40 protein-coding genes, 1 tRNA gene and 1 riboswitch (1 of these 42 cut by a window edge) are annotated in these 50,060 nt (G+C 51.1%); of the genes, 30 read left to right on the forward strand and 11 right to left on the reverse strand.

The genetic code is table 11. The features are described from left to right. The 22 genes from RDN79_RS00725 to dapA form a co-directional block, all read left to right on the forward strand. Window positions 1-357, forward strand: the end of a protein-coding gene (locus tag RDN79_RS00725; protein ID WP_298554628.1) for a polysaccharide biosynthesis/export family protein. Its footprint begins 411 nt before the window's first position; only the last 357 of its 768 coding nucleotides appear in the window; its start codon lies off the left edge, out of view; it ends in the stop codon at window positions 355-357. A gap of 13 nt (window positions 358-370) precedes the next feature. Then, window positions 371-2,740: a tyrosine-protein kinase gene (locus tag RDN79_RS00730; RefSeq protein WP_298554450.1), complete on the forward strand. Its 2,370-nt coding sequence runs from the start codon at window positions 371-373 to the stop codon at window positions 2,738-2,740. Window positions 2,741-2,745: 5 nt separating this feature from the next. Next, on the forward strand, window positions 2,746-3,468 hold the full coding sequence (locus tag RDN79_RS00735; RefSeq protein ID WP_298554447.1) for a tyrosine-protein phosphatase: 723 nt from the start codon (window positions 2,746-2,748) through the stop codon (window positions 3,466-3,468). A gap of 102 nt (window positions 3,469-3,570) precedes the next feature. Then, complete coding sequence (locus RDN79_RS00740) at window positions 3,571-4,950, forward strand: cytochrome c peroxidase (RefSeq protein WP_298554444.1); 1,380 nt, start codon at window positions 3,571-3,573, stop codon at window positions 4,948-4,950. 43 nt (window positions 4,951-4,993) lie between these two features. Beyond that, window positions 4,994-5,455, forward strand: a complete 462-nt coding sequence (locus RDN79_RS00745) for a septal ring lytic transglycosylase RlpA family protein (RefSeq protein WP_298554441.1) — start codon at window positions 4,994-4,996, stop codon at window positions 5,453-5,455. A 99-nt stretch (window positions 5,456-5,554) separates the two neighbouring features. Beyond that, on the forward strand, window positions 5,555-6,823 hold the full coding sequence (locus RDN79_RS00750; RefSeq protein WP_298554439.1) for a TolC family protein: 1,269 nt from the start codon (window positions 5,555-5,557) through the stop codon (window positions 6,821-6,823). Window positions 6,824-6,860: 37 nt separating this feature from the next. After that, window positions 6,861-7,949, forward strand: a complete 1,089-nt coding sequence (locus RDN79_RS00755) for an efflux RND transporter periplasmic adaptor subunit (protein WP_298554436.1) — start codon at window positions 6,861-6,863, stop codon at window positions 7,947-7,949. An 8-nt stretch (window positions 7,950-7,957) separates the two neighbouring features. After that, complete coding sequence (locus RDN79_RS00760; RefSeq protein ID WP_298554433.1) at window positions 7,958-11,083, forward strand: efflux RND transporter permease subunit; 3,126 nt, start codon at window positions 7,958-7,960, stop codon at window positions 11,081-11,083. A 76-nt stretch (window positions 11,084-11,159) separates the two neighbouring features. Next, window positions 11,160-11,837 (forward strand): response regulator transcription factor, encoded by a 678-nt coding sequence (locus RDN79_RS00765; RefSeq protein ID WP_005642891.1) that lies wholly within the window; start codon window positions 11,160-11,162, stop codon window positions 11,835-11,837. Further along, window positions 11,834-13,012 (forward strand): HAMP domain-containing sensor histidine kinase, encoded by a 1,179-nt coding sequence (locus RDN79_RS00770; RefSeq protein ID WP_298554429.1) that lies wholly within the window; start codon window positions 11,834-11,836, stop codon window positions 13,010-13,012. Before RDN79_RS00765 ends, RDN79_RS00770 begins: the two co-directional genes overlap by 4 nt. 276 nt (window positions 13,013-13,288) lie before the next feature. Next, window positions 13,289-14,287 (forward strand): 2-hydroxyacid dehydrogenase, encoded by a 999-nt coding sequence (locus RDN79_RS00775; protein ID WP_298554426.1) that lies wholly within the window; start codon window positions 13,289-13,291, stop codon window positions 14,285-14,287. A gap of 94 nt (window positions 14,288-14,381) precedes the next feature. Continuing rightward, window positions 14,382-15,239, forward strand: a complete 858-nt coding sequence (locus tag RDN79_RS00780; RefSeq protein ID WP_298554423.1) for a patatin family protein — start codon at window positions 14,382-14,384, stop codon at window positions 15,237-15,239. Window positions 15,240-15,412: 173 nt separating this feature from the next. Continuing rightward, the gene (gene cysQ / locus RDN79_RS00785) at window positions 15,413-16,228 is read left to right on the forward strand and encodes a 3'(2'),5'-bisphosphate nucleotidase CysQ (RefSeq protein WP_298554626.1); all 816 of its coding nucleotides are present in this window, start codon (window positions 15,413-15,415) and stop codon (window positions 16,226-16,228) included. Between the two features lie 142 nt (window positions 16,229-16,370). Further along, a complete protein-coding gene (locus RDN79_RS00790) occupies window positions 16,371-17,924 on the forward strand; it encodes an SLC13 family permease (protein WP_298554421.1) in 1,554 nt (517 codons plus the stop codon). Between the two features lie 10 nt (window positions 17,925-17,934). Further along, window positions 17,935-18,555: an adenylyl-sulfate kinase gene (gene cysC / locus RDN79_RS00795; protein WP_298554419.1), complete on the forward strand. Its 621-nt coding sequence runs from the start codon at window positions 17,935-17,937 to the stop codon at window positions 18,553-18,555. A gap of 107 nt (window positions 18,556-18,662) precedes the next feature. Next, the gene (cysD, locus tag RDN79_RS00800; RefSeq protein WP_298554417.1) at window positions 18,663-19,571 is read left to right on the forward strand and encodes a sulfate adenylyltransferase subunit CysD; all 909 of its coding nucleotides are present in this window, start codon (window positions 18,663-18,665) and stop codon (window positions 19,569-19,571) included. Window positions 19,572-19,655: 84 nt separating this feature from the next. Next, a complete protein-coding gene (cysN, locus tag RDN79_RS00805) occupies window positions 19,656-21,119 on the forward strand; it encodes a sulfate adenylyltransferase subunit CysN (RefSeq protein ID WP_298554414.1) in 1,464 nt (487 codons plus the stop codon). 3 nt (window positions 21,120-21,122) lie between these two features. Next, window positions 21,123-22,226, forward strand: a complete 1,104-nt coding sequence (locus tag RDN79_RS00810) for a sulfotransferase (RefSeq protein WP_298554412.1) — start codon at window positions 21,123-21,125, stop codon at window positions 22,224-22,226. A gap of 238 nt (window positions 22,227-22,464) precedes the next feature. Next, window positions 22,465-23,427 (forward strand): PCMD domain-containing protein, encoded by a 963-nt coding sequence (locus RDN79_RS00815; RefSeq protein WP_298554409.1) that lies wholly within the window; start codon window positions 22,465-22,467, stop codon window positions 23,425-23,427. A 67-nt stretch (window positions 23,428-23,494) separates the two neighbouring features. Continuing rightward, window positions 23,495-25,495: an NAD-dependent DNA ligase LigA gene (ligA, locus tag RDN79_RS00820; RefSeq protein ID WP_298554406.1), complete on the forward strand. Its 2,001-nt coding sequence runs from the start codon at window positions 23,495-23,497 to the stop codon at window positions 25,493-25,495. Next, on the forward strand, window positions 25,492-26,013 hold the full coding sequence (locus RDN79_RS00825) for a hypothetical protein (RefSeq protein ID WP_298554403.1): 522 nt from the start codon (window positions 25,492-25,494) through the stop codon (window positions 26,011-26,013). The genes ligA and RDN79_RS00825 overlap by 4 nt, the downstream gene beginning before the upstream one ends. A 53-nt stretch (window positions 26,014-26,066) precedes the next feature. Further along, on the forward strand, window positions 26,067-26,960 hold the full coding sequence (gene dapA / locus RDN79_RS00830; RefSeq protein ID WP_298554400.1) for a 4-hydroxy-tetrahydrodipicolinate synthase: 894 nt from the start codon (window positions 26,067-26,069) through the stop codon (window positions 26,958-26,960). Between the two features lie 64 nt (window positions 26,961-27,024). Here dapA and RDN79_RS00835 read toward each other — a convergent pair whose 3' ends face one another. Then, window positions 27,025-27,921 (reverse strand): AraC family transcriptional regulator, encoded by an 897-nt coding sequence (locus tag RDN79_RS00835; protein ID WP_298554397.1) that lies wholly within the window; start codon window positions 27,919-27,921, stop codon window positions 27,025-27,027. Between the two features lie 182 nt (window positions 27,922-28,103). On the opposite strand from RDN79_RS00835, the gene RDN79_RS00840 reads away from it, so the two are divergent. The 3 genes from RDN79_RS00840 to RDN79_RS00850 all read left to right on the forward strand — a co-directional run bounded on the left by RDN79_RS00840 (window position 28,104) and on the right by RDN79_RS00850 (window position 30,623). Next, the gene (locus RDN79_RS00840; RefSeq protein ID WP_298554394.1) at window positions 28,104-28,280 is read left to right on the forward strand and encodes a DUF4250 domain-containing protein; all 177 of its coding nucleotides are present in this window, start codon (window positions 28,104-28,106) and stop codon (window positions 28,278-28,280) included. Between the two features lie 365 nt (window positions 28,281-28,645). Continuing rightward, window positions 28,646-29,749, forward strand: a complete 1,104-nt coding sequence (locus RDN79_RS00845; protein ID WP_298554391.1) for a cytochrome-c peroxidase — start codon at window positions 28,646-28,648, stop codon at window positions 29,747-29,749. 55 nt (window positions 29,750-29,804) lie between these two features. Next, window positions 29,805-30,623, forward strand: coding sequence for an alpha/beta hydrolase family protein (locus RDN79_RS00850; RefSeq protein WP_298554388.1), 819 nt, complete (start codon window positions 29,805-29,807; stop codon window positions 30,621-30,623). A 39-nt stretch (window positions 30,624-30,662) separates the two neighbouring features. On the opposite strand, the gene RDN79_RS00855 is transcribed toward RDN79_RS00850, so the two are convergent. Continuing rightward, window positions 30,663-32,330, reverse strand: coding sequence for a formate--tetrahydrofolate ligase (locus RDN79_RS00855; RefSeq protein WP_298554385.1), 1,668 nt, complete (start codon window positions 32,328-32,330; stop codon window positions 30,663-30,665). Between the two features lie 81 nt (window positions 32,331-32,411). Further along, on the reverse strand, window positions 32,412-33,110 hold the full coding sequence (locus tag RDN79_RS00860; protein ID WP_298554382.1) for a precorrin-2 C(20)-methyltransferase: 699 nt from the start codon (window positions 33,108-33,110) through the stop codon (window positions 32,412-32,414). Between the two features lie 120 nt (window positions 33,111-33,230). After that, a riboswitch (cobalamin riboswitch) is annotated at window positions 33,231-33,431 on the forward strand. A 54-nt stretch (window positions 33,432-33,485) separates the two neighbouring features. Here RDN79_RS00860 and RDN79_RS00865 point away from each other — a divergent pair. From RDN79_RS00865 to RDN79_RS00880, 4 genes are all read left to right on the forward strand, one after another. Next, window positions 33,486-34,646, forward strand: a complete 1,161-nt coding sequence (locus RDN79_RS00865; RefSeq protein WP_298554379.1) for an ABC transporter substrate-binding protein — start codon at window positions 33,486-33,488, stop codon at window positions 34,644-34,646. Between the two features lie 9 nt (window positions 34,647-34,655). Continuing rightward, entirely contained in the window at window positions 34,656-35,693 is a 1,038-nt protein-coding gene (locus RDN79_RS00870) for an iron ABC transporter permease (protein ID WP_298554376.1), read from the forward strand. Next, complete coding sequence (locus RDN79_RS00875) at window positions 35,693-36,700, forward strand: ABC transporter ATP-binding protein (protein ID WP_298554625.1); 1,008 nt, start codon at window positions 35,693-35,695, stop codon at window positions 36,698-36,700. The genes RDN79_RS00870 and RDN79_RS00875 overlap by 1 nt, the downstream gene beginning before the upstream one ends. Window positions 36,701-36,792: 92 nt before the next feature. Then, window positions 36,793-37,467, forward strand: a complete 675-nt coding sequence (locus RDN79_RS00880) for a hypothetical protein (protein WP_298554374.1) — start codon at window positions 36,793-36,795, stop codon at window positions 37,465-37,467. Here RDN79_RS00880 and cbiD read toward each other — a convergent pair whose 3' ends face one another. The 8 genes from cbiD to RDN79_RS00920 all read right to left on the reverse strand — a co-directional run bounded on the left by cbiD (window position 37,468) and on the right by RDN79_RS00920 (window position 49,689). Continuing rightward, a complete protein-coding gene (cbiD, locus tag RDN79_RS00885) occupies window positions 37,468-39,312 on the reverse strand; it encodes a cobalt-precorrin-5B (C(1))-methyltransferase CbiD (protein ID WP_298554372.1) in 1,845 nt (614 codons plus the stop codon). It abuts the gene before it with no gap. A 122-nt stretch (window positions 39,313-39,434) separates the two neighbouring features. Beyond that, the gene (gene cobM / locus RDN79_RS00890) at window positions 39,435-41,372 is read right to left on the reverse strand and encodes a precorrin-4 C(11)-methyltransferase (protein ID WP_298554369.1); all 1,938 of its coding nucleotides are present in this window, start codon (window positions 41,370-41,372) and stop codon (window positions 39,435-39,437) included. After that, on the reverse strand, window positions 41,365-42,624 hold the full coding sequence (gene cbiE, locus RDN79_RS00895; protein ID WP_298554367.1) for a precorrin-6y C5,15-methyltransferase (decarboxylating) subunit CbiE: 1,260 nt from the start codon (window positions 42,622-42,624) through the stop codon (window positions 41,365-41,367). Before cbiE ends, cobM begins: the two co-directional genes overlap by 8 nt. After that, a complete protein-coding gene (gene cobJ, locus RDN79_RS00900; protein ID WP_298554364.1) occupies window positions 42,621-44,033 on the reverse strand; it encodes a precorrin-3B C(17)-methyltransferase in 1,413 nt (470 codons plus the stop codon). The genes cbiE and cobJ overlap by 4 nt, the downstream gene beginning before the upstream one ends. Before the next feature lie 48 nt (window positions 44,034-44,081). Then, complete coding sequence (locus tag RDN79_RS00905; RefSeq protein ID WP_298554361.1) at window positions 44,082-45,746, reverse strand: AMP-binding protein; 1,665 nt, start codon at window positions 45,744-45,746, stop codon at window positions 44,082-44,084. Between the two features lie 187 nt (window positions 45,747-45,933). Then, the gene (locus tag RDN79_RS00910; protein WP_298554358.1) at window positions 45,934-46,587 is read right to left on the reverse strand and encodes a DUF1080 domain-containing protein; all 654 of its coding nucleotides are present in this window, start codon (window positions 46,585-46,587) and stop codon (window positions 45,934-45,936) included. A 24-nt stretch (window positions 46,588-46,611) separates the two neighbouring features. Beyond that, window positions 46,612-48,300 (reverse strand): energy-dependent translational throttle protein EttA, encoded by a 1,689-nt coding sequence (gene ettA, locus RDN79_RS00915; RefSeq protein WP_298554355.1) that lies wholly within the window; start codon window positions 48,298-48,300, stop codon window positions 46,612-46,614. Window positions 48,301-48,405: 105 nt separating this feature from the next. Continuing rightward, entirely contained in the window at window positions 48,406-49,689 is a 1,284-nt protein-coding gene (locus RDN79_RS00920; protein WP_298554352.1) for an MFS transporter, read from the reverse strand. Between the two features lie 206 nt (window positions 49,690-49,895). On the opposite strand from RDN79_RS00920, the gene RDN79_RS00925 reads away from it, so the two are divergent. Further along, a tRNA-Lys gene (locus tag RDN79_RS00925) sits at window positions 49,896-49,968 on the forward strand. The last annotated feature ends 92 nt before the right edge of the window (window positions 49,969-50,060 follow it).

The following is a 50,060-nucleotide window of genomic DNA, read 5'->3' on the forward strand; positions in this document are numbered from 1 at the left end:
GCGGTGATGGGTGAAGTGAACCGTCCGGGTTCGTTCAATATCTCCGGCGACCGTATTACCCTGCTGGAAGCCTTGAGTATGGCGGGTGACCTGACGATCTACGGGCGACGGGACCGGGTAGCCGTGATCCGCGAGAAAGACGGGAAACGGACGATCCTGATGCACGATCTCCGTTCATCCGATATCTTCAATTCTCCTTGCTATTATCTGCAACAGAACGATATCGTGTATGTCGAACCGAACAAGGCGAAAGCGGGACAGAGCGAGATCAACCAGAACAAGTCGGTGGGAGTGTGGTTGTCCGCCGCTTCGATCCTGGTTTCCATCGCGTCTCTGATTGTGACATTAACAAAGTAAAAAAAGAGAACCTATGAACACAGAACAAGAAACGAACACCCGCGTGGATGAGAACGAATTGAACCTGGGGGACATCCTGCAAACGGTGTTGGCTAACTGGTATTGGTTTGTTCTGTCTGTCGTGGTATGTGCCGGAGTGGCGTTCCTCTATCTGAAGTGGGCGCCCAAGGTATATACCCGGACGGCTTCGGTACTGATCAAGGACGATGCGAAGGGCGGGGCGATGAGCGAGTCGGCCGCTTTCGAGGATTTAGGACTTTTCGGTACGAAGCGGAATGTGGATAATGAAGTGCTGGTATTCAAGTCCAGGCGATTGATGACCGAAGTGGCACGCAACTTGCATCTGGATGTGAGCTACACGGTAAAGGACGGGCTGCGAACGGTGGAGCTATACACCCAGTCGCCCGTACAGCTCTCTTTTCCGGATGCTGAAGAGGCGCAGGCCTTTTCGTTACAGGCGGCCCCTGTTTCCGGAAAGGAGGTGATGTTGTCCGGCTTCACCTTCGGAGATGAGGAGGTTTCGGACGGCAAGCCGATGAAGGTGGCGCTGAACGATACGGTCACGACGCCTGTCGGCAGAGTGGTGGTGGTTCCGTCGCTTTACTATGGCGACAAGTATTTCAATACGACTGTGCAGGTGACGAAATCGCCGTTGCAGAATGTGGCGCTCCGTTTCCAGGACGTCTTGCAGGCCACTTTGGCGAGCAAGACGGCTACGATCATCAACCTGACGTTCCAGGATGTCTCCATCCCGCGTGCGGAGGATGTGATCAACACGTTGATCTCTGTTTACAATACGGACGCAATCAACGACAAGAACCAGATCGTGATGAATACCTCCAATTTCATCAACGACCGTCTGATCGTGATCGAGAAAGAACTGGGGGATGTGGATTCGGATATCGAATCGTACAAGCGGGAACATCAGCTGACGGATATCTCGTCCGAGACGGGCATGTACCTGCAGACGTCCAGCCAGTACCGTCAGGAGGGGTTGAGCCTGGAGAACCAGTTGAGCCTGGCGAAATATATCAAGAACTACCTGACGGACCCGGGCAAGAACTCGGACCTGATCCCTGCGAATACGGGTATATCGGATGTGAACATCGAGTCGCAGATCGGGGAGTTCAACGAGATGTTGCTGAAACGCGACAAACTGATCAGCAACAGCAGCGGCAAGAACCCGGTGGTGCAGGACCTGAACAATTCGTTGATCGCGATGAAACAGACCATCATCCGTTCGGTGGACAACCTGATCGTCGGTCTGAACATCAAGATCAAGAATATCCGGGCGCAGGAGGAACAGACGAGTCGCCGCATATCGGCCGTGCCGACCCAGCAGAAGGAGGTCCTTTCGGTGGAACGCCGCCAGAAGATCAAGGAAGAGCTGTATCTCTACCTGCTGAACAAGCGCGAGGAGAACGAGCTGACGCAGCGGATGACGGAAAGCAACGCCCGTATCATCGACCCGGCAGCGGGAAGCAATGCTCCGGTCGCTCCTAAGTCGATGATGATCCTGCTGGCTTCCCTCGTGTTGGGAGGTGCGATACCGGCAGGTGTTCTGTGGTTGTTGATGGTTAGCGACACGAAAGTACGTTCGCGGAAGGATGTGGAGGGGGTACTCTCCGTGCCGTTCCTGGGTGAGATCCCGATGCGCGACAAAAAGGACAAGGGCGAAGTGGTGGTGCATGAAAACGGCCGCGATTCGGTTTCGGAGGCGTTCCGTATCGTGCGTACCAACATGGATTTCATGCGGGTGAAGGAGAAGAACATGCAGGTGGTGATGTTCACCTCGTTCAATCCGGGAGCCGGCAAGACATTCGTCTCCATCAACCTGGCGATGAGTTTGGCCCTCACGCACAAGAAGGTCGTTTTGGTCGATCTCGATATTCGTAAGGGTACCCTTAGCTCCCATGTCCAGGTATCGGACATGGGAGTGACCAATTACCTTTCCGGCCGCATCGATAACGTCGACGAAATCATCCGGAAAGGGGAACTGTACGACAAGCTGGATATCATCCATGCCGGTCCCGTTCCGCCCAACCCGGCCGAACTCTTGTTGAGCGACCGGTTGGAGGCTTTGATCGCCGAGCTACGCAAACGGTATGATTATATTATCCTGGACAACGTTCCGGCCGGAGTGGTTGCAGATGCGGTGATCGTCAACCGGGTGGCCGACCTGACGATCTATGTCGTCCGTGCGGGCAAAATGGATCGTCGTGCCCTTCCCGAAGTGGAGAAACTCTATCGGGAAGGCAAGTTGCGTAACATGAGTCTGATCCTGAACGGAACGGTCTACAAGCATGGTGCGTATGGCTACCATTATGGGTATGGATACGGTTATGGCTACGGATATGGTTATGAACAACGTAAAAACAAATAGAGAAGATGTTTTCCCTACTTTTTCCGAAGAAGAACGCGGTTCGCACCGATTTATTTAGGGGGACGGCAGATGTGCATTCACATCTGCTGCCCGGTGTGGACGACGGCGTGCAGAGCGTCGACGATATGCGTGCGGCTCTGAAATCGATGCGGGAGGCAGGTGTGGAACGTGTATTCCTGACCCCTCATGTGATGGCGGACCTGCCCGACAACCGGCGCGGTTATCTGCTGGGCCGTTTTGCCTGCGTGAAAATGTTTGCCCCGGAAGGGATCGAGTTGAGGCTGGCGGCGGAGTATATGCTGGATGCAGGTTTCCGTTTGCAGATGGCGGACGGATTGTTGACGTATGCGGACAGGCAGGTCCTGGTCGAGACTTCTTATCTCTCGCCTCCTCCCGACTACCTGAATTTGCTTTACGAGTTGAGGCTGGAGGGCTACACGCCTGTCTTGGCCCATCCGGAGCGGTATATGTATATGACGAAGGTGGATTATTTCCGGCTGAAGGACAAAGGCTACAAGTTCCAGCTGAACTTGTTCTCCCTTGCCGGCGTGTACGGCGCCCGTCCTGCCAAATATGCCGCATACCTGATGAAGGAAGGCTTCTACGACTACGCCGGCTCCGACCTGCATCATCCTGACGACTACGAAAGAAACCTCACCCGCCTGAAACTTTCGGGCAAAATGATCGACAGGCTCAAAAGGGTGCTGGAAAATAATAAGAGGCTATAGTTTTTATTTATTACTCCATAGATAAAACTGATAGACTTTCTACATACCTCCTGATAATTATGCCTACCTTTGCATTTAACAAATCTAAATAAACCAATAATTATGCTTAACACTATTCTTTGTAAAAGGACGGCATTACCTTTTGGGCTGCTTTCATTGGCTCTGGTTCTGCCATCGTGTGGTTCTTCCGAATACAAGAAGTATGCGGATAACCAGGCAAAACAGGTTGCTTCCATCCTTCGTGAGAACGGATGTATGCAATGTCACTCGGCTACGGCGGCGACTCCTTTCTACGGTAATCTTCCTCTGATCGGCCCGACTGTCAAGGCGGATATGCAGGAAGGTACGCGTTATCTGGACCTGACGGCGATGCTGGAGGCGCTCGACAATGGCAAACTCGTTTCCGAAGCCGACCTGGCCAAGTTGGAAGATGCTGCTCTATCCGGTTCCATGCCTCCCGCCAAGTATTCGCATATGCCGATGCACTGGGGTACGAACCTCGATAGCGACGAAAAGGCTATTTTGCTTTCTTGGGCGAAGGATGTCCGTAAGAAGAACTATTCGACACCTACCGTTGCCGAAGAATTTGCCAACGAACCTGTACAACCGTTGATGGCTTCCATCCCGACCGATCCGGCCAAGGTGGCATTGGGTTTCGATCTCTATCATGACACCCGTCTTTCCGGCGATAACACGATTTCGTGTGCTACCTGCCACGGATTGGCTACTGCCGGTGTGGACCGTAAACAATATTCCGAGGGTATAGACGGACAGTTCGGCGGTGTGAACGCCCCGACCGTGTATAACTCGGCTTTGAATATCCTCCAGTTCTGGGACGGACGTGCTGCCGACCTGAAAGAGCAGGCTGCCGGGCCTCCTTTGAACCCGGTCGAAATGGGCAGTCACTCCTTCGATGATATCTCGGTCAAACTGGCGGAAGACAAGGAATTGAGCAAACGATTCCTCGAAGTTTATCCGGAAGGTTTCAATCAGTCTACGATTACCGACGCGATCGCCGAGTTTGAAAAAACGTTGCTCACGCCGAGCCGCTTCGACAAGTATCTGATGGGCGATAAGACCGCTTTGACTGCTGAGGAGATCGCCGGCTACGAATTGTTTAAGGAGAATAAATGCGCAACCTGCCATACGGGTGTGAACTTGGGCGGTCAGTCCTTCGAGTACATGGGTATCAAGGATAATTATTTCGATTACCGTGGCACGGGGCTGACGGATGGTGACAACGGACGTTATTCCGTTACGAAGAATGAACAGGATCGCCATCGTTTCAAGACACCGACCCTGCGTAACGTGATGCTGACCCCGCCGTATATGCACGACGGTTCGATCGCGACGGTCGAAGATGCCATCCGTATCATGCACCAGTTCCAGATCGGTAAGAACATCTCGGACGCTGATACCAAGAGCCTTGTGGCATTCCTGAACACGCTCACCGGAGAATATAAGGGCGAGCTGCTACAATAAAATCAAGAGCTTTACGTTATTGTAAAGTAAAACGATAACGTGTATGCCCTTCCGCCTGGTACATATCATCCTCCTGCTGGTCGCTTTTGCGGGCACGGGGGAAGTGTGGAGCCAGGAGGAAGGGCTTGCTTCTTATTACCACAACCGTTTCCACGGTCGTAAGGCTGCCAGTGGGCGAGTCCATGATACGGACGAACTGGTAGCGGCCCACAGGACGTATTCTTTCGGCACTTTCCTGCGTGTCACCAACCTGTCCAATATGAAGCGGGTGATCGTCTGTGTCACCGATCGCGGGCCTTTCCGCAAAGGCCGTATCATCGATGTCTCTGCCGGTGCGGCCGAACTCTTAGGATTTAAGAAAAAAGGTCTTGCCCGTGTCCGTGTCGAAGTCGTTCCGGGTAAAATAGATCTTAGTCTCCTCGACCTTCTCTATCCTAAGATTCCTTTTTTGGAAGTGGATCATCTTCGGGTGAGGCCGCCTTACAGGATCGATCTGAAAAAATGATCTAATGATTTTCTAATTTGACCTAAGAGTATTCTAATCGGATATTCGGGGTGATTCATGTTGCAGGTCTGTACATTTGCCGCAAAAAAGAAGAAGCAAATGTGCAGACCTGTTTTATTGATCCTGATGATGATCCATGTGTGGTCGGGAGCGGCACAAGAGGGGGCTGTCCGGCTGTCGTTGGATGATGCCCTTGAACGTTTCGCCGCTTGTAACCTGTCTTTGATCGCCGAGCGTTATAATATGGATATGGCGGAAGCACAAGTGGTACAAGCAAAGCTGTTCGAGAATCCGGTCATTTCACTCGAACAGAATATCTATAACCGCAATAACGGAAAGTATTTCGATTTGGGAAAGGAGGGCGAGGCTGTGGTGGAGATCGAACAGATGATCTATGTTGCCGGCCAGCGTAACAAGCGGGTCCGCCTGGAAAAGATCAATAAGGAGATGGCGGCATATCAGTTTGAAGAGGTGCTCCGCACGCTTCGGGGAGAGCTGAAGGTGAAGTTCGTCGATCTTTATTATACCCGGAAGTCCTTGTCGGTCTATGACCGGGAGATCGGGTATCTGGAAACGGTCTTAGATGTTTATAAGGAACAGAATGCGAAAGGAAATATCTCTCTCTTGGAGAAGTCGCGCATACAGGCTTTGCTGCTTTCGCTGAAACGGGAGAGGAGTGGCATTTCGACTGAGGCGGTCGCCTTGGAGGGGGATCTGCGTTTGCTTTTGGGGTTGAAGAGAGGAGAGGTCCTGGAACCGCTTTTCAATGAATCGGTGTTGGACAGCATCAGGCTGGATAAGCTTCCGTTCGCTGAGTTGAGTGCACGTATTGCCGAGCGTCCCGACCTGAAACGGGCGGAGGCGGGCATACGGGCTTCGGAGGCGGATGTGCGTTTGCAGCGGTCGCTCGCTTTCCCTGAAGTGAGTTTGAGAGGGGCTTATGACAGGGCGGGGAACTTCTGCAATAATTACTTTGCCATCGGGTTGAGTGTATCTGTCCCCGTCTTCAACCGTAATCAGGGAAATATCAAATCGGCACGCCTCTCCGTCCTCCGCAACAATAGTTTGGCGGAGCTGGCACGCAGGCAGGCGGATAACGAACTTTTTGCTTGTTACACGAAACTGGAAAAGGCATTGGAGCTTTACCGTTCCTCGGATTATGAGCTGGAACGGGATTTCAATCGCATCATCGAAGGGGTAAACGCCGGTTTCCAAAAGCGCAACATCAGCCTGTTGGAGTTTATCGATTATTATGAGGCTTATAAGGAGACTTGCTTGCAGTTATACGATGTGAAAAAGGGGGTGGTGATGGCGGTGGAGGAGTTGAACACAGTCGTGGGCGTTACTTTTGGATCAAGCCAAAAGTAATAGGACAGATAAGAATTTAAAATATATCTCTATAAATATGAATAAGAAAACTCTTTTTCTACTCTTTCTTTTCCCTCTGTTCTTTTCATGTGGCAAGCAAGCCTCTATGCCGGAACAAACGTCTACGGGCCTGATGTTGACAGACAGTCTCCGGCAGGTGGTTTCGGTCGATACCGTACGGAGGACGCCTTTGAATGACGAGTTGTTGTTGAACGGTCGTGTCGCCTTCGATGCGGGGCAAGTAGCCCAGGTGTATCCTATCTTCGGAGGGACCGTTACGCAGGTGGAGGTTGAAGCCGGCGATTATGTGAAGAAAGGTGATCTCCTTGCCGTTATCCGAAGCAGCGAAGTGGCCGATTTCGAGAAACAGCAGAAGGATGCCGTCCGTCGGCTCGCCTTGGCCGACCGTAACCTCGAAGCGGTACGGGATATGCTCGGAAGCGGTACGGCCTCCGAACGTGATCTCTTGCAGGCCGAGCAGGAAGCCGCCGATGCGAAGGCGGAGGTGAAAAGGCTCCGCGAGGTGTATGACATCTACCGGATCGGTTCCAATTCGACTTACGACATAATTTCTCCTGTCTCCGGCTTTGTGGTCGGGAAGAACATCAGCCGGGATATGCTGATCCGCTCCGACCGGGAAGAGGAGTTGTTTACCATCTCCGGTCTGGACAATGTCTGGGTGATGGCGGATGTGTACGAAGGCGATATCCGCAAAGTACAGGAAGGAGCACCTGTCCGTATCACGACGCTTGCCTACGGGAAGGACAGGGAGTTTGCCGGGACGATCGACAAGGTCTATAACTTGCTCGATAGTGAGAGCAAGACGATGAAGGTCCGTATCAAATTGAACAATAAGGATTATATGCTTAAACCGGGAATGTTTACGAACGTGTATGTACAATGCCGGGTGGAAGGGCCGCTTATGCCTCGCATACCGGCTCACGCCCTGATATTCGAGGGAGGCAAGCAGTATGTCGTGTGTGTCGGTACGGATAACCGCCTACGGGTGCGGGAAGTCGGTGTCTATAAGCAGACGGACGAATACTGCTACCCGAATGCCGGACTGAAAGAGGGAGACGTGGTCGTGAACAAGAATGCTCTGCTGGTCTATAATGCTTTAAAATAAGAAACAAGATGCATACCTTTATAGACAGAATCATTACTTTCTCGCTCAGGAACAAGTTTTTCATCTTTTTCCTGACCGTGATAGCCGTTATCGCCGGGGCGGTCAGTTTCCTGCATACGCCCGTCGACGCTTTTCCTGATGTGACGAACACGAAGGTGACGATCATTACCCAATGGCCGGGACGGAGCGCGGAGGAGATCGAGAAGTACATCACGATCCCGGTCGAGATAGCCATGAACCCGGTACAGAAGAAGACGGATATCCGGAGTACGACACTGTTCGGGCTGTCGGTCATCCATGTGATGTTTGATGACGATGTGGACGATTTCTATGCCCGCCAGCAAGTCTATAACCTCTTGAACGATGCAGACCTGCCGGAAGGGGTGACACCGGAGGTACAGCCGTTGTACGGGCCTACGGGGGAGATTTTCCGGTATACGTTGCGCAGTGACAAGCGGACGGCACGGGAGTTGAAGACTTTTCAGGATTGGGTGATCGAACGGAAACTGAGGGCGGTCCCCGGAGTGGCGGATATCGTCAGCTTCGGAGGGGAGGTGAAGACCTTCGAGGTGAGTGTGAATCCGAACCAGCTGATCAACTACGGGGTGACGACACTCGAGCTCTATGACGCCATTGCCAAGAGCAATATCAACGTAGGGGGCGACGTGATCACCCGGAGTTCGCAGGCGTATGTCGTCCGGGGGATCGGTTTGATCAACGACGTGAAGGAGATCGAGAATATCGTGGTGAAGAACATCAACGGTACGCCTATCCTGGTGAAGAACCTGGCAGACGTGCACGAGTCCTCTTTGCCCCGTCTCGGACAGGTCGGAAGGATGGAAGAGGACGACGTGGTACAGGGAATCGTCGTGATGCGGAAAGGGGAGAACCCCAGTGAAGTGATCGCCGCCCTGAAAGACAAGATCGCCGATATCCAGCAAAACTCGTTGCCGGAGGATGTGCGGATCGTCCCCTTCTATGACCGGGAGAATCTGGTGGACTTGGCGGTGCATACGGTGACTCGCAACCTGATAGAGGGAATCTTGCTGGTGACTTTCATTGTGTTGATTTTTATGGCGGACTGGCGTACGACGGTCGTGGTGTCGATCATCATACCGTTGGCGCTGCTCTTTGCCTTTATCTGCCTCCGGGCGATGGGGATGAGTGCGAATCTGCTCTCGATGGGGGCGATAGACTTCGGCATCATTATCGACGGGGCGGTCGTGATGGTGGAGGGGTTGTTTGTCGCACTCGACAGGAAAGCTCGTGAGGTGGGGATGCCTGCCTTTAACGTGATGAGCAAGATGGGGATTATCCGGCATACGGCGAAAGACCGGGCGAAAGCTGTGTTCTTTTCCAAGTTGATCATCATCACGGCATTGGTTCCGATCTTCTCTTTCCAGAAGGTCGAAGGGAAGATGTTCAGTCCGTTGGCCTATACGTTGGGCTTCGCCCTGTTGGGGGCCTTGATCTTTACCCTGACACTTGTGCCGGTCCTCTCGTCGATGCTGTTGAAGAAGAATGTGAGGGAGAAACATAACCCGTTTCTGGTTTGGGTGAACCGGATGGCGACGGGGCTGTTTGACCGTTGCCATGCCCATAAACGGATGACGGTGACGGTGACGACAGCGGTGGCGGCTGTCGGGTTATGGTGCTTCACCTTGTTGGGGACGGAGTTCCTGCCGCAGTTGAACGAAGGTTCCATCTATATCAGGGCGACGCTTCCGCAGAGCATCTCGTTGGATGAATCGGTGGAACTGGCAAACCGGATGAGGCGCACGTTGGCTTCTTATCCCGAAGTCCGCCAGGTCTTGTCACAGACGGGACGGCCGAATGACGGGACGGATGCTACAGGTTTCTACAACATCGAGTTTCATGTGGACATCTATCCGGAGAAGCAATGGGAGAGCAAGCTGACGAAAGCGGAACTGATCGAAAAGATGCAGGACCGTCTGGCTATTTATCCGGGAGTGGATTTCAACTTCTCGCAACCGATCAGCGACAACGTGGAGGAGGCGGCCAGCGGTGTGAAAGGTTCTATCGCAGTGAAGGTGTTCGGCAAAGATCTGTACGAGTCGGAGAAGAAAGCGGTCGAGGTGTATAAGGTCTTGCAGACGGTGGACGGGATCGAAGATCTGGGCGTGATCCGCAATATCGGACAGCCGGAACTGAGGATCGAACTGAACGAATCCCGCCTGGCGCGTTACGGTGTGGCAAAAGAGGATGTCCAGTCGATTATCGAAATGGCGATCGGGGGGAAGAGCGCTTCCCTGCTTTACGAAGACGAACGGAAGTTCAATATCATGGTACGCTATGAATCCTCTTTTCGCCGCAGTGAGGACGAGATCGGCAAGATACTGGTTCCTGCACGCGACGGGGCGATGATCCCGGTCAAGGAACTGGCGGATATCCGCACGATTACGGGACCGTTGATTATCTACCGCGATAATCATGCCCGCTTCTGTGCCGTCAAGTTTTCCGTCCGCGGACGGGATATGGGGACGGCTGTTGCCGAAGCGCAGCAGAAGGTGAAGGAGCAGGTGCGCTTGCCGGAGGGTTATACGTTGAAATGGACAGGCGATTTCGAGAACCAGCAACGGGCCACGAAACGGTTGGCACAGGTCGTGCCGGTCAGTATCGCGATTATCTTTATCATCCTTTTCGTCCTCTTCGGGAATGCCCGTGATGCAGGACTGGTCTTGTTGAATGTGCCGTATGCCGCGGTCGGGGGGATTCTGGCTTTGCTGCTTACCCGTTTCAACTTCTCGATATCGGCGGGGATCGGGTTTATCGCTCTCTTCGGTATCTGCATACAGAACGGGGTGATCATGATATCGGATATCAAAAGTAACCTGAAGGCGCGTAGCCCGTTGGATCAGGCCATCAAGCAGAGTGTCCGTTCGCGTGTCCGCTCCGTCTTGATGACAGCTTCAATGGCTGCTATCGGTCTGATGCCTGCGGCGCTCAGTCACGGCATCGGTTCGGAAAGCCAGCGGCCGTTGGCGATCGTCATCATCGGCGGTCTGATAGGAGCGACCTTCTTCACTCTCTTCGTCTTCCCCCTGATGGTCGAAACCTTTTACCGGCGGATGCTGTACGATAAAGACGGAAAATTGTTGCAACGTAAATTATAAAGAGATTGGGAGGTAAAGAATCACCCAACAATCATCATTTATCCTATATTTGTAGTCCGATACACAAAAATATGTAATGGCAAAGATATTATTAGTAGAAGATGAAATAAACATCGCCTCTTTCATCGAGCGGGGCTTGCAGGAGTTTGGCCATGAAGTCCGCGTGGCCAATGACGGGCAAGCCGGCTGGGAGTTGGTTCAGCAGGAGGATTTCCAATTGTTGATACTCGACATCATCATGCCGAAGATGAACGGCCTACAACTCTGTAAACAGTATCGCCAGACGTATGGCTACCAGTCACCCGTTATCATGCTGACCGCCTTAGGGACGACGGACGATATCGTGAACGGACTGGATGCCGGTGCCGACGACTATCTGGTGAAACCTTTCAGTTTCCAGGAACTGGAAGCCCGTATCAAAGCCCTTTTACGGCGTACGGGGGCGGAACCTGCCGTACCGCTTCTGAGTTGTGGAGACCTGACACTCGATCCGTCCAGCCACCGGGCGATCCGTGGCAAGGTAGTGATCGACCTGACCGTAAAGGAATACCGCCTGCTCGAATATCTGATCCAGAACCAGGGGACGGCACAGAGCCGGCTGACCTTGCTGAAAAATGTCTGGGACAAGAACTTCGATACGAATACGAATGTGGTGGATGTCTATGTCAATTACCTGCGTAGCAAGATCGACAAGGATTTCGACCACAAACTGATCCGCACCGTAGTGGGAGTGGGCTATATGATGGAAGCATGAAGACCGGGAATAAGATTGCGCTTTTTTATACGGCTATCACGATCGGCATTATTTCGGTGGTGACAGTCGTTTTCTATTTTGTGGCGACCGACTATATCAGCCGTCTCTACTATTCCTATCTGACGGAGAAGGCATACGCGACGGCACAGAAGCATTGGGAGAAGGATGAGTTGGACGAGGAAGATTATGCCCGTATCCAGCAGCATTATGAGGAAACGTTGCCTGTTGCGGCGGAAATCTTGCTGAACGCCGACAGCATAACGGAGGCGCATAGCGTCTTGTCCCGTTACCTGACCGATGAGAAGATCGCTTCCCTGTATGCAGGCAATGTGGTTCGTTTCCATGAAGGGAAAGAATTAGGAGCGGCTGTCTACTATCCGGATAATGAGGGCAATTTTATCGTACTGGTTGTGTCGAGCAACCAGTACGGCGGGGATATCCAGCACCGTATCGGCTGGCTGTTGCTGGGGATGCTGGTGATCAGTGCCGTACTGGTCTATTTCGTCGGACGTTTGTATGCGACCCGCATGGTCGACCGTATCGATGCGGCTTACCAGAGTGAGAAGTCTTTTATCAGCAATGCGTCCCATGAACTGAATAATCCGCTCACAGCTATCCAGGGGGAATGCGAGATCAGCTTGTTGAAGGAACGTACGCCGGCCGAATACCAGGCTGCATTGGGGCGTATCGCCTCCGAAACGAAACGCATCATCCAATTGATGAAGAACCTTCTCTTTCTCTCTCATGGGGATAAGGAAATTTTGAAGAATGCACGTGAGACGGTTTTGTTGGCCGATTTCCTGATGCAGTTCGTGGGCAACCGCGTTCGCTTTACAACCGACCATTTCGCTTTTGCTATCGAGGCGAATCCGCATCTGTTGAAGATTGCTGTCGGTAACATCTTGAATAATGCCTGTAAATATTCGGGAGAGGCGCCTGTCGAGATGCAGCTGAAAGGTTCTGTCTTGACCATTACGGACACGGGGATCGGTATTCCGGAGGAGGAGATCGCTCGTGTGTACCAGCCTTTCTATCGTGCCTCCAATACGCGGGAGTTCGCCGGGCATGGTATCGGACTCAGTCTTTCCATGCGTATCCTGAGAACCTATGGAGCCGAAATCACGATTACGTCCGAGGTCGGGAAGGGAACGACGGTGGAAATCGAATTCCCGTAAGTTTTAGGTTGTTGAACGATGGCTTTTATTATATCTTTTTGTGCAATGTCGATAGCGGCAATATTTGATACCGCTCTATTTCGTTCATCAAGATAATAAGCGTAAAGCAGCCAAAGGTAAAAAAGGACAGATTTCAAAAGAGGACTGAAAAGATTTTTAAAGAAACATATGGGCAGGTCCGGTTAAGCAACCCCTTAGCCGGACCTTTTTTCTGCTGCCAACCTATTCCTTTCAACATTTAGGCTGTTTTGATTGTTAGATATAAAAACAAATAATATGGCATACAGAATTGCATTCTTTGGAGCTAAACCGTATGATATAGCTTCATTCGACAAAGTAAATGAAAAGTACAATTACGACATTCGTTACTACAAAGGACATTTGAATCCGAACAATGTAGTATTGACGCAAGATACGGATGTCGTCTGTATTTTTGTCAACGACACTGCCGATGCCACTGTTATCGATGCAATGGTGAAGAATGGCGTCAAACTGTTGGCCCTTCGTTGTGCCGGTTTTAATAATGTGGACCTGAAAGCGGCCAAAGGGAAGTTGCCGGTCGTCCGCGTCCCGGCCTATTCGCCTTACGCCGTGGCAGAATATTCGCTTGCCCTGATGCTGTCGCTGAACCGGAAGATACACCGTGCCTACTGGCGTACGCGGGATGGAAATTTCTCGCTGAACGGCTTGATAGGATTCGATATGCACGGCAAGACGATCGGTATTATCGGCACGGGAAAGATCGCCAAGATCCTGATCCGCATCCTGAAAGGGTTCGGAATGCGCATTCTGGCTTATGACCTTTATCCCGACATGAAGTTTGCCGAGGAGGAAGGTATTTCTTATGTTTCGTTAGACGAACTGTATCGCGAGTCGGACATCATCTCCCTGCATTGTCCGCTGACCGATCAGACAAGATATATGATCGACAAAGACTCCATCGGCAAGATGAAGAAAGGCGTAATGATCATTAATACAGGCCGGGGCCAACTGATCAACACCAACGACCTGATCGAAGGTCTGAAGGAGAAGAAAATTGCAGCCGCCGGTCTGGATGTGTACGAGGAGGAGGGCGAGTATTTCTATGAAGACAAGTCCGATAAAATTATCGACGATGATGTACTGGCCCGTCTGCTTTCTTTTAATAATGTGATCGTTACTTCACACCAGGCTTTTTTCACGAAGGAAGCCCTGTATAACATTGCAGAGACAACCCTTCGGAATATCGATGATTTCCGTCATCACCGTCCTTTGGTGAACGAAGTTATTTTGTAAAAAGACTATGTTTATATCGCTGATTTATTATATTTTTGTGGCCATTGTCCGGTGTGAGCCAGGCAATGGCTTTTATTTTTTATAGTAAACAGATATGGAAATAGACAGTCGTACAGGTCTGGTGCTTGAAGGAGGAGGGATGCGTGCCATCTTCACCGTCGGTGTGCTGGACTGCTTTATGGATCATGAGATTTGGTTCCCTTACACTATAGGCGTCTCTGCCGGGGCGAGCAATGGCATATCGTATGCTTCCCGCCAGCGCGGACGTTCCCGTTTCAGTAATATAGACCTGCTGGAGAAGTATGATTATATAGGTCTCAGGCATTTCCTGCGGGGACGGGGCTATATCGACATGAAATATCTTTTTTATATTTATCCGGAGAAATATTACCCGCTCGATTACGAGACTTATTTCAAGTCACCGAGCCGCTTCGTCATGGTCACCAGCAATTGCCTGACGGGTAAAGCCGAGTATTTCGAGGAGAAGCAAGACGCGGACCGCCTGGTCGATATCTGTTGTGCCTCCTGTACGCTTCCGGTGCTCTGTCCGGTGGCGTATGTCGACGGCGTCCCGATGGTCGACGGCGGTGTCTGCGATGCCATCCCGATCCAGCATGCCATCGACGACGGTTTCCGCAAGAATGTGATTATCCTGACCCGCAACAAAGGCTACCGGAAGGAAGAGAAGGATTTCTGGCTGCCCGGCTTCATCTACCGCCGATATCCCGCTATCCGCAAGCAGTTGAAACTGCGCTACCGCAAGTATAATGAAGTGCTGGACTATATCGACGAACTGGAAGCAAAAGGAGACGCGATCGTCATCCGTCCGCAAAAGAAAATGGAAGTCGGCCGGACCACCAACAACCGGGAAAAGCTGTCCGCCCTCTATGACGAAGGCTATGCGGCAGGGCAATCCATGATCGAAAGCTATCGGTTCGATTTCAAAACATAGGTGTTTTGTTTTCAAAGCATATATGTTTCGCAATCAAAACACCTATGTTTCCCGTTTGGATAATATAGACTTGCAAAATTGGGTAAAACGGTGATATATTCGGAAAATTCATCGGATTATTGAAGGAAAATATTTACATTTGTATATTAACATACTAAAAGAGGCAAGTGATGATGAACAACTATGCAAATTACCTGTATATAGCTACACGCGCCGCCCTCGATGCAGGCAAAGCTATCATGGATATTTATACCGATCCGGACTCTGATTTCGGTATCGAACGGAAAGCCGATCATTCCCCTTTGACGAAAGCAGACAAGAAAGCCCATCAGATTATTTCGATGGCGCTATCCGTGACACCGTTTCCCGTGCTGAGCGAGGAAGGGAAGGAGATCCCTTTTGCCGAACGTTCTGCCTGGGATATGCTCTGGATCGTGGACCCGCTGGACGGGACGAAAGAATTTATCAAGAAGAACGGCGAATTTACGGTCAATATCGCCTTGGTGAAAGAAGGAGTTCCGGTGTTAGGCGTGATCTATGTCCCGGTACGGAAAGAGTTGTATTTCGCGGCTGACTCTGTGGGAGCTTTCAAGCTGGCCGGGATAGACAGCGGATATCAGCCTTCGATGGACGAGATACGGGAGAAAGCAGCTCGCCTGCCTATGTCGATGGGACATCAAGGCATTGTCGTGGTCGCTTCGCGTTCGCACCAGACGGAAGAGACGACAGCCTTTATCGAGAATCTTCGTAAGCAGGGACAGCCGGTTACCCTGATCAGTAGCGGCAGCAGCTTGAAGATCTGTCTGGTGGCGGAAGGGACGGCCGATGTTTATCCCCGTTTTGCTCCGACGATGGAGTGGGATACCGCCGCCGGGCATGCGATAGCGCGGGCCGCCGGATGCGATGTTTATCATATTGACGGGAAAACACCTTTAAAGTATAATAAGGAAGACCTTCATAATCCGTGGTTCATTGTCAGACCGCTCTGACGTATGTTTGTTCCGTTTGCTGAAACTTTTGGTCTGTAAGCAAGATAATCCCTAAAATAGGTTATCGTAATGAGATTAGATTTAATATTCTTATTACATTTGCACCTTATCTGAAAAACTTATACTTACAGACTAAGTAGGCATGAACTTTGAAATAATATTTGTATTGCTGGCGTTGGTCGGCATGATAGGGGCGTTGATATGGGATGGGCTGAGGCCCGGAATGGTGTTGCTCACGGTTGTAGTGCTATTCCTCTGTGCAGGAATACTGACGCCGAAGGAAATGCTCGAAGGCTTTAGCAATAAAGGGATGATAACCGTCGGAATGCTCTTTCTGGTAAGCGAGGGCATTCGCCAGAGCGGAGCATTGGGGCAACTTATAAAGAAGCTGTTGCCGGAAGGAAAAACAACCGTTTTCAAGGCGCAGTTCCGAATGCTGCCACCTATCGCTTTTATTTCCGCTTTTCTGAACAACACGCCTGTTGTCGTTATTTTCGCCCCTATCATCAAGCGTTGGGCGGAATCGGTCAAGCTGCCGGCAACGAAATTCCTGATCCCTCTTTCATATGTGACGATCCTGGGCGGTATCTGTACCCTGATCGGCACGTCGACCAACTTGGTTGTGCACGGCATGATCCTGGAAGCCGGATATGAAGGTTTCACGATGTTCGAACTCGGAAAGGTCGGCATCTTTATCGCGCTGGCCGGTATCATTTACCTGTTCGCCTTCTCCAACAAACTGCTGCCCGATTCGCGTGCGGATCGTTATGAGGAAGAAGAGGAGGAAGGCAATCCCGGCAACCTGCACCGGGTGGAAGCGGTGCTGGGCTCCCGTTTTCCGGGTATCAACAAGACGCTGGGCGAGTTCAACTTTACCCGTCATTACGGTGCGATCGTGAAAGAAGTAAAAAGCGGAGGACAACGGTTTACCCGCGATCTCGATAAGGTGACGTTGCACGAAGGGGACACGCTGGTCCTTTGGGCGGACGATACGTTCGTGCCGACATGGGGCGAATCCAGTGTCTTCCTTTTGCTTGCCAACGGTACGGACGGAACGGAACCGGTTTCGCGCAAGAAACGCTGGCTGGCGTTGGGCTTGCTGATCTTTATGATCGTAGGCGCCACGGTAGGGGAATTGCCTGCCGTGAAAGAGGCTTTCCCGGAGATACGTCTGGACATGTTCTTCTTTGTCTGTATCACGACTATCATTATGGCGTGGACCAAGATTTTCCCTCCGAAGAAATATACCAAATATATATCCTGGGATATTCTGATCACGATCGCCTGTGCCTTCGCGATCAGCAAGGCGATGGAAAATTCAGGCTTTGCGGCTTTGATAGCCCGCCATATCATCGGCATGGCGCATAATATCGGCCCGTATGCCCTGTTGGCAATCCTTTTTATCATCACCAATATCTTCACGGAGCTGATCACGAACAATGCGGCTGCGGCGCTCAGTTTCCCGATCGCCTTGTCGGTCGCTACCCAGTTAGGTGTGGATCCGACTCCATTCTTTGTGGTGATCTGTATGGCGGCATCTGCCAGCTTCAGTACGCCGATCGGCTATCAGACCAATCTGATCGTGCAAGGTATCGGCAGTTATAAGTTCACGGACTTCGTGAAAATCGGTTTACCTCTTAACTTGATCACTTTTTTGATCTCGGTATTCGTGATACCGATGATCTGGAAATTCTAAATAGTTGAAAATGGAAGAAAAGCAAAATACTCATATCTATCCTATTTTCGATAGGATGATGACGAGGGAGGATAAAGAGCGTTTGTTGAGACAACGCAGTGTGATGGTGTGGTTTACCGGCCTGAGCGGGTCCGGGAAGAGCACGGTGGCGATAGCGCTTGAGCGCGAGTTGCACAAACGCGGTCTGTTGTGCCGCATCCTGGACGGCGATAATATCCGTAGCGGGATCAACAACAACCTGGGCTTTTCGGCCGAAGACCGGGTGGAGAATATCCGCCGCATTGCCGAAGTAAGTAAACTCTTTATCGATACAGGGGTTATCACTATAGCGGCTTTTATCAGCCCGAATAACGATTTGAGGGAAATGGCGGCTTCCATTATCGGGAAAGAGAATTTCCTGGAAATATATGTCAGCACACCGATTGAAGAGTGCGAGCGGCGCGACGTCAAAGGACTGTATGCGAAAGCACGCCGGGGAGAGATCAAGGATTTCACGGGTGTCTCCGCTCCGTTTGAGGCTCCTGCACATCCGGACTTGACGTTGGACACTTCCGTGTTGAGCCCGGAGGAATCCGTAAGCCGTTTGCTTGGACTTATATTGCCGAGGGTTTCCGGCGGCAAGGAACTATAGTTTCAAGGGAGGGAAAACATAGTTTCATGAGCGGGAAAACATAGTTTCATGCTCATGGAACGGAAATGCAATCGAAAGATAAGAATAATAACATTAAATTATATACAATGTCAGATTATAAATTAAGCCATTTGCAGGAGTTGGAAGCAGAGTCTATCCATATCATCCGGGAGGTGGCTGCCGAGTTTGAGAATCCTGTTATGCTTTATTCCATCGGAAAAGACTCGTCCGTCATGGTTCGCTTGGCAGAGAAGGCTTTTTCTCCGGGGAAAGTCCCTTTCCCTTTGATGCACATCGATTCGAAGTGGAAGTTTAAGGAAATGATTCAGTTCCGTGATGACTATGCGAAGAAATTCGGATGGAACCTGATCGTGGAGTCCAATATGGAAGCTTTTCATGCAGGGGTAGGCCCTTTCACGCATGGCAGCAAGGTGCATACGGATCTGATGAAGACACAGGCGTTGTTGCGTTCGCTCGACAAATATAAGTTCGATGCCGCCTTCGGGGGAGCCCGCCGTGATGAAGAGAAGAGTCGCGCGAAAGAACGTATCTATTCTTTCCGCGACAAGTTCCACCAGTGGGACCCGAAGAACCAGCGTCCGGAATTGTGGGATATCTACAATGCACGCGTGCATAAGGGAGAGAGCATCCGTGTGTTCCCGCTCTCCAACTGGACGGAACTGGATATCTGGCAATATATCCGCCTGGAAAACATTCCGATCGTACCTCTGTATTTCGCCAAGGAGCGCCCGTGTGTCGAGATCGACGGAAACCTGATCATGGCGGACGACGATCGTTTGCCGCAGCAGTATCGCGACCAGATCAAGATGCGTATGGTACGTTTCCGCACGTTGGGTTGTTGGCCGCTCACAGGTGCGGTGGAAAGCAATGCCGACACGATTGAAAAGATCGTCGAAGAGATGATGACGACAACCAAGAGCGAACGCACGACCCGTGTGATCGACTTCGACCAGGATGCAAGTATGGAACAGAAAAAGAGAGAGGGATACTTTTAAATTCATAATTGAGAATTGAAAATTGAAAATTATCGGGTGCAAGCATAATTTTCAATTTTCAACTTTCAATTTTCAATTAACATTATGGCAACATTAAATATAAAGGAGTTCTTAGATAAAGACGAACAGAAAGACTTACTCCGCTTTCTGACTGCCGGGTCGGTGGACGATGGCAAATCGACGTTGATCGGCCGTTTGTTGTTTGATAGCAAGAAGATTTACGAAGACCAGTTGGATGCTCTCGAACGCGATAGCAAGCGTATGGGAAATGCCGGCGACCATATCGACTACGCCCTGTTGCTGGACGGCCTGAAAGCCGAACGCGAGCAAGGGATCACGATCGATGTGGCTTACCGCTACTTCAGCACGAATAACCGTAAGTTTATCATTGCCGACACTCCGGGACACGAGCAGTACACCCGCAATATGATTACCGGCGGTTCGACGGCCAATCTCGCGATCATCCTGGTGGATGCCCGTACGGGAGTGATTACGCAGACTCGCCGCCATACGTATCTGGTTTCGTTGTTAGGGATCAAGCATGTGGTGCTGGCGGTTAACAAGATGGACCTGGTGGATTTCGACAAGGATGTTTTCGATAAGATCGTTTCCGACTATAAGGAGTTTGTCGCTCCGTTGAATGTCCCCGACATCACCTGTATCCCGCTTTCCGCCCTGGATGGCGACAATGTGGTGGAAAAGAGCGACCGTACCCCTTGGTATGAAGGTCCGTCGTTGTTGGATTTCCTCGAAACGGTGCCCATCGACCAGGATCGTAACTTTGAGGATTTCCGCTATCCGGTGCAATATGTCTTGCGTCCGAACCTGGATTTCCGTGGCTTTTGCGGAAAAGTGTCCAGCGGTATTGTCCGCAAGGGCGATACGATAATGGCTTTGCCTTCCGGAAAGACCTCTAAAGTAAAGAGTATCGTGACATATGACGGAGAACTGGAATATGCCTTCCCTCCCCAGTGCATCACGATCACACTCGAAGACGAGATCGACGTCTCACGGGGTGAAATGCTGGTGCATCCGGATAACCTGCCGGTGGCGGATCGTAACTTCGAAGCCATGCTGGTATGGATGGACGAAGAGCCGATGGACGTAAACAAGCAGTTCTACATCAAGCATACCACCAACCTGACACGTGCCCGTGTGGATAGCATCCGCTACAAGGTCAATGTCAATACGATGGAACAGCTATCCATTGACAATGGACAACTGACAAAGGAAACGTTGCCGATGAAGCTGAACGAGATCGCCCGTGTGGTCTTCACGACCGGAAAGGAACTGTTTTTCGATCCGTATCGGAAAAACAAACAGACAGGCGCCTTTATCCTGATCGACCCGATCACGAACAACACATCGGCGGTCGGCATGATTATCGACCGGGTGGATGCCCGCGATATGGTGACGGAAGATGCATTGGCCGTGCTGAACCTGCCGGAATTGGGCATCGGAGCCGAGCACTATGAGGCCATCCGTGCCGTTTGTAAAGAACTCGAACGGCAAGGCGTCCCCGTGAAATGTATAACAGATAATAAATAAGGTATGGGATTATTGGAATTTGACAAACTACCGATCAATACATTAGTGGGTGCCGACTGGAAAACGTTCAAGGCGGTAACGGCCAATAAAACGATCGACAAGGGGTTTCGTAATAAATATTTCCTGACGAAATCCGTTTGCCGCCTGCTCAGCCTGTTGCAACCGTTCGAAGATGCGCGTTACCGCAAGATTGCGGACAAGCCGTTGGAGATGGACCCGGTGTTCATCCTCGGACATTGGCGGAGCGGGACGACTTTCATGCACAATGTCTTCTCGTGCGACAAGCATTTCGGCTACAATACGACCTATCAGACCGTATTCCCGAACCTGATGCTCTGGGGACAGCCTTTCTTCAAGAAGAACATGGCGTTCCTGATGCCCGACAAGCGTCCGACCGATAATATGGAATTGAAGGTGGATCTTCCCCAGGAAGAGGAATTTGCCCTGGCAAATATGATGCCTTATACCTATTATAATTTCTGGTTCTTCCCGAAGCATATGCTCGAATATTGCGACCGATATCTGCTTTTCGACAATATCAGCGAACACGAGCGGGAAGTGTTTAAGGAAACATTCCTCAAACTCATTAAGATTTCCCTCTGGAATACGAAAGGGACCCAGTTTCTGAGCAAGAACCCGCCTCATACGGGACGCGTGAAGACATTGGTGGAAATGTTTCCGAATGCTAAATTTATCTATCTGAAACGAAATCCCTACACGGTGTTCGAGAGTACGCGCAGCTTCTTCACCAATACGATTCAACCGCTCCGCTTGCAGGACATCTCCAACGAGCAGATCGAAAGCAATTTCATCGAAGTGTATCGTCGGTTGTTCTTTAAATATGAAGAGCAAAAGCACCTGATACCCGAAGGGAACCTGATTGAAGTGAAGTTTGAGGATTTCGAGCAGAATGCTTTCGACATGACGGAAGATATATATCGGAAATTAAACCTCCCCGGCTTTGAAGAGTCTAAAGCAGAAATCGAGAAATATCTCGGAAAGAAGAAGGGCTACAAAAAGAACCAATACAAGTATGACGACCGTACCGTACAGCTTGTGGAAGATAATTGGGGAATGGCTCTCGACGCCTGGGGATATTCTTTATAGGCGAAATCGTTGCAGCTGGCTTCGCTGGCTCCCGGCAAAGGAAGATTCACGTGAAGCTAAGGCTGCCGGAAGCCAGCGAAGCCAGCTGCATGTGAATCCGGGATTGCCGTGAGCCGGCAGAGACGGATTCATGCGCTTCCGGGATTGCCGTGAGCCGGCGGTTCGGGCTGCATGCGTTTCTTGTGCCGCTGGCTTCCTGCGGCTCCGGAAGCGGTAATTGAAAAAAATAGTATTTGAAATGAAACGAAAAGCAAAAATATTCCTGCTCTTGGGAATTGTCAATTATCAATTGTCAATTGTCAATTCCCAAGAGCACGTGGTGCCGTTCAGTTTTGGCGATATGGACCAGTGGGTGGTTCGCGAGATACATGAATCCGGCATCATCGGAGGAAATACGAAGCTCCTCTATGAACTGGGTCCGACAGATACGATCGTCGGCAATACGGCCTATAAGAACCGGGGCGGTTCGCCGTGGGCGAATTCCAATGTGATGGCAAAGGTGGCAGGCGTAGTGAAGACCAATACATCTGTCTTTCCGGAGAGGCGTGACGACGGTTGGTGCGCGCGCCTGGAGACGCGGATGGAAAGCGTGAAGGTTTTCGGCCTGGTGGATATCGAGGTGGTAGCCGCCGGTTCCGTTTTTCTCGGGACGGTGCACGAACCGATCAAAGGAACCAAGAACCCGCAGGCCATGTTGAACAGCGGAGTGGCGTTTACCAAGAAGCCGAAAGCGTTGCGCTATGACTATAAGGTGAAGCTGGCTCCCGAAAAGAACCGTATCCGGAGTACCGGCTTCAGCCGCAAATCGACGGTTGCCGGACAAGATTCGATCGCTGCTATCCTTTTCCTTCAGAAACGTTGGGAGGATGAAGACGGAAACATATATGCCAAGCGTGTCGGGACAATGGTGCAACGGTACACGGAATCCAGCAACAGCTGGGTGAACGATGCGACCTATCCGATCCTGTATGGCGATATATCGAAGCATCCGGAGTATAAGCCCTATATGCGGATTCAGGTGGAAGAACGCTATGCCTTGAACAGCCAGGGCAAAAGTGTCCCTATCCAGGAAGTAGGTTGGGCCGATAAAGGCGAATTGCCGACCCATCTGGTCTTGCAATTCACTTCCAGCCACGGCGGTGCTTATATTGGTTCGCCGGGCAATACAATGTGGATCGATAATGTAGAACTAATATATTAGTTGAATGTTGAAAGGCGAGAGTTATGAATCTTTCTTTTCAGCTTTCAATTTTTAAGTTTCAACCGAAATGATGGCAAAAGATAAAATAAAAGCACTTCGTGAGGCGTTGGAGCAACATAATTACAACTATTATGTGCTTTCGGCCCCGACGATATCGGACCGTGAGTTTGATGAGATGATGAAAGAGTTGCAGACTCTTGAAGAGGCGCATCCCGAATATGCCGATCCCCATTCGCCGACCCAGCGGGTGGGAAGCGACCTTTCCAAAGAGTTTGAACAAGTGGTGCATAAATATCCGATGCTTTCGTTGGGCAATACCTATTCGGAAGATGAAGTGAAGGATTTCTACGAACGGATCGCCCGTGACCTGAACGAACCTTTCGAGATTGTTGCCGAGTTGAAGTATGACGGGACGTCTATCTCCCTGACCTACGAGAGCGGGCGATTGGTCCGTGCCGTGACACGTGGCGACGGGACGCGTGGCGACGATGTGACGGCCAATGTGAAGACCATCCGTTCTGTCCCTTTGAAGTTGATGGGAGAAGGATATCCGGCGGAATTCGAAATACGAGGGGAGATCCTGCTTCCCTGGGCGGAGTTCGACCGTTTGAACAAAGAGCGTGAAGAACAGGAGGAACCTCTTTTCGCCAACCCGCGTAATGCCGCTTCCGGTACGTTGAAGCAACTGAATCCTGCTATCGTGGCGGCGCGTAAATTAGATGCTTACTTCTATTATCTGTTGGGAGCGGAGTTGCCGGCTGAAACGCATTTCGATAACCTCAGGGCAGCCCGTTCGTGGGGTTTCAAGATACCGGATGTGATCCGTGTGTGCAACAGCTTGCAAGACATATACGACTATATCGCCTATTGGGATGTCGAACGGAAGAACTTGCCGGTCGCAACGGACGGGATCGTGTTGAAAGTAAATTCATTGCGCCAACAACGGAATTTGGGATTTACGGCCAAGAGCCCGCGTTGGGCGATTGCCTATAAGTTCCAGGCCGAAAGGGCGGTGACCCGTCTGAATTCCGTCTCTTTCCAGGTCGGACGGACAGGCACCGTCACTCCGGTAGCCAATCTGGAACCGGTGTTGCTGGCAGGGACGACCGTGAAGCGTGCCTCCTTGCATAATGCGGATATTATCGAAGGCCTCGATCTGCACTTGGGCGATAGGGTGTTTGTAGAGAAAGGCGGCGAGATCATTCCGAAGATTGTCGGAGTCGATGTCGAAGCCCGCGGTTTGCTGGTAGGCGATAAAGTGCGTTTTATCCGTTCCTGTCCCGAATGCGGCACACCGCTGGTACGTCCCGAAGGAGAAGCGGCCCACTACTGCCCGAACGAAGCCGGCTGTCCTCCCCAGATCAAGGGGAAGATCGAGCATTTCGTTACGCGCCGGGCCATGAACATCAATATGGGACCGGAAACAGTCGAAGATTTGTATGAAGCCGGTTATGTCAAGGATACGGCTGATCTTTATGCCTTGGAAATCTCCGATCTGCTACGTTTGGAACGTTGGGCGGAGAAGAGCGCACGCAACCTGATGGCGAGCCTTGAAGAATCTAAACAGGTTCCTTTCGAACGGGTCCTGTATGGATTGGGGATCCGCTTCGTGGGGGAAACGGTGGCAAAACGCCTGGTCGCCGCTTTCCATTCTATGGATCAGTTGGAGCAGGCCACTCTCGAAGATTTGACCGCCGTGGATGAAATCGGGGATCGTATCGCCCAGAGCGTAATCGATTACTTTGCCGACGAACGCAACCGGACGTTGGTGAACCGCCTGAAAGAATATGGTCTTCAGATGTCCGTTGCCGAAGAGGTCTTGGCAAACCGTTCAGAGAAGTTGAAAGGGCTGAGCATTGTCATCAGCGGGACGTTCGCCAAACATTCCCGTGACGAATATAAAGCGATGATCGAGCAGCACGGCGGAAAGAACAGCGGCTCGGTGTCCGGCAAGACTGATTATATCCTGGCAGGGGAGAATATGGGACCGGCCAAACTCGAAAAGGCGGCCAAGTTGGGGGTGAAGATTATAAACGAAGACGAATTCTTAAATATGATAGCGGAATGAGACTGACGAATTATTTTATTAAAAAGAAAGTGCAGTCTTTGGCTTCCGGAGCTGCCGGCCGCAAGCATGAGTTCTGTGCGCTGGAAGACGCAAGCCATATCCTGGTCCTTTATCAGGCAAACGACCGCGAGCTTGTTGAACCTTGCCTGGACCTCCTGCGTAAGAAGAACAAGAAGGTGCAGGCTTGTGTCTATGTAACCGGTGATCCGCTGCCGGAAACGGATGCCCCGTACATCCCGGTTCATGCCAAGAAGGATGTGAACACTTGGCTGGTTCCTTCCGATGCCGTCCTGAACCGTTTCAGGACGATCGAGGCGGATATCCTGATCGACCTTACGCGGCCCGACTGCTACCCGATGCAATACCTTATGCTACAACATCCTTGCGGATTCAAGGTGGGAGTGAAGCATCCCGATATCGATTTGTATGATTTGTCCATTTCTGTAACAGAGCGTGAAGATATCAAGCATTTGTTTGGACATATATTATTTTATTTGCAGGCGATACGCTCAAAATGATATAAATTCCTTATTTTTGCAGTGCTAAATAACAAAAAAGGAATATTTTTCCCATGGCAGACATAAACTTAAAAGGAATGGGTGTGGCGTTGATCACTCCCTTTAAAGAAGACGAAAGTGTAGACTATGAGGCGTTAGGCCGGCTTGTAGACTATCAGTTGCAGAACGGGACCGATTATTTGGTTGTGTTGGGTACCACTGCTGAAACTCCTACACTCACAGAAGAAGAAAAGAAGAATATAATCGATTTAGTAGTAACGAAGGTAAACGGACGTATCCCTATTGTGTTGGGAGTAGGCGGAAATTGTACCCGTTCGGTTGTCGAGAAGTTGAAAAACGATAACTTCGATGGTATAGATGCCATCCTCTCCGTTGTGCCTTACTATAATAAACCCTCCCAGGAAGGAATCTACCAGCATTATAAAGCAATTGCCGAAGCGACGGCGTTGCCGATCGTCTTATATAACGTACCGGGACGTACCGGTGTGAACATGACGGCCGAGACGACGCTTCGCATCGCCCGTGAGTTCAAGAATGTCATTGCTGTCAAAGAGGCATCCGGCAATATCACCCAGATGGATGATATCATCAAGAACAAGCCTGCCAACTTCAGTGTCATCTCCGGCGACGACGGAATTACTTTTCCGCTGATTACATTGGGAGCCGTCGGTGTGATTTCTGTTATCGGCAATGCTTTCCCGCGTGAGTTCAGCCGTATGGTACGTCTGGCATTGGCAGGCGACTACGACAGCGCCCGCACGATCCACCATAGCTTTACCGAGTTGTTCAGTTTGCTCTTTGTCGATGGCAATCCGGCAGGAGCGAAGAGCATGTTGAACGCAATGGGCTTCATCGAAAACAAATTACGCCTGCCTTTGGTTCCGACGCGTATCACCACATTCGAAAAGATTCGTGACGTATTACGTCAGTTGAGCATTAAGTGCTAAAATAAGCCGGACGCAGAGAAAGGAGGTATTTTGACATACCTCCTTTCCGCGTCCGGTTTTTGTTTTAATTTACTCCTCTGTATTCATTAGGCGTGTAGCCTACGTTTTTCTTAAATACGCGGGTGAAATGCTGGGGATATTTGAACCCCAGTTCGTAAGCGATTTCGCTGACGGTCTTGCTTGTGTCCAGTATCTTTTCTTTGGCAATATCGATCAACCGGAGTTGGATATGCTCCTGTGCGGACTTGCCTGTTTCCTTTTTTATCAGATCACCTAAATAGTTGGCGGAAAGATGTAGCTGGTCGGCACAGTAACGTACGGATGGCAGACCGATCGTTTGCGGTTTGTCGGTTTGAAAATAGCCGTTCACGACATTCTCAAACTTGGAAAGGATATCCTTGTTTACGTTTTCGCGAGTGATGAACTGACGGTCGTAAAAACGGATGCTGTAGTTGAGCAAAAGCTCGATGTTGGAGATAATCAGCATTTTGCTATGCTTGTCAATTCCCCGGTTGAGTTCTTCGCTGATATTATTCAGGCAATCGATAATGACACTGCGTTCCTGTTCGGAGAGATGAAGCGCCTCATTCACCTCATACGAGAAGAAAGAATAGTTTTTCATATTGCGTCCGAGCGATGTTCCGCGAATCAGATCCGGATGAAACATCAATGCACGGCCTTTCGGTTGGAAATATTCACCGTTATCATCGATCCCTACCACTTGTCCGGGGGCTAAAAAGACCAGTGTCCCTTCCTGGTAGTCGTAATAACTGCGTCCGTACCGCAAGTCCCCGCATTTGACCTCTTTCAGGAAGACGGCATAGAAGCCGTAGCTCATTCGTACATGTTTGATCCGGGAAGATTTCGACAGATCGATAACACTAATCAATGGATGCAGCGTCTCCTGGCCTACCATTTCATTGTACTGACATATATTATCCAGTTTAATAATTTCTCCCATAACCCTTTTGATTTGTTTCTCTACAAAAATAGTATATTTTTTTCTTCTTATCCCATATGTCTCAGTACTTCAGTAATAATGGTAGGCAAGACCGGACGGAGATACCTGTTTTTATGAACCGGAAAGGGAAGATTATGGAATAAGTCATTACCTTTGCATCCGGTTTTAAAAAATGATGAATTATGACACTTCCGGAAGATCCGATGATGCTCTTTAGCGTTATCAATATGAAACTGCGAGACGATTATTCTTCTCTTGACGAATTATGCGACGATATGCATATCAAAAAAGAGACGCTTGTCCAGAAACTGAAGAACGTAGGGTTTGAGTATAGCCAGGAGAATAATAAGTTCTGGTAATTGATGAAAGCGACTTGTCAGACAGTCGCTTTTTATGTATCCCATAGTTCCTTACTTATTGTATAGTTTTCTAAAATACCCGTTGGTCCGAATCGAAACAGTAGTGCATGAAATTTGGTTTTATACCCCATCTATTTCAAATTTTACTTGCGGGTAATATTTTTTAAGAAACTCGTAAAAATATAAAGTTTTGGATAATAGGAGAATACGGATATTCCCCTTTTTAGGGGAGTTATTGTATGATTTAACATATTAAAAAGGCATATCCACCCTCTGGCGGATATGGCCTGCCCTGCACGGCAAAGAAGATTTTTGTATAATGTAAGATTTATTTGTACATTGGTCCCACAAATTGCAATATGGTTATGAATAGTTGTGGGTATATAAAAGTAATAGTTGCCGGATTGGTAGGGACATTAGGGTTGCTCTCCGCATGCGAACCGGGTCCCTGTACGGAATTAAGCGATAAGGAACTGGTAGGGAAACAACTCTTTTTTGACGAATCGCTATCGGAACCGGCAGGACAGTCATGTGGAACCTGCCATGAACCGGCGAAAGGTTTTGCCGATAAATATGGACGGATCACTTCGGAAGGAGCCGTGAAAGGTTTGTTCAGCAACCGGAATTCCATGAGCTGTTCGTATGTGGCGTATGTCCCGGCTTTGCATTATGACGAAAAAGAAGAAACCTATGTCGGCGGCTTGTTCTGGGACGGCCGGGTGAACTCGTTGGAAGAACAAGCCGGACAACCCTTCGTCAATCCGTTGGAAATGGGAAACAAGGACAGCCGGGCGGTTACGCAGAAAGTCAGGCGTGCGGCCTATTATCCCGATTTTGTGCGTATTTATGGAGAGACAGCCTCCGATGATTCCCTTTATGCCCATATACTGGATGCATTGGCGACTTATGAACGCTCTGCCGAGGTGAACCCCTTCACGTCCAAATACGATGCCTACCTGGAAGGAAAATGCCGGCTTACCGGACAGGAGATGGAAGGACTGGAAGTGTTTAAGGAGAAAGGCCTTTGTGCCGAATGCCATATTCTGGAAAACGACGAACGAGCCGGCCGTGTGCTGTTTACCGACCATACCTACGACAATCTCGGAATCCCTTCCAATCCGGACAACCCGTTCTTCCGCGTTCCCGCTCCCTACAACACGGTCGGACGGGATACGATGGACCTGGGGTTAGGGGCTTTCCTGCATGACAGCACCGAGTTCGGCAAGTTCCGGGTACCCACGTTGCGCAATATCGCCCTGACGGCCCCTTACGGTCATAACGGCTATTTCAAGACACTTGAGGAGATAGTCCATTTCTATAATGTGCGCGATGTGGAAGAATATCCGGCCCCCGAATATGCGGAGACCGTCAACCGCGACGAATTGGGGAATCTCGGACTCACACCGGAGGAAGAAGCGGCTATTGTCGCTTTCATGCATACCTTGACCGACGGATATCAAAAGGATTGATCCATATTGTTTTTTTGTATATATTTGCTGTCATTTAATAAAAAGTGAAAGAAATATGAAAATAAGATGGATGATGTTTGCGGCGGTTTTTCTTTGGATCGCCATTTCGGCGAGAGGAGCTGTTGTCGATACGTTGGATGTTTATAGCGAGGCGATGAAGAAGAAGGTCCGGGTCGTTGTCGTTTCTCCGGATAATAATCGTGCGCCGAAACCGGTTGTCTACCTGTTGCACGGATATGGAGGGAATGCAAAAACCTGGATTTCCATGAAGCCGGAGTTGAAAGATATTGCCGACCGCGAGGACCTGATCTTTGTCTGTCCCGACGGCAAGAACAGCTGGTATTGGGACAGCCCGAAGGATCCGTCCTGCCGTTATGAGACATTCGTCTCCTCCGAATTGGTCAAATATATCGATTCCGAATATCCGACGGTGAAAGACCGTTCCGGTCGTGCCATCACAGGGTTGAGCATGGGCGGGCACGGAGCCATGTGGCTGTCTTTCCGTCATAAGGATGTGTTCGGTGCAGCCGGCAGTACGAGTGGCGGAGTCGATATCCGGCCGTTCCCCAACAACTGGGAGATGAGCAAGCTGCTCGGAAGCGAGAGCGACAACCAGGAGGTCTGGAACCGCCATACGGCAATCATGCAGATCGACCGCATCAGGAACGGCGAGCTGGCTATCATCTTCGATTGCGGTTACAGTGATTTCTTTTTCGAAGTGAATAACGACTTCCATAAGAAGTTGCTGAAATATAAGATCGACCATGATTTCCTGGTCCGTCCCGGATCGCATAACGGGGAGTATTGGAAGAACTCGATCGACTACCAGATCATGTTCTTTAAGAAGTTCTTCGATAGACGGGGACACGCGTAATCCGCGCGTCCCTAAAATCATCTGCGTCCTTGCGATGGATTAGCTCAGTCCTTCGATCACGCCGTTCTCGATGTCGATGCGTTTTGCCTGAGGGTCTTTCGGCAGTCCCGGCATACGCATGATCTCACCCATGATGACAACGATCATCTCCGCACCGTTGTTGATGATGATGTCGCGCACTTTCAACTCGAAATTCTTGGCCACCCCGTAAGCTTTCGGATCGGAAGAGAACGAATACTGCGTCTTGGCGATGCAGATCGGGTAGTGGGAGATGCCGAGGCTTTCGATCTGTTTGATTTTCTTGTCCGCCAATGTCGTGTAGACAACGGAGGCCGCCCCGTAGATCTGTTCGGACACCTTTTTGATCTTGCTGCGGATCGGTTCGCCGTCCTCGTAGATGTATGTAAGCGGGGCGGAAGGTTTCTTTTCGATCGTGTCGACCACCAGTTTCGCCAGCTCGGCGCCCCCTTCGCCACCGGCGGCGAATACGTTGTTCATGCAGAAGCCTACGCCTATCTCGCGGCAATGTTCTGCCACCAGGGCGATTTCTTCGTCCGTATCGGATGCATACCTGTTGAAGGTCACGATCACTTCCTGGCCGAAACGTTTCATGTTCTCGACATGCTTGTCCAGGTTCTCGAAACCGTTTTTAAGACCTTCGATGTCAGGCTCCTTAATCCTGTTTTCCGGTACGCCTCCATGCAGCTTCAAGCTCTGGGCCGTCGCCACGATAACCGTCAGCTTCGGTGCCAGTCCGGCTTTGCGGCATTTGATGTCGAAAAACTTTTCAGCTCCTAAGTCGGCGCCGAATCCGGCCTCCGTAATGACATAATCGCCATACGTCAGCGCCATCTTGGTCGCCAGGACGGAGTTGCAGCCGTGTGCGATGTTGGCGAACGGGCCTCCGTGCACGAAGGCGGCCGTGTTCTCGGTTGTCTGCACCAGGTTGGGCAGGAGGGCGTCTTTCAGCAATACCGTGATCGCCCCGGCCACTCCCAGGTCGTTTACGGTGAAAGGCTTGTCATCGTTCGTGTATCCCAACAGGATGTTGCCGACACGTCGTTTCAAATCCTCGATATCCGTAGCCAGGCAAAGGATCGCCATGATTTCCGATGCGGGCGTGATGTCGAAGCCTGTCTCCGTCGGTACGCCGTTGGCCGATCCGCCCAGACCGGAAACGATGTTGCGCAGGCTGCGGTCGTTCACGTCCAGCACGCGTTTCCATTTGATCTCTTTCAGGCCTTCGCAGGTGTTACGCGTCTGGTAGATGTAGTTGTCCAGCAACGCCGTGATCATATTGTGGGCGGAAGTAACCGCATGGAAGTCTCCTGTAAAATGCAGGTTGATGTTCTCCATCGGCAACACCTGCGAGTATCCGCCTCCGGCCGCTCCGCCCTTCATGCCGAAGCACGGGCCCAGTGATGGTTCGCGCAAGGCGACGACCGCCTTTTTACCGATCTTGTTCAATCCCAAAGCCAGTCCGATCGAAACGGTCGTCTTGCCGATGCCCGCTTTCGTAGGAGTGATAGCCGTAACCAGGATCAGATTGTGTTGTTTGATCTTCTCTTCGTCGATCAGATGGAGAGGTATTTTGGCGATGTATCTGCCGTAATTCTGAACTTCTTCGCGCGGGATGCCTAATCCGGTCGCGATTTCTTTTATCTTGCGCAGAGAGACCTCTCTTGCAATTTCTATGTCCGATTTCATGTCTTATGTAAGTTTAAGTGGAAAACAAAAGTAAATATATTTTTATATAATAACAAAATAAAAGGTCGGGTGGTTTAGCTGTTATTGGATGATCATCAGGGAAAAGTATGGGAATATTTTTCCCTGGATTTGTTTCGGGTCGGAGGTATAGAACTCTTTCCCGGTCCCGACATTCTCGAAATAGTGGAAGTTCGCTTCCGGATGTAACCGGATGCAGGTATGGACGGCCTCCACGCATTGGGACAACTTCATGATGACGATCACGTAGCCGGCCTTGATCTTTTCCGACAATTCTTCCGCCGTCAGCATTCCGGGTATGACGATGATCTGTTCTTCCTGTTTGACGATATGCAAACCGGCCAAGGCGCCTGCCGCAATGAAAGCGGGGATTCCGGCGGTTCGTTCCACTTCGATGCGGTTCTCCTTGAATTTGTCGTATATATATTGTATGGAAGAATAGAACCCGGCATCGCCTTCCGCCACAATGACTACCTTTTTCCCTTCGTCGCAGGCGGATACGGCCTTTTCATACAGGGCATCGTAGACTTTCCAGGCTTCGGTACGGTCTTTGCTCATCGGGAGCGTGAAGAGCCGGATCGCGGATTTCCCGATTTCCAGTTCTTCGATAATACGGGCCGCACGGGAGAGGGGTTGCCCGCTCTTGCTCATGGTGGCGGGACAATAGATGATATCGGCCTGTCGAAGTTTTTTCAAGCCTTTCAGGGTGATCAGTTCGGGGTCTCCCGGACCGAGTGATACGAAGCAGATAGGGTACGACATGTGCGTTTGATTTATTTAGTGCGCAAAAGTGAGGAAAATCGCGCAACTTTCCAAATGGCAGCTCGTAAGAAAAAAGGATTTGTCTGTCATTTTTCTCTTGAATGAAAAGTAATATTATTATATTTGTCCCTTGAAACAGGTTTTCCTGTCCTTCTTACAGGACAGGGATGAAAAGGGAACCGGGTGGAAATCCCGGACAGACCACGCTGCTGTGAAACTTCGGAAACATGCCGGCAATACTCTATGCCACTGATCGGGGGATCGGGAAGGTGTCCGGGATGGAAGTAAGTCAGAAGACCTGCCGTTTCGGTTTGGAAGAGTTTCGTCCTCGTGGGGTGGACAAGGCTTGTCCGGTGAAATAAAATAATATTGAATATGAAAAAATACCTGGCAGGGTGTTGCCTGCTTATGTCGTTGTGTGTCGTATCCTCGTGTACGACCAAAAACAATCAACAGACCGACAAGGTGGAGACGACGGAAGAAAGCGCGTCTTCCGGTGTCCGTATCGTGCCGGAGTATGCCCGTGGTTTCGAATTGTCCTATCGGGACGGATATGTCTTGCTGGATATCCAGGACCCGCAGAATGAGGAAAGTACGACTTTCCATTATGCGCTTGTCAGGAGAGGAACGAAACCTGCCGGCATCCCCGGATCGTACACCGTGATCGAGACACCCGTCAGAAGTGTTATCTGTATGACATCCTTGCAGTTGTCCAATTTTATCAAGATGGGCGAACTGGACAAGGTCGTGGGAGTAACCAGCACCCGGCATCTGTTCAACCGGGAGATGAACGAACGCCTGAAGAGCGGGAAGACTGCCAAGATCGGCATAGAAGGGAATTTCGACAACGAGGTGATCATGAGCATGAACCCCGACCTGATCCTTGTCTCGCCTTTCAAACGGGGCGGATACGAGACCTTGAAGGATGTCGGTATCCCGTTGATCCCGCATTTAGGCTATAAGGAGATGACGCCGTTGGGACAGGCGGAATGGGTGAAGTTCGTCGGCCTGCTGTTGGGACAGGAGCAAAAGGCGAACGAGACATTCGACGCCATCGCGGCACGCTACAATGAGTTGAAGGAACTGACGGCGGAAGGAAAAATGAAGAGACGCCCGGTCGTGCTGAGCGGCGAGATGCGGGGCGGAAACTGGTATGCCGTGGGAGGGGAAAGCTTCCTCGCCCAACTTTTCAAGGATGCCGGGGCCGACTATTTCCTGAAAGACGACAAACGTTCGGGAGGTGTGACGCTCGACTTCGAAACGGTCTATAACCAGGGTGACGAAGCCGATTACTGGCGCATCGTGAACAGCTATCCGGGCACATTCAGCTATGGGGCGTTGAAGGAGCAGGACCCGCGTTATGCCGATTTCCGTGCCTTCAAGGAGAAAGGGATCATCTATTGCAACATGAAAGATACGCCCTTCTACGAAAGCATGCCGACCGAGCCGGAAGTCGTGCTGGCCGACCTGCTGCATATATTCCACCCGGACCTGTTGCCCGATCATACGCCTGTTTATTATGCACGACTTAAATAAGTTGCACGAATGAGACATTCCACTACTTTTCTGATGTCGCTCATCGTAGCGTCCATCCTGGTCCTGATGTTCCTGAACCTGGTGTTAGGGTCGGTGTCTATCCCGTTGAAGTCTGTCTGGAACATTGTTTGCGGACTGGGAGACGAGCCGGTGACGTGGCAGAACATCGTCTGGAAATCACGTCTCCCGCAGGCGTTGACAGCTTTGGTGGCGGGAGCGGGCCTGGCGATAAGCGGCTTGCAGATGCAGACTGTTTTCCGGAATCCGCTGGCGGGACCTTCCGTGCTGGGGATCAGCTCCGGTGCGAGCATGGGCGTGGCCTTCGTGGTGCTGTTGAGCGGTAGCCTCGGAGGGGTTGCGCTTAGCAAATTGGGGTTTATGGGAGAAATCGCGCTTTCGATAGCAGCCGTGATCGGTTCGCTCTCGGTGATGGCGTTGATCGTATATGTGTCGCAGAAGGTGAAGGGGAACGTGACGCTGCTGATCATCGGCGTGATGATCGGCTACGTGGCGAATGCGGTGATCGGCGTGCTGAAGTTTTTCAGCGTGGAAGAGGACATTCGCGCCTACGTGATCTGGGGATTGGGCAGTTTCTCCCGTGTTTCCGGCAACCAGATGATGCTGTTTGTCGCGATCATGGCGATTCTGATCCCTTTGTCGTTCCTGCTGATCAAGACGCTGAACCTGATGCTGCTCGGCGACGGTTATGCCCGTAACCTGGGACTGAACATCAAGCGGGCGCGTCTCTTGGTTATCACCTCGGCGGGAGTGCTGACGGCGATCGTGACGGCCTATTGCGGACCGGTCATCTTTCTTGGCTTGGCTGTCCCGCATCTGTGCCGGGCCATTTTCCAAACGTCCGACCACCGGGTCCTGATGCCTGCCGTCTTGTTTGCCGGTGCCGCGTTGGCGCTCGCCTGTAACCTGATTGCCCGGATGCCCGGCTTCGAAGGGGCTTTGCCGGTCAACTCGGTGACTGCCTTGGTCGGTGCTCCGGTAGTGGCCTCCGTGCTATTCCGCAAACGTAAGAACGAACTGAACGAATGATGAAACAAGATACGATTCATATAAACGACCTCTCTATCGGCTATCGGACAAAAAACGATACCAAGTTGGTGGCGAGCCATATACAGGCCCGGATTTATAGCGGAGAATTAACCTGCCTGTTAGGGGCGAACGGAGTCGGGAAGTCGACGCTTCTGCGCACGTTGTCGGCTTTCCAGCCGAAGCTGGGAGGCGAGATCGCCGTCCTGGGACGTGATGTGGACAGCTATTCGGACAAGGAACTGAGCACGACGATCGGCGTTGTCCTGACGGAGAAGTGTGACATCCGGAATATGTCCGTACGGGAATTGGTCGAGATGGGACGCAGTCCTTACACCGGTTTCTGGGGACGGTTGGGCAAAGAGGACAAGCAGGTCGTGGAAGAATCGATCGCCTTGGTACGGATCGGGAACCTGGCCTCCCGCATGGTGCACACCCTGTCGGACGGGGAACGGCAGAAGGTCATGATCGCCAAGGCGCTGGCTCAGGAAACGCCTGTGATCTTCCTGGACGAACCGACCGCTTTCCTCGATTTTCCGAGCAAGGTGGAGATCATGCAACTGCTCCATCATCTGACACGAAGCACGAACAAGACGATTTTCCTCTCCACGCACGACCTCGAACTGGCGCTCCAGATCGCCGACAAGATTTGGCTGATGGACCGGACGAACGGGATTACGACCGGTACGCCCGAAGATCTCGCCCTGAGCGGCCACTTGAGCGGTTTCTTCGCCCGCAAGGGAATCGTGTTCGACACGGAGACCGGCCTGTTCCGCATCGATAACCGGTATTCGAAAGAAATACGCCTGACCGGGCACGGGCAGAAATATGCGATGGTCCGCAAGGCGCTCCAGCGGAACGGCATACGTGCCGGCCGGCATGTGGAATCGCCACTGTGGATCGAGGCGGGCGATCTGTCTGCCGGTTCCGCATTCCTGATCCACCATCCCGACGGGCATACGCAGGCGGCCGATACCATAGAATCTCTCTTGCAGCAGCTTTCTGTCTGACAAAAAAGCCTAAAAGGAAAAAACTTTTCCCGCTTCATTTGTTATTTCTATCAAAGAAGAATAAATAGAGTCCTCGGATAAAATTAAATGATATGAGAAAGTATTTCCTTTATGCTTGCCTGTTGTTCGCTGGCGTGTTTACCGCTTGCGATAACGATGATTCGGACGGGATCGACCCGTCGATCCCTTTCTACCAGAATTTGGGTGTCGAATATAATGTTACGCAGAACCATACCCATATAGGCGCGAATTTCAATAAGTATAACAGCGAAGGGGCCAATCTGCGCCTGCCGGCCAAAGGGATTCTCTTTAACGGCAAAGTACCGGATTTTTTAGGGATGGGAACTTATATGTATATGCTGTCGGAATCCGGGCTGGATCCGGTCACGTTCACCTTTACCCGCTGGAAAGACCAGGTCTATACAAACAAGGCCTCTATCGACGATGTCGATCCGATCGCGCTTCCCGAATCCCTGACATCCGTCAAAGGCAATGGCGCAACCGTTATCACTTGGGTAGGAAAGCCGATCGGGAAGGATGAGTATGTCCAGGCGCACCTGACCTACAACGGCGGCGTCTATGATATCAACAATACGCAGGAAGGCGCGACCTCTATCACGCTGAACTTTACGAACCCGACCTCTGCCGCCAAAGGAACCCTGTTCCTGAGCCGCGTCAAGAAACTCCCATTGCAGGAGAGCAACGGCGATGCGGGAGGAAAGATCGATGTCTCCTATGTGCAGAACAAAGAGGTTACGTTTGAATAATCAAGATTGAAAGGCTATTTCCCCGCTTTCCGAAATCAGCAGGACGGACAGTTTCCCGTCGGGGAGCAGAGGCGCACAATGCTCCCGGCATTTCTGCAACAGAAGCGGGAAGAAACGTTGCTGTTCGGTTGCGCTGAACAGCTCCCATAGTTCCCTGGCCAGCGTCAGGGTTTCTATTTTTTGTACCGACTCCGGTTGGCAGCCGGCCTTTCCGGCCAGTTCTTTCAGGAAGGCTTTGTTCATGACGACTTTCTTGCTGTGCGTGTCCAGTGCTCCTTCCGCCAGTTTGACGGCTTTGCCGATCATGATTCCCATGACAACTTCGTCGAATTGCAGTTCGGCGGCTATTTTCAGCGTCTCCCCGATGAAGTTCCCGTAGTGCACGAACATCTGCGGGGGAAGTTCTTCCGAGATCCGTTCCGACAGGTAGCCTTTCAGGAAACGTTCGCTTTTCGCCCCTGAGTTGATGACGAGGCGGGAGCATCCTATTGCTTTCGCGACTTCTGCTTCTTTCCGGATCGAGGCGATAAAGGCGTCGTGCGAGAAAGGGCGTACGATCCCGGATGTCCCGATGATCGAGATCCCGCCGACGATCCCCAACTTCGGATTGAATGTCCGGGCGGCTAACTCTTTCCCTCCCGGAACGGAGATCGTGACGACCACCTCCTTTATCTTGCCGGACAGGCCGTTTTCTTCCAGTACCGCTGTCAGCTCCCTGCAAATCAGGCGGCGGGGAGTAGCGTTGATGGCAGGTCCGCCTATTTCGAGGCCGAGGCCGGGAAGCGTCACCGTACCGACTCCTTCGCCGCTCCGGAACAGGATGCCGGGAGTGGGGGATTGTCCTGCCTGCAACTCGATGCGGGCGATGACGGAACAGCCGTTTGTCACGTCCGGATCGTCGCCGGAATCTTTTATAACCGTGCATAGGGCGGCGTTGTCCGTCCATTCGGTAGCGGCGACAGGGAGCGTGATCTTTTCCCCGGAAGGGAGCGTGATGCAACTTGCGGTTTGTTCCCTTCGGCTCAGGAGGGCGACCAAGGCGGCTTTGGCGGCAGCTGTAGCACATGCGCCGGTCGTGAAACCACTCCGGAGCGGGAAGAAACCGGGGGCCAGGCGTTCGATGGCTTTACGGAGCCCTTCCACACCTTGCACGAAGGTGAAACTGTCGGGCAGGAGAGGGCGCTGTATGACATAAACGGGGATGCCGCAGGCCCCGGCCGCCTCGACCTTTTCCCTGAAATATCCGCTTTCCCCGCTTTCCTTTGTCAGTACGGCATCCGGGTGAAGCCGCTCCAGCAGCCCCTTTTCATCTTCTCCTTCATGGAAGAAAACGAGCCGTTCCTTCGGGAACCCGTCGGACTCGGCCAGTGAAAGTGATTCTTTCCTGTCCAGGATACGGAACCAGCAGGGCGTCTGTTCCCAATAAGAACGCAGCTTCGCAATGGTCTTGACGCCTGTCAGGGCCAGCAGGTTGCGGATCCCGTCCGCACGCAGGCGGTCGATGGCGGCGGCATAATCCGCGCACCATATCAACCGCTTGTCACGTTCGGGATATTGCCTTTCCAGCCGGACGACCGGAATTCGGAGCCGGGAGGAGACCTTTGCAAGCGTACGGTGCAACCGGATGGCAAAAGGGTGGGCGGCATCGACCAGCAACGAGATTTCTTTCTCGCGGCAGAACCGTGCCATCTCTTCTTCCTCCATGCCTCCGGTGAGCCGGATGGCGTGGGCGGCTTCTATCGCTTGTTCGCTGCCGACCGTCGAGTAGTAGTAGGGCTTGCCTGCACTCTCGACGACTTGTACGGCCTTGCGGCCTTCGGTTGTTCCTCCTAAGATCAGTATCATAATGCTTTTGTTGTTCTCTTGTCTTTACCGGTAATATCGTGGGGTACCATCCTCTCTGATGAGTGCTTGCCTACTTCCTACCTACGCGGTATCATGCCTCATAGGTAGGCGGTGACCCCTTACTAACGGCGGTACAGATGTTTGAACTCCTCGGCGTAGAGACGCGAGGCTCCTGCGCGGTTGTCTATGGCATCGCCCACGACTAACAAGGTTGTCAGCGTCAGGTTGTTTTCTTTTACGATCCGTTCCAGGTCTTTCAATTCGCCCCGGTAGATGCGTTCGTCTTTCCAGGTCAGCTTGTAGCAGGCGGCTACCGGGGTCGTCGGCGGGTAATGTTCTAAAAGTTCTTTCTGTACCTGCCCGGCAATGCCCGCGCTCAGGAAGATGCACATCGTGCTTTGGCTGGCAGCCAGTTTATGCAACTGCTCTTTCTCCGGCATGGGCGTACGTCCTTCGCCACGTGTCAGGATGATGGTCTGCACCTTTTCGGGAATGGTGAACTGGGAACGGAGAGCTGCCGCGGCAGCCTGGAACGAGGAGATTCCCGGCGTGATATGGTAGCTCATGCCGTAGCGGTCGAAGAATGCCATCTGTTCCTGTATCGCCCCGTAGATGCAGGGGTCGCCTGTGTGCAAGCGTACGACGAACTTTCCTTTGTCATAGAACTCTTTCATGAGGGCGAACTGCTCTTCCAGGTTCATGTCGGCAGAGCTGCGAACCGTCGCCCCTTTCTTGGCGCACAGGGTGAGCTCTTTGGGGACGAGGCTTCCGGCATAGAGGATCAGATCCGCATTTTCCAGCATCCGACGGCCTCGGATGGAGATTAGTTCCGGATCACCCGGACCGGCTCCGACGATCTCGATGTGTCCCTGTCCCGGTTCCCTCTTTTGCTCGTCGTCTTCTTTGTTCTGAATTGCCGATTGGCTGATGGCTATCGCATAGGTGAAGTTTTTCGTCTGCCCCTTTTGTTTCTCGACCAATAACGGGCCGCCTTCCGCACTCAGGATGGCTGCCGCTTCCGAGACGCTTCCCGATCCGGTGACTTGTTTTACCTTGGAAGAGGGATTGGGCACGGGAATCTGGTCCAGTTCCTCTGCCGCATAGGTCTTGAACGGGCTGCACAGGTAGGTATCCGCCAGTTCCTTTAATATCGGTTCGTCTTTCTTCAAAGCGATGGAGGAGACGTCGGCTATGCTCTTCAGGTTGAGCCCGAAGAAGTTGGAGCAGATATACATATCTATGAGGACGGATCTCATGTCCTTCAATCCCTTTTTGCATCCGACACCTAAGTGAAGCACCTTCGGGAAGAATGACAGGCAGGGAATGGGAGATTTGGGATAGTAATAGGGGCTGACCGTGATCAGCAGGTCGTATTTTTCCAAGTCGATATCTTTATACTTGTAGAAGATATCCACGTGTGGAGGGCAGGTCTTTTCCATATAATCCGTCTCTTCCGTGCGGACATAGAGCAGGAGGGCGGTCGGCCTGCGGTTGAGGAAGCGGGCGATGCATTCGTTCATCGCCTTCTTTCTCGAAGCGTCGAAAGTCTCGTCGTCCGTTTCTTCGAAGTCCGTGTACAGGAAACTACGTATGCCCTCTTGCAGGTTGTAGACATCCTGTTCCCAGCCGTATTGCTGCGCCAAAGTGTCCAGTGCCCAAAGTCCCTGGTTGTCGCTCTGTGTCGTGACAACCGCTTCGGCGCCCAATATGCGGGCCAATTCGTGTGTCAGCTCGTTCGCCCCGCCGATATGGCCGGACAGCACCGACACGGCATACTTACCGGTACTGTCGAGGCAGACGATAGCCGGGTCTGTGTACTTGCTCTTGATGTACGGTGCGATGCTTCGTACGCAAATGCCCATCGCACCTATAAATACCATCGCTTCCGATCTGTCGAAAAGGTCACCGGCTAATTCTTCGAAAGAGGTGAATGGTTCGACATCGTTGTCAGCTTCTTTACAATAGATAACGGTTTTACCCGGATATTCATTCCGGATTTTGCGTGCTAACGGCAAGCTGCTTGCCGAAACCACAAGAATGTTCAGTATATTTTTAGACATGATATTTACTTGTTGAGCAAAGAATTGTAATAGGATTATTGGAATCGACCGTAATGTTCATTTCCGAATGCAGTTTCAAGCCGTTCTCGTCGACCGCCTCGCGGAACAGCTTGCTGCTTTCTTCCGAAACGGAGTTGAAGACGATCTTGCCTTTCAGGCTGTCGAGATGGGAAGCGACCTTGCGGATGATCTCTTTCAGCTTGCCGCCATGACCGCCGATAAAAACGGCATCGACAGTCGTGTTCTTTTCGATTGGCAGATCCAGGAAGTTACCGATATGCAGGTCTATGCCGGGAGCGCTGTGCAGCCGTGCATTTGCCCGGATGATGTTCTCGCATTCTTCCCGCACTTCGAAAGCCCGGATATCCAGGTGGGGGTACTGGCGTCGCGCTTCGATCGAAACCGAGCCGGTACAGGCGCCGATATCCCAGAAAGAGCGGCTGTTATGCAGTTCCAACAGGCTTAGGTCTATCACCCGTATCGGTGCTTTGGTAATCATCTTTGCCCGGTCGTTCAGCAAGACGAACCTCGTGTCGGGTATGCCTAAGGCCGGTCGTTGCAGGTTGCTGTTCGGGGCCTTCATTAGCAGGACGCAGTTCGGATTGGTGAAACTCATCTCGCTGATTTCATTGATCGAATAGAGTTTATAGATTTTCTCCTTCTCCGGATTGCCTAAATGTTCGGCTACCCGCATGGTGTAATCCTTGTCCAGATGATATTCCATCATCCTCTTGGCAATAGCGTTGGGCGTATGGACACGGTCGGTCAGTACGCCGATCAGCGGCCGGCATTCCAGCAATGCCCGGTCGAGTTCGTGCCACGGCCGTCCGGTAACGGACACGGCATGCATGTTCTCATACGCGATTTGTTCATGGTGTGCGAACATCTGCAATGAGTTGAAGTAGGGGAACACTTTCATGCCTACTCCTAAAAGGTTTTTCCGGATGGTGGAAGCGAAACCGAAAAAGAACGGATCTCCCGAAACGAAGGAGACGATCACTTTGTCTTCCTGGATCAACCGGCTGTATTCCGCGAGGACGGCATCTATCGGAGCCTTGATCTCGATCCATACCGCATCGGCGGGCAGGAACGGCTTCACAATCTCGTAATGACGCTTCCCTCCGGAGAAGATGTTGTCGTGTTTGATGTTTTTGATAATGACATCTATATGTTTAGGCTGTGGATTGTCATCCATCCCGACCATATAGATGTGGATTTTGCCGTAATTTTCTACTATTTCTTTAGCCTTCATACGTCTCTACCTGGTTTTAATTGTTCTGCATCGTCGTAGCATAAAATCGCGTTTACCAAAGTCGCGGCGAGGTTGCTACCGCCTTTCCGTCCTTCGATGATGAGTTTGGGAATCCAAACAAATGGCTTTACCATGTGTTTGGATTCCTGTACGTGTACGAAACCGACAGGAGCGGCAATGATGCCGGCGGGAGTGGCTTTCCCTTTCCTTATCAGGTCACAAAGTTCCATTAATGCGGTCGGCGCATTGCCGAATACATATAAAGCGCCGGGATGTTCCTGTACGGCAAGCCGGATGCCGGCCTGTGTGCGGGTGATCCCTTTTTCTGTCGCAAGTTGTACGGTGCGCTCGTCCTGCAAATAGCATTTCACCTCGATCCCCATGCGCTGCAAGGCTCCTTTGCGGATGCCGGAAGCGGCCATTGTGACGTCTGTGATGATGGTGCGCACCTCGCCCCGGCTGAATTTCCCGTAGAGGGAAGCCACTGCATGATCGTCGATCCGCAGGATGTTTTCCATATCGAAATCGGCTGTCGTGTGGATGGCATGGAGCAAAGCCCATTTCTTGTCGAGCGGTATTTTTTTGTTCTTGAGCTCTTTCTCGATGGTACGGAAGCTGCGGATCATGATGTCCTGGCCGATCCCGGCATCCGTTTTCATCTTGATCTCCCCGTAATAGCCGCGTGGTGTGATGAATTTGCCGCCGGCTTCGTATGACTGCGAGTTTCCGATCAGGATGACGGTGAACATGTCGACTTGTTCGGGATCGAACTCTGCCAGCGTGGTCAGGTTGACGACCTGCTCTTCGCGTCCGGCTTGGCGGACATAGCCGACAGGCGTTTCGGGTGCACGCTCTTCGAGGAACAGTTCCTTGAGGCGATGCAACTGCCAGTAGCGCCCTTCGCTTTTCGGATTGTAGACGGCTGTCACGAAGTCGCCGACGGCAGCAGCCCGTATGCGTTTCTCGATCCGCAGCCAGGGAGTCATCAGGTCGGAGAGGGAGAGGATACAGAGATCATGCCCGATAGGTGCTCCCAGGAGCGAAGCCGCTTTCTGGAACGCACTGATACCGGGCACTACCTCGATCTCCACTTGCGGCGCCTCTTTCATCGTCCGCATTTCATATATCAACGGGGCCATCCCGTAGATTCCGGCATCGCCAGAGCTGATCACTGTCACCGTTTTACCTTCCGAAGCGTATTTGTAGGCTTCTTCGGCACGTGCTTTCTCACGTTTCATCCCTGTATCGATGCATTGGGCGTCCGGGCGGATTATATCTTGTATAAACTGGAAATAATAATTATATCCGATGATCACATCCGACTGCCTGATGGCAGATAAGGCCGCGGGCGTTATGTCTTCGCGGCTTCCCGGGCCAATGCCGGCAACAGTAATTTTCCCTTTGTTCATATGAGCTGTTTGTTAATTAACAGAAAACAAAGGTACGATTTTATTTACTTAATTTTCCTCTGCGGGTTGATATAAATACCGTTTAATGCTCCGTTTCGGTGTCTTTTCGAATTCTTCCTGATAAAGCTTGAAGCAGGACACTTTGCTGTAGGCAGGCATTTCGGTGTTCAGCTGGTCGATGTTCTGCTGCATCAGCCCTTCGATTTCGGAGTGCTGGATGCCGGCCTTGTCTACCTGTTCCCAGTCCGGATAGATCAGGGCGACCAGTTTTCCTCCCTGTGAAATGACCAACGACTCTGCCACGTACAACATATTGTTCAGGTGGTCTTCGATCTCTTCGGGATAGATGTTCTGCCCGTTGGAGCTCAGGATCATGCTTTTGCTTCGTCCGCGGATGTAGAGGAAACCGTCTTTGTCGAGCGTTCCCAAATCGCCTGTCCGCAGCCAGCCGTCGGGCAGCATCACCGCTTTCGTCGCTTCCGAATTCTTGTAGTAGCCTAACATCACGTTCATGCCGCGAACCAGGATTTCGCCTACTTCGTTTTCCGGATCGTTCGAGTCGATCCGGATTTCCATGCGGTCGACGACACGGCCTACCGAACCTTGCTTGAACGTGTCCCACTGCTCGTAGGAAACCAGCGGGCCGCATTCCGTCATCCCGTAGCCTACCGTATAGCGGAAGTCGATGGATTTGAGAAACGTCTCTACCTCTTTATTGATGGCCGCGCCGCCGATTACGATCTCGCCGAAGTTCCCTCCAAAAGAGGTATTCAACTTTTGGGCGATCTTTTCGCGTACCTTCTGGTCGACGTACGGCACTTTGAGCAGCAGCTTGATCAACGGCTTTTCCAGTTCGGGGAAAACCTTGTTCTTGATGATCTTCTCGATGATGAGCGGCACGGCAAGGATCAGCGCCGGGCGAACCGTTGCAAATGCCTCCGCAATGATTTTCGGACTCGGCGTGCGTGTCAGGAAATGAACGTGGCAGCCTTTATTGACGGAGTTCAGCACTTCGAACGCCAACCCGTACATGTGTGCCATCGGCAACATACAGACGATGTTGTCTCCCGGATGGATGAACGGCAGACGGTCGTAGGCGAACTGTGTGTTGCTCCACAAACTGCGGTAGGGGATCATGACTCCTTTCGAGAAGCTGGTCGTGCCGGACGTGTAGTTCAGGACAGCCAGTTCTTCCGGGTCTTCGATATGATATTTCACGTCGTTGGCGGTGAAGGAGCGGGGGTATTTCTTGCCGAAATATTCGTTGATGCGGTTGCGCACGGTGCGTACCTCCTTATTCTTGCAGTCGATGATGGAGAAGTTGTCCAGCATCATGAACAGCTTGACATCCGGCATCATCTTTTCGTTCAGGTTCTCCCAGTTGCTGGAACCTGCCAATACGGCTTTCGCTCCCGAATGGTTGACGATGTGGTGGATATTGTCGGGTTTGAACTCGTGCAGGATCGGCACGGCAACAGCCCCGTAAGCCAATATACCGAAGAAGCAGATTGCCCAGTTGGAGGAGTTGCGCCCGACGATGGCCACTTTGTCGCCTTTCCTGATGCCGGCATGTTCCAACAGGATGTGGAACTTCTCTATCCGACGTGCGACGTCTTTGAAATGAAAGGTATGTCCGTTGTAATCGGAGAAAGCGGGGAGGTCCCAATGCTCCTTCATGCTTCTCTCTATAAGGCCTAAGAAACGATTGTCCATAGTGATGTAATTTAAAAAAGAACCGGAATATCCGTGAGAATGTTGCAAAGATAGCAAAGAAACGATATGTTTTGTGGAATGAAGGTACAGTTTCATAGGCATGAAACAAAAATTCCATAGGCAGGGAACAAAAGTTTCATGCCTATGGAACAAAAATTTCATGCGGAGGAAATAAAGCGGAGCCCGTTTACCACGGAGTGATTGTTACGTTGCGGAACTGTACTTCCTTGCCTTCGCTCTGCAAGCCGATGTAACCTTCCTTAACCTTGTTCGTTCCGGTGTTCTGGTAAACGCCGTTGATGTAAACCGTGATGACACCGTCTTTTACGAAAATGTTGGCTTCGTTCCATTCACCGGCAGGTTTCTCGCTGTCCGGGTTGCTTTTGCGTACGACCGGGAAGGCAGGACGCGGCTGTCCGGATTTACCCTGGTATTCGGCCAGGTCCGAACCGCCAAGCAGGACGAAATCGCCGGCATTGTCAAGCATCAGGTTGCATTCGATACCGTTCGGGAACGGGTTTTTCGGGTCTTCGATCAGCAGGAAGATACCGCTGTTCGCCTTTTCCTTGCCGTTCGGCCAGCGGTATTCCACGTGCAGTTTATAATCTCCGTATTTTTCTTTCGTGTACATGTATCCGAACGGCTGTCCCGTGATGTTGATGACGCCGTCTTTGACGGAATATACTTGTTCGGCGGGGACGGAATTCTTGTCGACAACGAAGTTCCAGCCGGAAAGGTCTTTCCCGTTGAACAGCTTCGTTGTTTTCTGTGCACTTGCGTCGCTTCCGAAACACAAAAAGGCGGCAGCTACTACTGCCATCGATAACATTCTTTTTTTCATGGTCTTACAAATTTATTTATATGATTAATCAACAATAAGTTTACGATAACGGACGCGTTTCGGTTCCACATCGCCCAACTGTTTGCGCTTGTACTCCTCATACTCCGAGTAGGAACCTTCGTAGAACACGACATTGGAATCCCCTTCGAACGAAAGGATATGCGTACAGATACGGTCGAGGAACCAACGGTCGTGGGAAACGACAACCGCACAACCGGCGAAGCTTTCCAATCCTTCTTCGAGCGCCCGGAGCGTGTTGACGTCGATATCGTTGGTCGGTTCGTCGAGCAACAACACATTCGCTTCCGCCTTCAGCGTGAGGGCCAGATGCAGGCGGTTCCGTTCGCCACCGGAGAGCACGCCGCAAAGTTTTTCCTGGTCGGCTCCCGCAAAATTGAATTTGGAGAGGTAGGCGCGGGAATTGATTTCCTTGCCGCCTACGCGGATGAACTCCTGTCCGCCCGAAACGACCTGATAGACGGTCTTCTTCGGATCGATATCTTTATGTGTCTGGTCTGCATAACCGACCTTTACCGTTTCGCCCACTTCGAAAGAACCTTTGTCGATACTTTCCATTCCCATGATCATCTTGAACAGCGTGGTCTTACCTGCACCGTTCGGACCGATCACGCCGACGATTCCGTTCGGCGGCAGCATGAAGTTCAGGTCGTCAAACAGCAGTTTGTCGCCGAACGCCTTTGCCACATGCTGTGCCTCGATCACCTTGTTGCCCAGGCGCGGACCGTTCGGGATAAAGATTTCCAACTTGGCTTCCCGTTCTTTCTGATCTTCGTTCAAAAGGGCTTCGTACGAATTCAGGCGGGCCTTGCCTTTTGCCTGACGAGCTTTCGGGGCCATATTGATCCATTCCAGCTCGCGTTCCAATGTCTTGCGGCGTTTGCTCGCCTGCTTTTCCTCCTGTGCCATGCGTTTGGTCTTCTGGTCCAGCCAGGAAGAGTAGTTGCCTTTCCAGGGAATGCCTTCTCCGCGGTCCAGCTCCAGAATCCATCCGGCCACATGGTCGAGGAAGTAACGGTCGTGCGTGATGCAGATAACCGTGCCCGCATATTGCTGCAAATGTTGCTCCAGCCAGTCGATCGACTCGGCATCCAAGTGGTTGGTCGGTTCGTCCAGCAACAGGATGTCCGGCTGTTGCAACAACAAACGGCAGAGAGCCACACGGCGGCGTTCGCCTCCCGACAGTGTATCGACCACCTGGTCTTCAGGCGGACAGCGCAGGGCATCCATCGCTCTTTCCAAACGGCTGTCGAGGTTCCATGCGTCGGTTGCATCTATCTTATCTTGCAATTCGGCCTGCCGGTTGATCAGCGCGTCCATCTTGTCCGGATCTTCGAGCACTTCGGGATCGCCGAATTTTTCGTTTACTTCTTCATATTCCTTGAGGGTGTCCACGATATCCTGAACACCTTCCTGCACGATTTCCTTTACCGTCTTGCCCGGTTCCAGTTTCGGGTCCTGCTCCAGATATCCGACGGAATATCCGGGTGAGAAAACCACTTCTCCCTGGTATTCTTTTTCGACACCGGCAATAATTTTCAGCAATGTAGATTTACCGGAGCCGTTCAAACCGATGATCCCGATCTTCGCTCCATAGAAAAAGGACAGGTAAATATTTTTCAATACTTGTTTTTGAGGCGGAAAGACTTTACTTACGCCTACCATCGAGAAAATAATTTTCTTGTCGTCTGCCATGTTTCAAATTATATATATATATTTATATGATCATTTATCTTCGTGGACAAACTTACGGAAATATCTTCATAGTTTGTATATGTCGGATGAAAATAGCGTGTATTTTTATCCTTCCTGTCCCTTCGTTTTTAATTTATATCCATTTATTCCGTAATACAATATATAAACTTCCCCGGCAATGACCAACAACCATGTCCAGCGCCAGTTTCCATCCATCAGATCGGCGAAAATACCCTGCAGGAAAGGGATGATACCTCCACCGACGACTCCCATTGTCAAAACACCGGATGCTTTGGTCGTATATTTACCAAGTTTGTCGATTGCCAGTGTAAAAATAGCTGGCCACATGATGGAGTGGAAGAAACCGATTCCCGTCAATATCCACGGATTAGCTGCGATCATGGCAAATACCAGCAGCGCAATTGCTCCTATTGAGGCAATCACTAACTGTTTTTCAGAAGGTACCTTTTTGATAAAAGAGCCTAAAAAGCGTCCCAGTAGGAGCAATCCCCAATATATAGCTGCCATGTGCGTGGCATTGGAGGCAAACGTTCCGCCCAGTTCGGACGCATACATATTGACATTGGCCCCGACTGCAACCTCAATACCGACGTAAAAGAAGATACCCCACACGCCCAATTTAAGATGTCTGAAAGACCACACACTTTTTTCGAGTGTTTCTCCCGGCGCTTGCCGGATGGTATCTATGGAGGGCATTTGCGTTCTGCTCACAAAAAATGTGACAACTAACATGAGTAAAATCAATATGACAAGCGGAACGACAAACTGTTCTGTCCGGATTTCGTGTAAAGGTGTTCCGTAAAAAATCAGATAGCTGATGACAAGTGGTGCAACTGCCATACCGATTGAATTACTTGTCCCTCCGATCATTTGCCGTTGCAGGGCCGTCGTTTTCCCGATCTGGCATACGGCCAGATATAGATTGAGTACGACTTGCAGTACTGTCGCTGCCATTCCGATCACAAAAGATCCGATTAGGAAAATAAAGAATCCGAGAGAAATCTGGTTTCCGAGGATGGAAATCCGTACTGGCGTATAAATGTGGAAAAGTACAGCCGCTTCATAGATGGCCAGCCCGGCGACGAGTATGAGCAGGGCGAGAAAGGATGTTTTCCGATACCCGTATTTTTCCAGCCATCGCATCGCAAATCCTTCAGATAGGGGATAAGCAAGAAACCAGGAGAAATTCAGCATTGTTACTAATGCATTCGTAATATTACCATCATGAGGAAGCATGGCCGTTTGTAGTGGTATCTGGAACTGCTGGTTGATTACGGTAAAAAGCCCCACGATAAAATAGAGTATCAGCATTACCGTAAATACTATAAATGCGTTCGTCACCTTTGCACGATTATTATATTGGTTCATGTGAAATAAATTTGGTTATGTAATTGATGAAAACAACCCTTTGCTGTGAAAAGTTGTTTTTTTGAAAAAATGTTGATTTTCAGCTACGATCTTGTTCGGCGAATATTTTTTCTTAGAAGGACGCAAATAAAAATACACTCAATACTTGCATGATAAAAATTAATCACATATCTTTGCGCCCGCATTACAATAGTAACGCACAGGATGATTCGCTAGCTCAGCAGGTAGAGCACATCCCTTTTAAGGATGGGGTCCTGGGTTCGAACCCCAGGCGGATCACTGAAAACAAAAGAAAAATCAAGCAAATCCCTGATAATCAGACATTATCAGGGATTTCTTTTTTCTGGCAGGTAGCAGAAAATAGCCGTTTC

The organism is uncultured Parabacteroides sp. (assembly GCF_902493135.1).
In the GTDB taxonomy this organism is placed as follows: Bacteria; Bacteroidota; Bacteroidia; order Bacteroidales; family Tannerellaceae; genus Parabacteroides.

Bases quoted from the DNA above. Each gene is read 5' to 3' on its own strand.
- RDN79_RS00825 (WP_298554403.1), top strand. From the start codon at position 25,492: ATGAGACTGACGAATTATTTTATTAAAAAGAAAGTGCAGTCTTTGGCT.
- cobM (WP_298554369.1), bottom strand. From the start codon at position 41,372: ATGTCTAAAAATATACTGAACATTCTTGTGGTTTCGGCAAGCAGCTTG.
- RDN79_RS00765 (WP_005642891.1), top strand. From the start codon at position 11,160: ATGGCAAAGATATTATTAGTAGAAGATGAAATAAACATCGCCTCTTTC.
- RDN79_RS00835 (WP_298554397.1), bottom strand. From the start codon at position 27,921: ATGGGAGAAATTATTAAACTGGATAATATATGTCAGTACAATGAAATG.
- dapA (WP_298554400.1), top strand. From the start codon at position 26,067: ATGGCAGACATAAACTTAAAAGGAATGGGTGTGGCGTTGATCACTCCC.
- RDN79_RS00790 (WP_298554421.1), top strand. From the start codon at position 16,371: ATGAACTTTGAAATAATATTTGTATTGCTGGCGTTGGTCGGCATGATA.
- RDN79_RS00775 (WP_298554426.1), top strand. From the start codon at position 13,289: ATGGCATACAGAATTGCATTCTTTGGAGCTAAACCGTATGATATAGCT.
- RDN79_RS00755 (WP_298554436.1), top strand. From the start codon at position 6,861: ATGAATAAGAAAACTCTTTTTCTACTCTTTCTTTTCCCTCTGTTCTTT.
- RDN79_RS00770 (WP_298554429.1), top strand. From the start codon at position 11,834: ATGAAGACCGGGAATAAGATTGCGCTTTTTTATACGGCTATCACGATC.
- cbiD (WP_298554372.1), bottom strand. From the start codon at position 39,312: ATGATACTGATCTTAGGAGGAACAACCGAAGGCCGCAAGGCCGTACAA.
- RDN79_RS00745 (WP_298554441.1), top strand. From the start codon at position 4,994: ATGCCCTTCCGCCTGGTACATATCATCCTCCTGCTGGTCGCTTTTGCG.
- RDN79_RS00740 (WP_298554444.1), top strand. From the start codon at position 3,571: ATGCTTAACACTATTCTTTGTAAAAGGACGGCATTACCTTTTGGGCTG.
- cysQ (WP_298554626.1), top strand. From the start codon at position 15,413: ATGAACAACTATGCAAATTACCTGTATATAGCTACACGCGCCGCCCTC.
- RDN79_RS00905 (WP_298554361.1), bottom strand. From the start codon at position 45,746: ATGGACAATCGTTTCTTAGGCCTTATAGAGAGAAGCATGAAGGAGCAT.
- RDN79_RS00910 (WP_298554358.1), bottom strand. From the start codon at position 46,587: ATGAAAAAAAGAATGTTATCGATGGCAGTAGTAGCTGCCGCCTTTTTG.
- RDN79_RS00875 (WP_298554625.1), top strand. From the start codon at position 35,693: ATGAAACAAGATACGATTCATATAAACGACCTCTCTATCGGCTATCGG.
- RDN79_RS00780 (WP_298554423.1), top strand. From the start codon at position 14,382: ATGGAAATAGACAGTCGTACAGGTCTGGTGCTTGAAGGAGGAGGGATG.
- RDN79_RS00750 (WP_298554439.1), top strand. From the start codon at position 5,555: ATGTGCAGACCTGTTTTATTGATCCTGATGATGATCCATGTGTGGTCG.
- RDN79_RS00850 (WP_298554388.1), top strand. From the start codon at position 29,805: ATGAAAATAAGATGGATGATGTTTGCGGCGGTTTTTCTTTGGATCGCC.
- cysD (WP_298554417.1), top strand. From the start codon at position 18,663: ATGTCAGATTATAAATTAAGCCATTTGCAGGAGTTGGAAGCAGAGTCT.
- RDN79_RS00920 (WP_298554352.1), bottom strand. From the start codon at position 49,689: ATGAACCAATATAATAATCGTGCAAAGGTGACGAACGCATTTATAGTA.
- cysC (WP_298554419.1), top strand. From the start codon at position 17,935: ATGGAAGAAAAGCAAAATACTCATATCTATCCTATTTTCGATAGGATG.
- RDN79_RS00865 (WP_298554379.1), top strand. From the start codon at position 33,486: ATGAAAAAATACCTGGCAGGGTGTTGCCTGCTTATGTCGTTGTGTGTC.
- cbiE (WP_298554367.1), bottom strand. From the start codon at position 42,624: ATGAAGGCTAAAGAAATAGTAGAAAATTACGGCAAAATCCACATCTAT.
- RDN79_RS00810 (WP_298554412.1), top strand. From the start codon at position 21,123: ATGGGATTATTGGAATTTGACAAACTACCGATCAATACATTAGTGGGT.
- RDN79_RS00855 (WP_298554385.1), bottom strand. From the start codon at position 32,330: ATGAAATCGGACATAGAAATTGCAAGAGAGGTCTCTCTGCGCAAGATA.
- RDN79_RS00815 (WP_298554409.1), top strand. From the start codon at position 22,465: ATGAAACGAAAAGCAAAAATATTCCTGCTCTTGGGAATTGTCAATTAT.
- RDN79_RS00845 (WP_298554391.1), top strand. From the start codon at position 28,646: ATGAATAGTTGTGGGTATATAAAAGTAATAGTTGCCGGATTGGTAGGG.
- RDN79_RS00860 (WP_298554382.1), bottom strand. From the start codon at position 33,110: ATGTCGTACCCTATCTGCTTCGTATCACTCGGTCCGGGAGACCCCGAA.
- RDN79_RS00760 (WP_298554433.1), top strand. From the start codon at position 7,958: ATGCATACCTTTATAGACAGAATCATTACTTTCTCGCTCAGGAACAAG.
- RDN79_RS00840 (WP_298554394.1), top strand. From the start codon at position 28,104: ATGACACTTCCGGAAGATCCGATGATGCTCTTTAGCGTTATCAATATG.
- RDN79_RS00735 (WP_298554447.1), top strand. From the start codon at position 2,746: ATGTTTTCCCTACTTTTTCCGAAGAAGAACGCGGTTCGCACCGATTTA.
- ettA (WP_298554355.1), bottom strand. From the start codon at position 48,300: ATGGCAGACGACAAGAAAATTATTTTCTCGATGGTAGGCGTAAGTAAA.
- cobJ (WP_298554364.1), bottom strand. From the start codon at position 44,033: ATGAACAAAGGGAAAATTACTGTTGCCGGCATTGGCCCGGGAAGCCGC.
- RDN79_RS00730 (WP_298554450.1), top strand. From the start codon at position 371: ATGAACACAGAACAAGAAACGAACACCCGCGTGGATGAGAACGAATTG.
- RDN79_RS00870 (WP_298554376.1), top strand. From the start codon at position 34,656: ATGAGACATTCCACTACTTTTCTGATGTCGCTCATCGTAGCGTCCATC.
- cysN (WP_298554414.1), top strand. From the start codon at position 19,656: ATGGCAACATTAAATATAAAGGAGTTCTTAGATAAAGACGAACAGAAA.
- ligA (WP_298554406.1), top strand. From the start codon at position 23,495: ATGATGGCAAAAGATAAAATAAAAGCACTTCGTGAGGCGTTGGAGCAA.
- RDN79_RS00880 (WP_298554374.1), top strand. From the start codon at position 36,793: ATGAGAAAGTATTTCCTTTATGCTTGCCTGTTGTTCGCTGGCGTGTTT.